Annotated in this window: 38 protein-coding genes; 25 read left to right on the top strand and 13 right to left on the bottom strand. The window is 36.0% G+C overall.

From position 1 onward, the window contains the following. Positions 1-286 precede the first annotated feature (286 nt). A complete protein-coding gene (locus tag ACFRAE_RS15325; RefSeq protein ID WP_422798045.1) occupies positions 287-778 on the bottom strand; it encodes a hypothetical protein in 492 nt (163 codons plus the stop codon). 469 nt (positions 779-1,247) lie between these two features. Here ACFRAE_RS15325 and ileS point away from each other — a divergent pair, with 469 nt between their 5' ends. Genes ileS through ACFRAE_RS15295 form a run of 6 tightly spaced genes read left to right on the top strand, consistent with a single transcriptional unit; the run spans position 1,248 to position 8,214 of the window. Further along, the gene (gene ileS, locus ACFRAE_RS15320) at positions 1,248-4,661 is read left to right on the top strand and encodes an isoleucine--tRNA ligase (RefSeq protein ID WP_422798048.1); all 3,414 of its coding nucleotides are present in this window, start codon (positions 1,248-1,250) and stop codon (positions 4,659-4,661) included. Between the two features lie 3 nt (positions 4,662-4,664). Continuing rightward, on the top strand, positions 4,665-5,048 hold the full coding sequence (locus ACFRAE_RS15315; protein ID WP_422798044.1) for a TraR/DksA family transcriptional regulator: 384 nt from the start codon (positions 4,665-4,667) through the stop codon (positions 5,046-5,048). 55 nt (positions 5,049-5,103) lie between these two features. Beyond that, complete coding sequence (locus tag ACFRAE_RS15310; RefSeq protein ID WP_422798043.1) at positions 5,104-5,754, top strand: lipoprotein signal peptidase; 651 nt, start codon at positions 5,104-5,106, stop codon at positions 5,752-5,754. A 56-nt stretch (positions 5,755-5,810) separates the two neighbouring features. Continuing rightward, positions 5,811-6,761, top strand: a complete 951-nt coding sequence (locus ACFRAE_RS15305; RefSeq protein WP_422798042.1) for a M20/M25/M40 family metallo-hydrolase — start codon at positions 5,811-5,813, stop codon at positions 6,759-6,761. Continuing rightward, entirely contained in the window at positions 6,749-7,678 is a 930-nt protein-coding gene (locus tag ACFRAE_RS15300; RefSeq protein ID WP_422798041.1) for an SDR family oxidoreductase, read from the top strand. Before ACFRAE_RS15305 ends, ACFRAE_RS15300 begins: the two co-directional genes overlap by 13 nt. A 2-nt stretch (positions 7,679-7,680) precedes the next feature. Next, positions 7,681-8,214 (top strand): acyl-CoA thioesterase, encoded by a 534-nt coding sequence (locus ACFRAE_RS15295; protein WP_422798040.1) that lies wholly within the window; start codon positions 7,681-7,683, stop codon positions 8,212-8,214. Positions 8,215-8,229: 15 nt separating this feature from the next. Here the strand turns inward: ACFRAE_RS15295 and ACFRAE_RS15290 are convergent, their stop codons facing one another. The 6 genes from ACFRAE_RS15290 to ACFRAE_RS15265 all read right to left on the bottom strand — a co-directional run bounded on the left by ACFRAE_RS15290 (position 8,230) and on the right by ACFRAE_RS15265 (position 14,722). Further along, positions 8,230-11,445, bottom strand: a complete 3,216-nt coding sequence (locus tag ACFRAE_RS15290; protein ID WP_422798039.1) for a histidine kinase — start codon at positions 11,443-11,445, stop codon at positions 8,230-8,232. Between the two features lie 11 nt (positions 11,446-11,456). Beyond that, entirely contained in the window at positions 11,457-12,191 is a 735-nt protein-coding gene (locus ACFRAE_RS15285) for a LytR/AlgR family response regulator transcription factor (RefSeq protein ID WP_422798038.1), read from the bottom strand. Positions 12,192-12,360: 169 nt separating this feature from the next. Beyond that, complete coding sequence (locus tag ACFRAE_RS15280; RefSeq protein ID WP_422798037.1) at positions 12,361-12,768, bottom strand: EVE domain-containing protein; 408 nt, start codon at positions 12,766-12,768, stop codon at positions 12,361-12,363. A 25-nt stretch (positions 12,769-12,793) separates the two neighbouring features. Beyond that, a complete protein-coding gene (gene gldC / locus ACFRAE_RS15275; RefSeq protein ID WP_422798036.1) occupies positions 12,794-13,144 on the bottom strand; it encodes a gliding motility protein GldC in 351 nt (116 codons plus the stop codon). A 1-nt stretch (position 13,145) separates the two neighbouring features. Continuing rightward, entirely contained in the window at positions 13,146-13,388 is a 243-nt protein-coding gene (locus ACFRAE_RS15270; RefSeq protein WP_422798035.1) for a hypothetical protein, read from the bottom strand. Beyond that, complete coding sequence (locus ACFRAE_RS15265) at positions 13,385-14,722, bottom strand: DEAD/DEAH box helicase (RefSeq protein WP_422798034.1); 1,338 nt, start codon at positions 14,720-14,722, stop codon at positions 13,385-13,387. Before ACFRAE_RS15265 ends, ACFRAE_RS15270 begins: the two co-directional genes overlap by 4 nt. A 110-nt stretch (positions 14,723-14,832) precedes the next feature. Here ACFRAE_RS15265 and ACFRAE_RS15260 point away from each other — a divergent pair, with 110 nt between their 5' ends. Next, on the top strand, positions 14,833-16,971 hold the full coding sequence (locus ACFRAE_RS15260; RefSeq protein ID WP_422798033.1) for a S46 family peptidase: 2,139 nt from the start codon (positions 14,833-14,835) through the stop codon (positions 16,969-16,971). A gap of 127 nt (positions 16,972-17,098) precedes the next feature. After that, positions 17,099-17,281, top strand: coding sequence for a hypothetical protein (locus ACFRAE_RS15255; RefSeq protein ID WP_021068808.1), 183 nt, complete (start codon positions 17,099-17,101; stop codon positions 17,279-17,281). Between the two features lie 174 nt (positions 17,282-17,455). Here the strand turns inward: ACFRAE_RS15255 and ACFRAE_RS15250 are convergent, their stop codons facing one another. Together ACFRAE_RS15250 and ACFRAE_RS15245 are read right to left on the bottom strand one after the other, a co-directional pair. Beyond that, a complete protein-coding gene (locus ACFRAE_RS15250) occupies positions 17,456-18,250 on the bottom strand; it encodes a GLPGLI family protein (protein ID WP_422798032.1) in 795 nt (264 codons plus the stop codon). A gap of 1 nt (position 18,251) precedes the next feature. Then, positions 18,252-21,041 (bottom strand): outer membrane beta-barrel protein, encoded by a 2,790-nt coding sequence (locus ACFRAE_RS15245; protein ID WP_422798031.1) that lies wholly within the window; start codon positions 21,039-21,041, stop codon positions 18,252-18,254. A 214-nt stretch (positions 21,042-21,255) separates the two neighbouring features. Here ACFRAE_RS15245 and ACFRAE_RS15240 point away from each other — a divergent pair, with 214 nt between their 5' ends. The 10 genes from ACFRAE_RS15240 to ACFRAE_RS15195 all read left to right on the top strand — a co-directional run bounded on the left by ACFRAE_RS15240 (position 21,256) and on the right by ACFRAE_RS15195 (position 31,675). Then, positions 21,256-22,626 carry a dipeptidase gene (locus ACFRAE_RS15240; RefSeq protein WP_422798030.1) on the top strand — a complete coding sequence of 457 codons (1,371 nt, stop codon included), beginning with the start codon at positions 21,256-21,258 and terminating at the stop codon, positions 22,624-22,626. 237 nt (positions 22,627-22,863) lie between these two features. Then, positions 22,864-23,526, top strand: a complete 663-nt coding sequence (locus tag ACFRAE_RS15235) for a lysophospholipid acyltransferase family protein (protein WP_422798029.1) — start codon at positions 22,864-22,866, stop codon at positions 23,524-23,526. Between the two features lie 134 nt (positions 23,527-23,660). Next, complete coding sequence (locus ACFRAE_RS15230) at positions 23,661-23,882, top strand: DUF2795 domain-containing protein (RefSeq protein ID WP_002996718.1); 222 nt, start codon at positions 23,661-23,663, stop codon at positions 23,880-23,882. 87 nt (positions 23,883-23,969) lie between these two features. Continuing rightward, on the top strand, positions 23,970-24,434 hold the full coding sequence (locus ACFRAE_RS15225; protein WP_422798028.1) for a hypothetical protein: 465 nt from the start codon (positions 23,970-23,972) through the stop codon (positions 24,432-24,434). A gap of 201 nt (positions 24,435-24,635) precedes the next feature. Further along, positions 24,636-25,625: an anthranilate phosphoribosyltransferase gene (gene trpD / locus ACFRAE_RS15220; RefSeq protein ID WP_422798027.1), complete on the top strand. Its 990-nt coding sequence runs from the start codon at positions 24,636-24,638 to the stop codon at positions 25,623-25,625. Next, positions 25,618-26,262: a phosphoribosylanthranilate isomerase gene (locus ACFRAE_RS15215; protein WP_422798026.1), complete on the top strand. Its 645-nt coding sequence runs from the start codon at positions 25,618-25,620 to the stop codon at positions 26,260-26,262. Before trpD ends, ACFRAE_RS15215 begins: the two co-directional genes overlap by 8 nt. Continuing rightward, positions 26,240-27,424: a tryptophan synthase subunit beta gene (gene trpB, locus ACFRAE_RS15210; protein WP_422798025.1), complete on the top strand. Its 1,185-nt coding sequence runs from the start codon at positions 26,240-26,242 to the stop codon at positions 27,422-27,424. Before ACFRAE_RS15215 ends, trpB begins: the two co-directional genes overlap by 23 nt. Positions 27,425-27,426: 2 nt before the next feature. After that, on the top strand, positions 27,427-28,194 hold the full coding sequence (gene trpA / locus ACFRAE_RS15205) for a tryptophan synthase subunit alpha (RefSeq protein WP_422798024.1): 768 nt from the start codon (positions 27,427-27,429) through the stop codon (positions 28,192-28,194). A gap of 304 nt (positions 28,195-28,498) precedes the next feature. After that, a complete protein-coding gene (locus tag ACFRAE_RS15200) occupies positions 28,499-28,927 on the top strand; it encodes a hypothetical protein (RefSeq protein ID WP_422798023.1) in 429 nt (142 codons plus the stop codon). A gap of 51 nt (positions 28,928-28,978) precedes the next feature. Further along, positions 28,979-31,675, top strand: a complete 2,697-nt coding sequence (locus tag ACFRAE_RS15195; protein ID WP_422798022.1) for a TonB-dependent receptor domain-containing protein — start codon at positions 28,979-28,981, stop codon at positions 31,673-31,675. Between the two features lie 43 nt (positions 31,676-31,718). Here the strand turns inward: ACFRAE_RS15195 and ACFRAE_RS15190 are convergent, their stop codons facing one another. The 3 genes from ACFRAE_RS15190 to floA form a co-directional block, all read right to left on the bottom strand. Further along, positions 31,719-32,318 carry a Maf family nucleotide pyrophosphatase gene (locus ACFRAE_RS15190; protein WP_422798021.1) on the bottom strand — a complete coding sequence of 200 codons (600 nt, stop codon included), beginning with the start codon at positions 32,316-32,318 and terminating at the stop codon, positions 31,719-31,721. Continuing rightward, positions 32,318-32,836 (bottom strand): KdsC family phosphatase, encoded by a 519-nt coding sequence (locus ACFRAE_RS15185; protein WP_422798020.1) that lies wholly within the window; start codon positions 32,834-32,836, stop codon positions 32,318-32,320. The genes ACFRAE_RS15190 and ACFRAE_RS15185 overlap by 1 nt, the downstream gene beginning before the upstream one ends. 370 nt (positions 32,837-33,206) lie before the next feature. Beyond that, entirely contained in the window at positions 33,207-34,184 is a 978-nt protein-coding gene (floA, locus tag ACFRAE_RS15180) for a flotillin-like protein FloA (RefSeq protein ID WP_422798019.1), read from the bottom strand. Between the two features lie 468 nt (positions 34,185-34,652). On the opposite strand from floA, the gene ACFRAE_RS15175 reads away from it, so the two are divergent. The 7 genes from ACFRAE_RS15175 to ACFRAE_RS15145 all read left to right on the top strand — a co-directional run bounded on the left by ACFRAE_RS15175 (position 34,653) and on the right by ACFRAE_RS15145 (position 44,164). Then, positions 34,653-38,102, top strand: coding sequence for a response regulator (locus ACFRAE_RS15175; RefSeq protein ID WP_422798018.1), 3,450 nt, complete (start codon positions 34,653-34,655; stop codon positions 38,100-38,102). Beyond that, complete coding sequence (locus ACFRAE_RS15170; protein WP_422798017.1) at positions 38,090-38,923, top strand: CheR family methyltransferase; 834 nt, start codon at positions 38,090-38,092, stop codon at positions 38,921-38,923. Before ACFRAE_RS15175 ends, ACFRAE_RS15170 begins: the two co-directional genes overlap by 13 nt. Before the next feature lie 3 nt (positions 38,924-38,926). After that, complete coding sequence (locus ACFRAE_RS15165) at positions 38,927-39,496, top strand: chemotaxis protein CheB (protein ID WP_422798016.1); 570 nt, start codon at positions 38,927-38,929, stop codon at positions 39,494-39,496. An 8-nt stretch (positions 39,497-39,504) separates the two neighbouring features. Then, positions 39,505-41,127, top strand: coding sequence for a response regulator (locus ACFRAE_RS15160; RefSeq protein ID WP_422798015.1), 1,623 nt, complete (start codon positions 39,505-39,507; stop codon positions 41,125-41,127). A gap of 65 nt (positions 41,128-41,192) precedes the next feature. After that, on the top strand, positions 41,193-41,732 hold the full coding sequence (locus ACFRAE_RS15155; RefSeq protein WP_422798014.1) for a plastocyanin/azurin family copper-binding protein: 540 nt from the start codon (positions 41,193-41,195) through the stop codon (positions 41,730-41,732). Between the two features lie 551 nt (positions 41,733-42,283). Further along, positions 42,284-43,690 (top strand): dihydrolipoyl dehydrogenase, encoded by a 1,407-nt coding sequence (gene lpdA, locus ACFRAE_RS15150; protein ID WP_422798013.1) that lies wholly within the window; start codon positions 42,284-42,286, stop codon positions 43,688-43,690. Positions 43,691-43,765: 75 nt separating this feature from the next. Next, positions 43,766-44,164 carry an acyl-CoA thioesterase gene (locus ACFRAE_RS15145; protein WP_422798012.1) on the top strand — a complete coding sequence of 133 codons (399 nt, stop codon included), beginning with the start codon at positions 43,766-43,768 and terminating at the stop codon, positions 44,162-44,164. A 5-nt stretch (positions 44,165-44,169) separates the two neighbouring features. Here the strand turns inward: ACFRAE_RS15145 and ACFRAE_RS15140 are convergent, their stop codons facing one another. Further along, complete coding sequence (locus tag ACFRAE_RS15140; protein WP_422798011.1) at positions 44,170-44,466, bottom strand: DUF3817 domain-containing protein; 297 nt, start codon at positions 44,464-44,466, stop codon at positions 44,170-44,172. Between the last annotated feature and the right edge of the window lie 75 nt (positions 44,467-44,541).

The following is a 44,541-nucleotide window of genomic DNA, read 5'->3' as shown; positions in this document are numbered from 1 at the left end:
CAATCCTAATGCAACGAGTACCTGTGGTTGCGGAAGTAGCTTCTCGGCATAAGTTAAATCAACAGCCGTTTATCAAGGATTTGTTACTCAAAATCATTTTTATAAAACACAATAAAAGCAGGTAAAACCTGCTTTTGTTGTATCTAATGATCTTAAAATATCGTAACCCTAATAAATATAGTTTATCTGTAATAAATAAGGATCCTATTGAATTCCTGAATCAATCTTTTCATTGCCAAATTATTAGCCCGAGCTATCTAAAACTTAAATTAATTGAAGTCCATATTCATTTATTCTTTATGAGATAATCCCCACCTAAGCCCTTTATATACACGGTCTTTGCATATCCATTTGCTTTAAAACTTCTTAAATAAATATCGTTTTCACGATGTAAATAAAAATATTCACATACTTCTTTAAAACTCACATTTATATTTGGAATAATGATATCCATTCCGTAAAAATATCTCCAAAATTTTAGCAACAAATTTTCAGTTCCAAACTTATACTCATATTTAAACAAATAAGTAAACCATGATTTATCTAAATAAATGATAATATAAATATTGTCCTCATTAAATATCTGCAATAGATCTTTCTCTATTTCGTCTAGTTCTTTTTGATCTGTCAAATCTTCTAATCTATGAAAGTAAAAGAACAACTCCTGACCGTATTGAAACTCTTTTGCCCAAAAATTTTTGAAATCAATGACACCATCGATTGTATCCAATCGAATATCCTCATATACATTTACATTATCGACTTGTTTCAAGTTCATAGTTAATCGTATAACAATCTATAGCTCCTAAATTTAAGTCAACTCATTTTATTTTCAGCAACATTTTACATAAATCACTACTCGATCCAATCTTAAATAGTAATATATTGATTAAAGATTAAACAATCAACACTCAAAACTTATTAGATAAAGATATTTATCGAATAAAAATAAACTTCCCCAATAGATCCATCATTTGCCTACTCCATCATTCCCCTCAAACCGACTTCATTTAAAGCTTCCTAGTATTTCTAACGAACCTCCTTCGGATCTCTATCGGATTTTTCCAAGTAATATCCGTCTGATGACCGAAGGAGATCCGACTAAGATGCGTTAAAGAGCATCATTTTTTCAGACACAGAGCAAAACCTAATCCTATAAAATAATTCCAAACTGCGCGGTTTGCTATTTCAGCTTAACTTTAAAATGATTAAATTAGCGACCTTTAAAAATAGAATTCGAACACGTGATGTATAAGGAATATAAGCAGTTAAATTTACCAGAAATAGGCAAAGAAGTGTTAAAAAGATGGGAGTCGTCCAATATCTTTGCTAAAAGTATTTCCAACCGTCCAGCCAATAAACCATATACCTTTTACGAAGGTCCTCCATCAGCAAATGGTATGCCTGGGATTCACCATGTAATGGCTAGATCGATTAAAGATATTTTCTGTAGGTATAAAACGCTTAAAGGATTTCAGGTAAAACGTAAAGGTGGTTGGGACACTCATGGTCTACCAATCGAATTGGCTGTTGAAAAAACCTTAGGAATTACGAAAGAAGATATTGGTAAAAAAATATCGGTTGAAGAGTACAATGACGCTTGCCGTAGGGAAGTGATGAAATACACTGATGTATGGAATGACCTAACCCAAAAAATGGGCTATTGGGTTGATTTAGAAGACCCATACATTACTTATCAAAACGAATATATAGAAACCTTGTGGTTTCTATTAAAAGACTTGTACAAAAAAGGTCTTTTATATAAGGGCTATACCATCCAACCCTATTCTCCTGCAGCAGGAACAGGTTTAAGTTCGCATGAGCTTAATCAACCTGGCACCTACAAAGATGTAAAAGACACAACTATTGTTGCGGAATTCAGGTTGGATAAGCAACAAATTCATCCCATGATGGATGCATTGGTAGAAAGTTCTTCGGAAGATGTCGCATTCATTGCATGGACGACAACTCCTTGGACATTACCTAGTAATTCTGCTTTGGTAGTCGGAAAAAACATTGATTATGTAAAAGTAAAAACCTTCAATCAATATACTGGCGAGCCGGTCTCTGTAATTCTTGCCAAAAACCTTATAAGTAAACATTTTAAAGCAGAAGGTCAGGATGCATCTTTTCAGGATTATAAATTAGGCGACAAAACGATTCCATGGGAAGTTGCTACTGAATTTAAAGGCCAGGAATTAGCCGGATTGCGGTATCATCAATTGCTACCTTACATTAGTTCAGCAGAGCTTATAGAAAAAGCATTTCGTGTAATTAATGGCGATTTTGTAACCACTGAAGACGGTACAGGTATCGTGCATGCAGCTCCAACTTACGGTGCAGATGACTTCCGTGTAGCGAAAGAACATGGTGTTCCTGCTATTTTGGTGAAAGATGAAAACGGTAAGGATGTTCCTACCGTAGATAAAACGGGCCGTTTTGTCCATGAAATCACAGACTTTGCGGGTCGCTTTGTAAAAGAAGAATATTACTCTGCGGAAGAGCGTGCTGACAAAGACTTTCGCCCGACGGATGTATTAATTGCCATCAAATTAAAGGAAGAAAACAAAGCCTTTGACGTTAAGAAATACGAGCACACCTATCCACATTGTTGGCGCACGGACAAACCAGTTTTATACTATCCATTGGATAGCTGGTTTATTCGTACAACGGCAATGAAAGAAGAATTGGTTGCTTTAAATAAAACCATTAACTGGAAGCCAGAAGCTACAGGTTCCGGTAGATTCGGTAATTGGTTAGAAAATTTAGTAGACTGGAATTTGTCCCGTTCTCGGTATTGGGGAACTCCCTTACCGATTTGGCGTAGTGAAGATGAGAACGAAGAGATTTGTATCGGTTCGATGCCCGAATTGAAAAGTTATTTGGAACAATCTATCCAATCAGATGTCTTAACTGCTCATGAAAAAGAGATCAACCAATCTTACTTGGATAAATTCGGCACTGAACAATTGGATCTGCATAGACCATATGTAGATGATATAATTTTGGTATCCGAAGCAGGACAAAAATTGTATCGTGAACCCGATTTGATTGATGTTTGGTTTGATTCTGGAGCGATGCCTTATGCGCAATGGGGATTAGATTACGCTAAATTAGCCAAGGGTGAACAACTGCCATTTAAAGACGCGTATTTTTCTGCATTCCCTGCAGATTTCATCGCAGAAGGAGTTGATCAAACAAGGGGCTGGTTTTTTACATTACACGCGATTTCTACCATGGTAAAAGGATCCATAGCGTTTAAAAATGTAGTTTCCAACGGCCTGGTATTAGACAAGAATGGCAACAAAATGTCCAAGCGCCTAGGGAATGGTGTGGATCCATTTGCTACGATTGAAAAATACTCGGCAGATGCAACTCGCTGGTATATGATCAGCAATGCTTCTCCTTGGGATAATTTAAAATTCAATGAAGAGGGATTAGATGAGGTAAGACGCAAGTTTTTCGGCACGCTTTACAATACCTATGCCTTTTTTGCACTCTACGCAAATATTGATAAATTTTCGTACGCAGAGCCTGATATTGCCATTCAAGATAGACCAGAAATAGATCAATGGATTATTTCTTTGTTAAATAGTTTGAGTAAGGAAGTGGATGCCTTTTATGCAGACTATGAGCCTACAAAAGCTGCTCGCGCCATTCAAAATTTTGTGGATGAGCATTTGAGTAACTGGTATGTACGCTTGTGTCGTAGACGTTTCTGGAAAGGTGAATACAGCAATGATAAAATTTCAGCTTATCAAACCCTATACACCTGTTTGGATACTATTTCCAAATTGATAGCACCGATATCTCCATTCTTTGCAGATCAATTGTATTTGGATTTAAATGCGGCAACACAAAAAGAAACTTTTGAATCGGTACATTTAGCTGACTTCCCAACCTACCACGAATCATTAGTGAATCTGGCTTTGGAAGAACGCATGTCCCTAGCCCAAGACATATCATCCTTAACGCTGTCCCTTCGTAAAAAAACGGGAATCAACGTGAGACAACCTTTGGCGAAAATATTGGTTCCGGTTTTAGACAACGCTTTTCAAGAGAAAGTAGAAAAGGTCAAAGATTTAATTTTATCGGAAACCAATATTAAAGATATTTCTTTCATTACAGATACGACAGGGATAATTAAAAAGAAAGTAAAACCCAATTTTAAAGTACTTGGCTCGAAAGTTGGTAAGGATATGAAAGTGGTTGCTGCAGCTATTCAAGCAATGGATAGTCAACAAATCAATGCCCTTGAACAAGATGGTATTCTAACGCTGGCGAATTGTCCATACAACATTAGCTTAGAGGATGTAGAAATTATCGCGGAAGATATGGCCGGTTGGCAAGTTGCAAATATGGGTAAGCTTACAGTAGCATTAGACATCCAAATCAGCCATGAATTGAAGGAAGAAGGAATAGCACGAGAATTAATTAATCGTATCCAAAACCTGAGAAAAGAAAAGGGTTTTGAGGTAACAGACAGGATAAACGTTACAGTAAGTCAAAATACTGAAATTCAACAAGCTGTAGAGAATAATTTGTCGTATATTTGTACTGAAATTTTGGCGAACAGCCTCCAATTTGAGGATAAACTGGCATTTGGAGATCAAATTGAAATTGGAGAAGAGAATTTATTGCTACAATTAGAAAAAATTTAAAGTATGGGAAACACAGAGAAAACCAGGTACAGTGACACTGAGTTACAAGAGTTTAAAGCAATAATTCTTGAGAAGTTACGGGTTGCTAGAGAAGAGCTATCATCATTAACGAAATCTCTTAGCAATAGCAATGCGAACGGAACCGATGATACAGCAGGTACATACAAAACCTTAGAAGATGGGTCAGCGACTTTGGAAAAAGAACAAATCAACCAATTAGCTGCACGTCAAAAGAAATTTATTGACAATTTGGAAGCTGCATTGGTCCGTATTGAAAACAAAACATACGGTATTTGTAGAGAGACTGGCAAACTCATTCAAAAAGAACGATTAAAAGCAGTACCTCATACCACGTTGAGTATTGAGGCGAAAAACAAACAATATTAAGCGAAATTTTTAGATGAATGGTCTTTGCTCGCACAAGGACCATTTTTTATGATATATGAAAGGATATTCTAAGCCCCTATTACTTATTACCATTGTATTACTGATTGATCAGATTTCCAAATTTTGGGTCAAGATGAATATGACTATCGGCCAATATTTTAAAGTATTTGGCGATAAATTTTTAATTCACTTTATCGAAAATCCGGGAATGGCCTTGGGTATGGAATTTGGCGGAGAATATGGAAAATTATTTTTAAGCATATTCCGAATTATTGCTGTGATAGGCATTGGTTACGGTTTGCATTACATGATTAAAAATAAGTACAACCGCGGCTTTATCCTAAATGTGGCTCTAATATTTGCGGGAGCACTCGGAAATATTTTGGATAGTGCCTTTTATGGGCTTATTTTTACCGAGAGTACCCCCTATCAGAAAGCCGTATTATTTCCGGATGGACCTGGCTATGCCACATTCTTACATGGTTATGTCGTAGATATGCTCCATTTTCCTTTAATCAATGGAACATTTCCGACTTGGCTTCCCATCTGGGGAGGAGAAACCTTTCAATTTTTTAGCCCAATTTTCAATGTTGCAGATTCCGCAATTTCCATTGGTGTATTTTTAATATTAATCTTCCAAAAACGCTATTTTAAAGAAGAACATATTGAGAAAAACCATGTACATAGTGAAATCGTAGAAGATTAAGATTTTTCCTTTTTTAGTCTAGATTTCACATCCATTTATCTTACAACTTATTGGACATGAAATTTAATCACAACACACGCTCGTTACTATGCCTAATAGCTGCGTGGCTATTTATTCTTCCTGCATTTGGACAAATAAAATCCACCCAGCTGAAAAAACACATTAGCTTTCTTTCTAAAGATAAGCTATTAGGAAGGGAAACAGGGACATCGGGCGCACAAAAATCGGCAGATTATATTGAAAAGCATTTCAAAAAATACGGTTTAGTTCCTAAAGGAACACAAGGATACCGACAGGCTTTTACAGCAAAAATAACTCGAGTAAAAAACCTTACACCAGAGCGGCAAGCCGAAAACATCATTGGTTTTTTAGATAATGGCGCTAAATATACCATAGTTATAGGGGCGCATTATGACCATTTAGGTCAGGGACATATCGGTGGGTCTAAAGACTCCCTAGGACTAGGTAAAATACATAATGGTGCAGATGATAATGCTTCAGGGGTAGCAGGTTTGTTGGAACTCGCTCGCCACTATTCCTCAAATAAAATAAAAGAAGCTTATAATATCTTATTTATTGGCTTTTGTGCGGAAGAATTGGGGCTTTTAGGTTCGAAGTACTTCACGGAAAATCCAACCATACCTCTACCTACTATTCATTGGATGCTCAACATGGATATGATCGGACGTTATCAACCTGAAAATGGTTTAGCGATCATAGGCTATGGAACCAGTTCTTTATTTCCCAAAATATTTGAAGGAATACATAGTGACATTAAGTTCTTTACGAGTAAAGATGGCAATGGAGGATCCGATCAGACTTCCTTTTACCGCAAAAATATACCAGTACTCTTTTTTCATACCGGAGGGCATCCAGACTACCACATGCCTACCGATGATGAACATTTAATAGATTATGAGGCAATGATGTCTATATTAAAAATAGAAATCGAAGTTTTGGATAATTCAATGAAACAGCCAAAAATGGACTTTCAATGGACGAATTAATGCAAAAGAAAAGAATCTTAATAACAGGATCTAATGGCTTTTTAGGTCAAAAGCTGACGGATTTGATGGTCTTATCTGGCGCCTATGAACTGTGTTGTACCTCGCAATCGGCCAATAAAAATCCAAACCAAAAGGGTTATCGTTTTGAACAAATTAACCTATTGGATTTTGATAAGATAGCAGCCCTCATTGAAGATTTCAAACCCAGCCATATCATTCATACAGCCGCAATCACTAGTGTGGAAGTCTGTGAGCAACAAGCAGACTTGTGTCAACAAATTAATGTGGACGCCGTTGATTTTATCGCTTCCATTTGTAAAAAAAACCAAATTCACTTTACCTTTCTTTCCACCGACTTTGTCTTTGATGGAAAAAATGGCCCTTATGATGAGTTGGCAGAACCACAACCCTGTAATGCCTATGGGCAAAGCAAATGGGCGGCAGAACAAAAAATTCAAGCTCATGCAGGGTCCTATGCCATTTTAAGAACAATCTTAGTTTATGGCATTATTGCCGATCAGAACCGATCTAATCTGGTTTTATGGGCAAAGAACAAATTGAGCCAAGGTGAAGCTATTCAAGTGGTCGATGACCAATGGCGGATGCCAACTTGGGTCGATGATTTGGCAAAAGCCTGTATACTGGCAGTGGAAAAAAATGCGGAAGGGATATTCCATATCGCTGGTGAGCAGATGTTCAGTATTTTGGAGGCCGTATATGAAGTAGCTGATTTTTGGCAATTGGATAAAAGCTTAATCTCATCAATTCATGCCAAAGAGCTTGGACAAGCAGAAAATAGACCGCAAAAGACAGGTTTTATTTTAACAAAAGCTAAACAAGAGTTAGGCTTTATTCCAACCGGATTTAGAGCTTCCTTGCCCTATATACAAGAACAAATGACTACCCTTAATAGATAATCATGCAAGAAAAATACGCCAAAGAATCCTATACCGAAATGAACGAATTAGTGCTTCCCAATGATACGAATACGTTCGGAAATCTCATGGGGGGACGATTATTGTATTGGATGGATATATGTTCGGCCATGTCTGCTCAAAAACATTGTAAAAATCAGGTAGTTACTGTTTCTGTGGATAATGTATCGTTTAAACGTTCGATTAAACTAGGGGAAGTAGTGACCATTGAAGCTCAGGTAACGAGAGCTTTCAATACATCCGTGGAGGTTAGAATGGAAATATTCGCTCAGAATCTACCTTTAGGTACAAAAGTTAAGTCAAATGAAGCTTATTATACCTTTGTTTCCATCGATGAAAACAATAAACCAAAAGCAATATCCCCTTTGGTTCCTGAAACAGAAATTGAAAAAGTCTTATTTGAAGAAGCTTTGCAGCGCAGAGAATTGCGTCTGTTATTGGCCGGTAAATTAAAGCCGGAACAAGCGACTGAAATTCAAAATTTAGTCTCGTTATTTCAACATAAGAACGGTATTTAACCTGTTCGTTAGCCTTTAATTCATAGAATTGGTAAAAGGTCTGTCGATAAGCAATGGCAAGACAATCGTGACTAAAGTATTATACTGTTCAGGCAATTGCTCTTCGGAGAATTTCAGATAGGCCACGGGTTCCTTAAAATGGCTATTGATCATGTGGATTCGTTCTTGAATTCCCTTAATTCCGAAAGAGGTTGTTTTGAACGATTTCATAGTTTTCTTTGCATTGTAGTTGAACCCTACCCCATTATCGTAGATTTGAATATACAGCTGTTCAGCGACACCCTGCACTAAGATTTTTATTTCCCCTTTTTTCTGAATCAAATGTCGGACACCATGATGAATGGCATTTTCCACTAAAGGTTGTATTAACATGGATGGAATTTTTATTTCATCTAACGCTAATTTAGGGTCTAATTCTACAGTAAAATGAAAAGCTTGATTGAAACGTAATTGCTCTAATTCCAAATAGAGTTGAACCAATTGCAATTCTGACTGAATGGTAACCATCGAAAATTGAGAATTTTCCAATACGATTCGCGTAAGGGTAGAAAATTTCTGAATTAAATTACTCGCATTTTTACTATCGTTTTCAACAACATAAGCCTCTATAGAATTTAAAATATTGAAAATAAAATGAGGATTCATTTGGGAACGAATGGCTTTTAATTCGCTTTCGTACAACTTTTGTTTGTAATCTTTTTCTATTTTCTCTTGTTTTTCTCTTTCAATCTGTAAATCCTGTTCCTTAATTTTCTCCATTTTCAGTTCCAATTCATCTTTCAGTTTTTCATTGAAATTTAATTGCAACTTATTGACTTTCTTTTGTCCATGAATTTGATTTACAAAAAAGAGAATCAAGGAAGACAGCAGTACTAAAACGAGTAATGTTTTGAACCACCAGGTGTTATACCAATAGGATTTGAGGGTAATATGTTTTGAATAAATTAGGTCAGACCAGTTTCCAAATTTATCGCCGACCTTAACTTTAAAAACGTAGCTACCTGCATTTAGGTTATTATAATGCGCTTGTTGTTCTGTCGTTGCGATAACCCAATCATTATCATAGCCCTGTAGTTGGTACGCAAATTTTAATTGCTTACTAACGGATTGCTCCATACTGGAAAAGGATAATGAAAAATTACTTTCATCGGCATTTAAGATCAGCTTATCTTGATTTAATCGGTAGGATTGATTTTTATGTAATATGCTCAATTTACTAACGGTAGGAATCGCAGTTAATTTTCTCTTAAAGGGTAAATCCTTTAAATTTCCGTAAATGATGCCATGGTCGGTACACCACAGTAATTGATGATCTTTGATAAAATAATGGAAAGTTTCAATCTGTTTGGGTGGATAAATTCCATCGCCAGGATTCAGATGAATAAATTGTTTATTATTTAAATCATATAACATCGTGCCATCCAAGGCTTTAATCCACAAATGATCCCCTTGTTCCAATATACGGGTAGGATACAGCCAAGGATAAGGATTTCCATCAGGATACTGTTCGAATTTATAATCTTGGTCAGTTTTGATGATTTCAGCAATTCCTGAGTTCCCATTACTAAACCAAAACCGATGGTTTGAACCTCGATAGAAGGCAAAAATAGTATTGGAAGTCAGGCCAGAGTTGGATACTAAATCATGAAAATACTGTTTAAATACTGGATCCTCTTTTTGTTGAATGAGTACAAGACCAAATCCATCCATCCCTAACCAAATTTGCCCATCATGATCTTTACCTACCGTAATCACTTTGTGGTTCGGTAAGCCATCCTCAACGTTGAACAATTGGATTGTTTTTTTCGTTCGATCATATCGGTATACCCCGGAATTCCAGGAACCTATCCATAAATATTCTTGACCAGAAATGCTATCTAAAACGACTGAATTGCAATCTGCGAGCTCAAAGTTATGCGTAGGCCCATAAATGGTTAAGGGCTGAAGGCCCGAACTTCCCTTTTCAAAGGTCAAAACCCCTTGATCAAAGGTGGAAAAATACAAACTCGAACCCACAATGCTGACGTTACTCACTTGAATCCCTTGCAATGAATAAGCAGACAAGCGTTCTTTGTAGTTGAGAGATAATTGTCCAAAAGCATGTGCTGTTCGATACCATACTTCCTCATTCCAGTTCATAAGGCTTAAAATGGGATCGGAAGCATCTTGGCTGTTTTCAATCAGGTTTGAAACTAAATTTAACCGCTGAGCATAATAAAACAAGCCAGATTCACTACCTATCCAATAGCCCTCACTTGTAGGCAATACAACATTTATCCTCGACGGTTTGGGTAGCTCTGGCATTAATTTTTCCCATCCGATATGTTCCCGGTGCTGATCTTTTACAGCATAGGTAAAAACGCCTTGCTGATTGTGCCCTACAATAACTTTATTTTCCTTAGGCCAATAGGCCATTGCTGAAGCAAAATTATCGTAAAATTTGCCGTTTTTAGACCAATTTAATAAGCTGGTATTGATTTGAGAAAAATCTGGTAGAAAGGAAATTAAATCATGATCATAATAGCCCGCAAATACTTGCTGAGGTGTAAAAGCAATACTGGAAACGGCATTTTCACCTTGATTTTTGAAGTCGAGCTGCTTGACCTTTTTATTTATTGGGTTATAACAGATTAATCCATTGTATCGAGTTCCAATCCATATATTGCCTTGATCATCTTCTTTCAAGCTATAAATACTGAGGTAACTGTTTGTGGATATTCCAGGAATGTTGATTTGTTGAATTTTACCAGTTTCAGGATCTAAAGATTGTAAATCCGTTTCTTGTCCACCAAAATAGATTAATCCCGATTTGGATACTATTACATCGTATAAATCGGTTTTAATTAATCCACTGGTCGATATGTTAGCGTAATACGATTTGACGGCTCCAGCTAATGGCTTACGACGATCAAAACATAATAATCCCCTATTATTGGTGGTAATCCATATCCGATTTTTTTGATCAATAGCTATTTTACCCAAATAATTGGACAGCATCTCCACCTCTTGATTCTCGTTGACATCGACAAATCGCAAACCATCATAATACGATAAGCCCCGTTTACCACTAATCCATAACAACCCATCTTGATCCATAGCTAAGCCACTAATCTGATTACTCGATAGCCCATCTTTTTCGGTCAGATGAACAAAATTGTAGATTTTATCTTGCCCTCGAACACTCAGGACGGAAACCAGAAATAAAGCAATGAAGAAAATCAGCTGTTTCAAGACAAGGTTTATTATGTTGAAAATAACTTTTCGATAAGCTGCGCCTTTTTGGAAGAGGAAACCTCGATCTCGGTACCATCGACCATTTCTACTTGGCCACCATCGCCCTTTTTGTATTTTACAATATAATCTAAATTAACAATAATACTTCTATTGATTCTCAGAAAGTTAGAATGATCTAATTGTTGTTCAAATTCTTTTAAAGTTTTGGAAACAATTATTTTGGAAAGATTAGTTAAGAAGAAAACACTGTAATTGCTCATGGCTTCAATCCGTAGAATCTCTTTGCGTTTAACCAAATGAATACCTTCAGCAGTAGGTAAGGCAATACGGATAGCATTCACCTTAATTTCTTGCAGATCGACTTTTTTAAGTCGCTCTTTCACGCCTGTTTGTTTGATTAATTTATCGACCGCTTTTTTTAACTCCAATGGATCGACGGGTTTTAACAAATAATCTAGCGCATTCGCTTTTAATGCATCCAACGTATAAATATTGTATGCGGTTACAAATATCACCTCGAAATCAAATTGTCCTAACCTTTCTAAGAGTTCAAAGCCATTGAAAATAGGCATCTCTACATCCAGAAAAAGAACATCAATATGCATTTGGGGGATTTTTTCTAAGGCTTCTACAGCATCGTTAAATACCGCATCCACCTGAATTAAATCACTATATTCTGCTAGCTTGTATTGCAATAACATGCTTCCTCGAACTTCGTCATCTAAAATTACCGCCTTTATCATATAGTTTGAATAATTGATTTCTAAATATACTTAATCTTAAATATATTTCAATTCGATATAATTCAGCGTATACAATGAGTGAATAACGCTGTAGTGCATGTCACTGATTCATTAAAATGAGGGAACAAAAAAAAACTCCCAAATTGGGAGTTTCAAATAGGTCTTAAAGTTAGGAGTTACCAAGTTCAACCAATCGATCAAACTCTTCGGGTTTTAAAGGCATCACGGATAACCTTCCCTGCCTAACTAAAGCTATATCCTGCAATAATGGATCAGCCTTTATGGTTTCTAAATTAACGGCTTTTTTAAAGGTCTCCACAGGTGCTAAATCCACCACTACCCATCGCTCGTCTTCGGTTGTCGGATCTTGATAAAATTCTTGGACCACTTTACAAATACCGACCACTTCTTTTCCTTCATTACTATGATAAAACAATACTAAATCGCCAACTTTCATAGCTTTCAAGTTATTTCTAGCTTGATAATTTCTAACACCATCCCAAAAGGTTTGGCCATCTCTATTAAATTGATCCCAACTGTATTTAAAAGGTTCAGACTTTACTAAAAAATAATTCATGCTTTATCAATCGCGGAGCTAATAATTAATTTTGTTGTTCTAAAATTTCCATTTTATCGGCATAATGCGCACAATAATCTCTTAAATCAGCGATGACTTTTTCTGCCATAGGATCACCTCCAGATGCCCTCAGGAATGAATCGCCCATGGTTTGTAGGGTTTCATAGAAAAACCTTTTCATCTCATCATAAGGCATATCTTTAGTCCACAAATCGATACGTAAGGAGTTTTTAAATTGGCTATCCCATAAAGCTAAAAACATAGCCTTTGCAGGTAGTTCTTCAGTATTCTCACCATCGGTTGAGCTCCAAATTATTTTGTCCGGAACATTACTATCATCTAGCTCTACATGGAGCTTTATATCTGCTTTTTTCATATTAAAACTGTAATTTTATCAATACTACAATGATACTTACTAAAATCAAAAATACACACTGAACAATCCATAAGCGCTTAAGGTTTTTAAACCACATGCGAAAAAGAATATCGACCAGTACAAGTACCAGCGCGAATAAAAGTAACCAATACCAAGAAAATAATGGTTTTTCGCCTGTCATATTTTCACCGAGCGCCCAAACTAATACACTTGCCAGGGCAATATTTAAGGGTGTTAATTTCATTTTTTACGGGAAGGCTTGCCTTTAGATTTTTTGTTGCTGCTGTTGTTAGGTTTTGACCATCCAGTTTGCTTTGCCAATTTTGCTTTAATCACGTATTTTTTTTCATGGAAAGCCCCTTTAAAATCTGGATTATCTTTTTTCTTTTGATTGTCGATTTCACGAGCAATGTGTTGTTTTTCATCGTAAGGAGTTTTTTCTACCATCACTTCAACAGGCATAGGATGCACTGGAATTTGTTGGCGAATTAACTTTTCTATTTTTTGGATGTTATACTCCTCTGCAGGATTGCAAAATGTTATTGCAGTTCCCGATTGAAATGCACGACCAGTACGTCCAATACGATGTACATAATCTTCCACCACAATAGGCACGTCAAAATTGATCACATGAGAAACTTGAGTAACATCCAATCCACGGGCGGCAACATCAGTAGCTACCAAAATACGCACATTCCCTTCCTTAAAGGAATTGATGGAATTGATCCGTGTATTTTGCCCTTTATTCGCATGTATTACACGAACTTCATCTGCTCCATATTTACGTTCTAAATAGCCGAAAATATTATCCGCAACCGCTTTCGTTTTACAGAATACAATAACCCGATGAAAGGAAGTTTCGTCTTTAAAGAAATGTTGTAATAGATTTAATTTCGTTTTTAGATTGGGAACGTAATAAAGCAATTGCTCTACGGTCTTGGCAGGTGTAGCCTGTTCGGTCACTTCCAACACGGTAGGGAAAGCTAAAAAATCGCCTGAAATTTTACGTACCAATTCACTCATCGTAGCGGAGAAAAGTAAGTTTTGTCTTTTACGAGGAACGACTTCTAGAATTCGATGGATTTTACCAATAAAACCCATATCCATCATCTTATCGGCTTCGTCCAGAACCAAGAACTTTAAATTTTTGGTCACTATCTCCCCTTCCAAATACAATTCTAAGAAACGACCTGGGGTAGCTACAATGATATCGCAACCTTTGGCCAATAATTCTTTTTGTGTTTTAGGCCCTAAACCACCATACAGCAACACCGTACGAATATCGAGGTAGGTAGAGAACAATTGAATATGTTCTTCAATTTGCATTGCTAATTCACGGGTAGGACTTAAGATTAATGCTCGAGGGTCATTGCCCTGTGCATATTTAAGCTTCATGAGCATCGGCAATACAAAAGCAGCGGTTTTACCTGTTCCTGTTTGTGCTATTCCCATCACATCCTGTCCTGCCAGAATAGGTGTCATTGCTTTTTGTTGGATTTCTGTAGGGGTTGAATATCCAGCCTCTGCTATTGCATTGAGGAGTTGTTTATTTAATTTAAAATCTTCAAATGATGCCATCTTGGCAAAGATAGGTAAAACCTAGCACATGACCGTTCCGCATTTCCTGACAAATCATTTTGATTTGCGCACAATTTGATGGAAATTTGTTGTTCTACAAAAAGGTTGATATGAAAAAAATACTATTATTAAGTTTACTAACTGTGTTTAGTACCTTCTCGTTTGCAGATGAAGGCATGTGGTTCTTAATGTACCTGAAACGCATGAACGAAGCCGACATGCAAAAGAAAGGCTTAAAATTAACTGCCGAAGAGATTTACAGCATTAATAATTCCAGTTTGAAAGACGCTATTGTACAATTTAATGGTGGCTGTACAGCAGAAATTGTTTCTGGAAATGGATTAGTGTTTACCAATCACCATTGTGGTTATGGTGCTATTGCGGAACTTTCTAGTCCTGAACATGATTATTTGACAAATGGATTTTGGGCAAAAAATCATGCGGAAGAATTAAAACCGAAGTCTTTATATGTTCGTTTTTTCGTTCGTATGGACGATGTTTCCAAACGTATTTTAGGCCTTGTTAATAATTCCATGTCCGAAAAAGAGCGTGAAAAAGTGATTAATCAAGAAATCGCAAAAATTCAAGCGGAACAAAGTGAGAATGGTAAATACGTTGTTTCCGTACGTCCATTTTTCAATGGTAATGAGTATTACTATTTCGTTTACCAAGATTTTACAGATGTTCGCCTAGTAGGAACCCCACCAAGTAGTATTGGTAAATTCGGAGGAGATACCGATAACTGGGAATGGCCTAGACATACAGGCGATTTTTCCATCTTCCGTGTATATGCTGATAAAAATGGTAATCCGGCAGCATATTCGAAAGATAACATCCCTTTAAAACCGAAATACTCCTTACCTATCAGTATCAAAAGTTTAAAAGAAGGTGATTTTTCGATGATCTTAGGTTATCCAGGACGTACTAACCGTTGGATGAATGCCGCTGGAATTGATCAAAATGTGAAATATGCATATCCAGCTTGGGTGGAAGCATCGAAAGTTGGAATGGATGCCATGAAAAAGTACATGGACAAGGATCAAGGGGTAAAATTAAATTATGCTTCGAAGTATTCAGGGGTTGCTAACTATTGGAAAAACAGACAAGGAATGATTGACGCCTTGACTAAACACAAAACAGCGGCTACCAAGTATAAACAAGAGAAAAAGTTTGATAAATGGGCAAATAAACCTGCGAATAAGGATAAGTATGCAGGAGTCATCAATACCATCAATGATTACTATGCGAAAACCAATGAAAAAGCTAGGCATGATAATTACTTGATTGGTATGCTACGTTCTTCTACTTTCGCAGCATTACCTGCATCTTTAGGCGCTGGTCTTTTACAATATGCGCAAGCCAATGAAGCTAAACGTAAGGAAATCTTACCTCGTTTGGAAGCATTCATAACTGATAATTACGGTGATTTATATATTCCTTTGGAAGTTGATGTCTTAGCAGATGAATTAAATTTATATGCGAATAAAGCGGGTACTATCGCTCCGTATATTAAAGAACTAGCGACTAAAAACAACAATAATTTCCAAAAAGATGTGCAACAGGCTTTTGATGTTAGTATTTTCAGTTCATCGGAAAAATTAGCAGCATTTCTAAAGGCTCCAAACGAACAGGTTCTTGCAAATGATCCCCTATTAAAAATTTCTACTGCATTGATGGACAAGTATCGGGAAACTAATCCTGAATTTGATCAGTTGAATGATAACTTCTTAGGAGCTACCCGCAAATATGTTGCTGGTGTTTTGGAAATGGATCCGAATGGTAAACACTATCCAGATGCAAATTCAACTTTACGCTTAACTTATGGGACAATCAGAGCATTACCTAAAGACAAACGTAATGATGCTAAAATAAATAATTACACAACGCTTAAAGGTACTATAGCGAAGTATAAGCCTAATGATGAAGAGTTTGACTTACCGAAACGATTGATCGAACTGTATGAAAATAAGGACTTTGGCCGTTATGCAGATGCCTCCGGATATCTTCCAGTAAACTTCTTGAGTGATCAAGATATCACGGGAGGAAACTCAGGATCCCCTGTTTTGAATGCAAAAGGTGAATTAATTGGCTTGGCTTTTGATGGAAACATAGAAGCAATGGCTGGTGATGTCATTTTTGATCCTAAGTTGCAACGTACCATTTCGGTGGATATACGGTATGTCTTATTCATAATAGATAAATTCGCTGGTGCAACAAACATCATTGATGAATTGAATATAGTTGAATAAGCTTATTATAAAAGGATTTTTAAATTCAAAAAATCTTTTAAAAATGAGGATTCTTTGTATTCCTTTTGTATATTTATGATATATTAGTGAATTAATTAAGAAAAACTAAAATTATATTAATTAAAAAATGGAAAACTACACTAAATTAAAAGAGCTAGTAGCTTCTATCGAAGCAGATGCAGAAAAATTTTTCAACAACGGTAATTCTGCTGCAGGAACACGCGTGCGTAAAGGTCTTCAAGACATCAAAACTTTAGCACAAGATATTCGTAATGAAGTTACTGCGAAGAAAAACGACGGTAAAAAATAAGCTTGTATCGTTAAATTGATAAAAAAACCCGATCCTTAAGGATCGGGTTTTTTTATTTATAAAGCTTGATTTAAAGGCTAAAAAGACAGATTAACAATCTTGAAAAAAATTTTATTTTCTTTTAAAAGCTTGATGGACATTTCCTTCAACAATAAATTTTCTTCAGCAACAATTTTATAAAAACATAGCGGCTATGATAAGACCAAACTGCTTATCATTTATCCATTGTCCAAATGCTTGTTTCATCAATACCGTAGTTTCTGTTCTGGTCTTTGCTTTAGCTTTTTTCTTGAAAATATCACTTTTCACAGTGGCAGCTGACAATTCCACTTTACTTGCATACATGTTATAATGCTGCTCAGGAATAGCTAAGCCTAAGATCATACCTGGGAGCCCATGTACGGTACTTGGACCAGCAGAGATGGGTATTTGATCGGTATAAAACGCCACAACGTATACCGAGTCTAGGGTTACTCCATTTGCTCGGCGACAATCGTATCCTGCAATATTCCGATACTCGTTGGTCAACTTCCAAGTAACATTGGTCAAACTATCTTGTATAGCTACCTCAGAGCCCCCCATTTCCATATACATCATGGATTGCTTCTTGTCTAGATTTTGATAAATAAGTGCGCCATAGTCTAACAGACCCATTTGCAATAATCGCTTTACGATCTCGGTTTGTTCTTTCTCTATAGGTTCTAAAGACATTTCATTGCCTCGAAAAGAGAATTTCTTTGGAACAACTACCGTTTCTGGAACTTTACTGACTAATCCTTCAAAATATTGTCTGGATAAATCGCCATCCTTTAAGGTTGCAATATGTCTCTTTAACAAGTTCTTCGCATGGATAGTCTTATCAAACGTGATCGTTCCTTCATTCGGAAAATAAGCATATTGGGCAGTAGCCATTTGACTGATACCTAAGGCTATAAATAGTAAAATATAGGTTATATAGTTCATTTTCATATTATTGTGCTCCTTTCATATAGGTTAAATCCCATGTAAATTTCAACATGTAGTAACGTGCAATGGTATTATATGTATTTTGAGTAATCGCATTACCAGATTGGTATCTACTGAACCCTTTGTTTTGATTAAATAAATCGCTCACCGTGAAATCAACCATTAGATTATCTCCTTTTAAGAATTTCTTGGATATTCCAGGTTTGAACAAGACACGTTCAAATTTCTCTGCAAAGGCATTAGTTGGAGCTTCATAACGATAGCCTAAATCTCCAAATAAGGTGATTTTAAAGGGTAAATATACGCGGTAATTTACATCCGTATTGTAGGTAAATCCTTCATTATTACGTTCTGGATTTAAGGAAGTTTTCATAATATTCCAACCTGGGTTGAAACTAACACTAAAATCAACCCCTTTAGTGGTATTTCGATTAAACCCGATGGAAATATTGTAATTGTAATTTTTATTTAAGTTTTTAACAAATCCTTTCTGATCTTGTTCAGGTGTGGTTTTATCCCAAATATAGTTTCCGTAATTCGTGAGGTTACCATTCAAGCGAATGTCTGTTTTGATTTGATATTTACGAATTAAATCAAAACCTCCACCAGCATATAAATATCCTCTATTACCTGTAATATCTACATTTTCATAATACAACTCACGTTTACCTCCTGGCAATAAAACTAAATTCTGCTGAATAGCGTCAAAGCTTTGTGTGAAGTTTGAACCTAAGTATATGAATTTACCTTTAAGCATATCATAGGTATGGTAATTCAAGTTAAAATTACTGGACTTGGATGGCTTTAAATTTTCATTTCCAAAAGTCTGATTCATCTGATCCGTATTCTGACGCAAGGGTTGTATTTGAAATAAGGAAGGAAGATTGTTAGACAAACTATAATTAAAATTGATCGATTTTGATTTACTGATATTAAATCTAAACCTTGCTGATGGGTTGTAGGTAATGAAATCCCTTTGCAAGGTTGTGCCTTCAAAATTGTTTTTTTGATTCATATCATCCATTCGGAAAATATTAGTCAACTTGACCTCCATCTTATCATTTTTAAAACCTATACCAAGATTGGCGGCATTTCTATTGGTATTAAAATTAAAATCATTACTAAACAATTCATCTAAAACCGTATAATTTCCTTGTGCATCCTTATTAAAGGATTTGTTGATCGAATGGCTTTTTGAAAGATTGTAATCATAGCCAACAACCGCCATTATTTTCTTAGATAAAGGTTCCGAGTAACTGATAGAGGTTTGAATATTATCAGAATTAGAAGAAATATCTTTGAATTGATCTATGATTTCGACGTTGTTATTGGTGAAATCATTTAATTCAGAATTTAGGTTTAATTCCGTTTGATCTTGGGAATTATTCCCTGCAAACCTGAAGGAAACACTTCTACCTTCTTTTTGAAATTTCTTTGTGAAATAGGTGTCGTATGAGATGTTTTGATTATTAATCAAGCTTTTTTGCTCACTAAAGTTTTCCGATTCTTTAACATCATCGAAGTAAGATACCCCATCAATTCTATTATTTCGTTCGGTATTGCTTTTCGAAGCTCCAACTTTTAAAGTAAGGGTGGTTAAAGAATCTAACGCAAAATCATACTTTGTATTGAACTGGTGCCTTAGCGCATCACTAAAGGATTTATTATCGGTGGATGAGTTTAATAAACCAGCACCACGAGGTGTTTGAATAATATTACTTTCCAAGATATTATTTTCAATATTTCCGTATTTATAATTTAGGTTCAATTTATGTTTCTTTTCTTTCCATTGATCTAGAAAAGAAATCCCAGTGGTTATTGCTTTAGGCTGGCCTTTTCCGTTCCAATAACTAAATTCATCCCCTCCACCATAATATATAACATTGCCATTATCCTCCATGGTTATGGAAGATCCTACGCCAAACTTTTCCTCTTCTTCCCAATTCAGACTTACGTTTCCATCATTGGATCCTAAAAGGAAAGCACCAATCTTTTGACTTCCATTAAATTTATTGGCAGCAATTTTACCAAGGTAATACCCACTGTTATCATCTAGACCTCCTGCGGCTTCAATTTTACCAAACGCGCCTTTCTTAGCATCTTCTTTTAATTTGACATTAATAGTTTGCACGCGAGTTCCATCGTCCACTCCTGTCCGCTCGGTTTGTTCTGACTTTTTCTCATAAACTTGAACTTTATCCACCATATCGGAACGGAGGTTTCTAGTCACTAATTTTGGATCATTGCCAAAAAACTCTTCCCCATCTACCAATACTTTTTCGACTGTTTTACCTTGCGCAGTAATTTTTCCTGTCGCATCTACAGAAATGCCTGGCAAGACTTTCAATAAATCCTCAACATTCGCGTTTTTTTCAGTAACAAAACTTCCCGCATCATATTCCACAGTATCCCCCTTGATAACCACCGGTATCTTACCCGTAATCAAAACTTCTTCGATCAAATGTGCAGTACTTTGCAATTCGACTTTACCTAAGTTGATATCCGCTGATCCTTGCTTCAATTCTTTATAGAATTCTCCAAACTTAGGATAGCTGATGAGCAACAAATAATCAGATTTGTCTGGATACGAGAGGGAAAACTTACCGTTTTCATCGGCTCTGGTAAAACTCACCAAGATGGAATCTTTAGCTTGTAATAATGTGATGGTGGCTTGAGCAAGTTTTGTTTTTTCTGTTTGATCTAACACTTCACCTGTGATTTTGTGTTGCGCAAAAGAAAGTTGAAAACTTAGGGTGACCAGCACTGATAACATCAGTTTGATTATCAATTTCATAGGATTTATATTATGCTTAGCTTGTATAATTCTTTATTGTATAGGATTTTATGTGAATTTAGCGTATTTTTTATTCCAATTTAAAAAGATAAAATTTATTAGCTTTTTTTAACGTTTGCTATTCCTGTTTTCCTACCCATAAGTCGTAGAACCTAAACAAAAGTTACAGATGTTGTAAAATATAATTCATTACCTTTGCACAAAACCATTTGAAATGCAACAGATCAAAGACTATGTAGAAGCAAATAAAGATCGCTTCTTAGAAGAATTATTTGAATTATTGCGCTTTCCATCCGTAAGCGCGGATCCACAGTATAAGGAGGGCGTACTAAACACCGCTGCTTTTGTAGCTCAAAAATTAAAGGATGCTGGTGCAGATCAAGTTGAAATCTGTCCAACAGCAGGATACCCTATCGTTTATGGCGAAAAGATTTTTGACCCTAGTTTACCTACGGTATTGGTGTATGGTCATTATGATGTTCAACCTGCAGATCCAATTGAACTTTGGGAAACCCCACCATTTGAACCAACCGTACGCGATGGTAAAATTTATGCTCGTGGTGCCGCTGATGATAAGGGTCAATTTTACATGCATGTTAAAGCCTTTGAATTTATGGTTAAAACCAATCAATTGGCTTGTAATATAAAGTTCATGATTGAAGGTGAAGAAGAGGTAGGCTCCGCAAACCTTGGAATATTCGTCAATGAGAATAAAGAACGCCTAAAAGCTGATGTGATCTTAATATCTGATACTTCCATGATTAGCTTGGAAACTCCTTCTTTAGAGACTGGATTACGTGGACTTTCTTATGTAGAAGTGGAAGTAACTGGCCCTAATAGAGATTTACATTCTGGTGTATACGGTGGAGCTGTAGCAAATCCAGCAACTATTCTTGCCAAAATGATTGCCTCACTGCATGATGAAAACAACCACATTACGATCCCTGGATTTTATGACGATGTTATCGAACTTTCAGCTGCTGAAAGAAAAGCGTTAAATGAAGCTCCCTTTGATATCGAAGTATATAAAGAGGATTTAGGTGTAGAAGAATTGTGGGGAGAAACAGGCTATAGCAGCATTGAACACACAGGTACTAGACCAACTTTAGAAGTTAATGGTATTTGGGGTGGTTACATTGGAGAGGGTGCAAAAACAGTATTACCTTCCAAAGCATTTGCTAAAATATCTATGCGTTTGGTACCTAATCAAAACTCAGAACGCATCACCAATTTGTTTAAAAATCATTTTGAAGCAATCGCTCCAAATTCGGTAAAGGTGGAAGTTAGACCTCACCATGGTGGTGAACCAGTAGTAACACCTACTGATAGTATTGCATATCAAGCAGCAGAAAAAGCACTTGAGGAAGCGTTCAACAAAAAACCTATCCCTACTAGAGGTGGTGGTTCCATTCCTATTGTCGCATTATTTGAAAAAGAATTAGCCGTTAAAACAGTCCTATTAGGATTTGGTTTAGATAGTGATAATTTACACTCACCTAATGAGAAATATGGCATTGAGAATTATTTGAAAGGTATTGAAACAATCCCATTATTTCACAAATATTTTGCTGAATTAAGCAAATAAAACAGGTATAATACCGATAAAAACACCCTCAAAAGCGCTACTTTTGGGGGTGTTTTTTAACTACCCATTTTTAATATTATTAAAATATCATTGAAAACTATGATTTTACATTAGGGAGTTGGCATTAATTTTATAATTTAGTCCGAAGCGCCATTTTTAATGATATTGTTTTTAAAGAAGATCCACAGAACGCTATATATTATTTCGGTATTCATATTTTTCATAATATGTTTTCCAATGCTATATGTATTAGCAAAAAACCCAATCAACAATTATCGTCGAATTGTTCGCATCCGAAAATGGATTAGTGTAGGAAGTGCATATGCTGTAGGCATACGCTTCCATATCACTTACGAAGCACCCATTGATTGGAGCAAGCGCTATATCATTTGTCCAAATCATACTTCCATACTTGACATCACCGTACTCACTTTTCTATGTCCACAAGAGTTTTCATTCATCGGTAAAGCTGAATTACTAAAAAACCCTATCACCAGACTCTTTTTTCAATCTATTGATATTCCAGTAAACAGAGATAGTAAAATCTCCGCATTTAAAGCCTACAAGCAAGCAGAAGAACTCGTAAAAAAAGGAAAATCTATCGTGATATTTCCAGAAGGAAAAATAGATGATGAGTACCCGCCTATGTTGCATCCATTCAAACCAGGAGCTTTCCGTATGGCAGAAGAACAACAGGTCGACATACTCCCTGTAGTGATTCATAATGCCTGGAAATTAGCATGGGATGATGGCGTAAAATTGGGTTCAAAACCAGGAGTTATTCAAGTAACTGTGCTTACACCAATCAGTCCGAATCATAAATTAGAAGCACAATTTACAACCATTGAGTCTCAAGTTTACAGTAAAATGAATAAAATTTGGAAAGAACAACCTCAATAATTTAAATTAAATATAATTTTAATAAACTGATTTTCTTCAAGTTATAACACTTAACAAAGAAATAAAGCTAAATTACTTGTAATACTTAAATTATATATTATTTTTGCGAAAATGTATAACTTAATTAAAGAGATATGTATTGGACACTTGAATTAGCTTCACATTTAGAAGACGCTCCATGGCCAGCAACAAAGGATGAATTGATAGACTACGCTATACGCTCTGGGGCACCGGTTGAGGTAATTGAGAACCTTCAAGCTTTGGAAGACGATGGTGAGCCTTATGAAAACATCGAGGAAATCTGGCCAGATTATCCAACTAAGGATGATTTCTTTTTCAACGAAGATGAGTATTAAAATCACTATAGAAAGCGCCAAAAACTAAGGCGCTTTTTATTTTAATCTTTTTGTTACTTGAATAGTCAAATAAGAAATTATTTTTGAATGACTAAATATTTACTTTATGCATTTATGCTTTGTTTTCCACTATGGGGATTTTCCCAAAGTCAAGAAAACACGAAAATAGATGCTTCCAACGATCTATCAGTAGTTAAAAATTTCATACAGGAATTAGCTAATGAGGATATTGCATTAGATATTGTACTAAGTAAGCATGTCCTCGTCGACGAACCAACCGATGAACTCTACGATTATTTATTGGAAAGCCTAATGGAGATCCGTATAAATCTACTTTCTAGAAAACTAGCGCAATTCCAATATAAAAACTATGCTCAACTACCGCGCAAGCAATTGAAGGATATAGACCCGGAAGACTTAAACACGAATCAGATGTATTTTTTATATTATAAAGATCGCCTTATTTCAAGTTTATATATTGCCGATGGAAAAATTGCATCCTTTACCTTAGTCTCTAAAGGAGACAATTTAGCACACTTTGTGACTTATTAAAAAATTTCAATTTTTACGGTAAATTCTTGCAAATATCAAACCAATAATTGATATTTGTTGACACGCAACATGAAAACTACACAATTAAATACAACTAGCTGGTGGCACAACATATAATGTTGTGGCAATGACCATTGAGTTGGATTAAACGAACTTAATATTGGGCTTGCCTTTTCGGCAGGCCTTTTTTTATGAAAAATTATGAAAGAAATATTAGCCCATTTATTTGAATATAAGTCCTTCACTAGAAAGGAAGCCTATGATATATTAACAAATATCGCAACAGGTAAATACGACACCCACCAAATTGCAGCATTCATGACTATTTACGGAATGCGCAGTATACGTGTAGAAGAACTAGGTGGATTTCGAGATGCCATGTACGATTTATGTAATAAAGTAGACTTTGAGGGGCAAGATATTATTGATATGTGTGGGACAGGTGGTGATGGCAAAAACACCTTCAATATTTCAACATTAGCCTCTTTTGTCGTTGCGGGAGCAGGGTATAAAGTTGCTAAACATGGCAATGTAGGTGTTTCTTCCGGATGTGGTTCCTCCAATGTGATGGAACAACTAGGGTACACCTTTACCAATGATAAGGATATCCTTAAAAAACAATTAGATCGTGCAAACATCTGTTTTCTACACGCTCCCCTTTTTCACCCAGCAATGAAAACCGTGGCTCCAATACGAAGAGCTTTAGGAGTGAAGACATTTTTCAATATGCTAGGCCCTTTAACAAATCCAGCAAATCCTAAATTTCAATCTGTCGGAGTGTTCAGTTTAGAGTTAGCAAGATTATATTCTTACTTATATCAAAACACCAATAAGCAATATAGCATCATCCATGCATTAGATGGGTATGACGAAATTTCACTAACTGGAGATTTTAAAGTCATCAATAATCGTGGAGAGAACTACTATACCGTAGAAGAAATAGGCTTCAGCCCTATTGCTGCCGAAGAATTAGGGGGTGGCGAAACCGTCATAGAGTCTGCTCAACTATTCCAACAAATACTGAATGCTGAGGGCAATGCTACCCAAAATAATGTCGTATTGACCAATGCCGCTTTTGCGATCAAGACCTTTCATCCAGAAAAAAGCTTCGGCGATTGTTATTATGAAGCAGAACAATCTTTGATGAGCTTGAAAGCACTTCACAGTTTAAAATTAATAGTCAATGCCTAACAAAACGTTTTTAGTGAAAGTATGTGGCATGAGAGAGCCCGCAAACATAGCGGAGCTTTCAACATTACCGATTGATTATATGGGGCATATTTTTTATGCCAAGTCTCCTCGGTATGCGACAAGCTTAGATCATCAATTGGTCCCTAAACACATTAAAAAAACAGGTGTCTTTGTCAATGCCAGTTTAGAGGAGATTCTCCAAAACATAGCACAGTTTGACTTACAAGCTGTACAGCTTCACGGAGATGAAGAACCCAACTTGCTAGCCCAATTAAAATCCTATCCCGTAGAATTGATTAAATCCTTTGGAATAACGGATGACTTCACTTGGTCTGCATTAGAACCCTACCAAGACTTGGTCGATTATTTCTTATTTGACACCAAGAGTAAAGATTATGGAGGAACAGGTGTCCCATTTAATTGGGAGAAATTAACCTCATATCCCTATAAAAACCCTTACTTCTTAAGTGGCGGACTCTCTTTGGAGAATTTAGAAAAAGCAACCCTATTTGAAGACCATCGACTGATAGGTTTCGATTTAAATTCTAAATTTGAAATTGAACCTGGAATAAAAAACATTGAAAAACTAAAAGAAGCTTTGAACATTATACATCATGAGCAAATATCAAGTAAATAGTAAAGGATATTACGGACCTTTTGGAGGTGCCTACATTCCAGAAATGTTGTATCCTAATGTAGAAGAATTACAACAACAATACTTAAGCATTATGGAAGATCCATCCTTCAAGATGGAATTTGAAGAATTATTAAGGGATTATGTTGGTAGGCCTTCTCCGCTATATCCTGCTAAAAGGCTATCCGAAAAGTACAATGCAAACATCTTTCTCAAGCGGGAAGATTTGAATCATACCGGTGCCCATAAAATTAATAATACGATTGGTCAAATATTATTGGCAGAACGACTAGGTAAGAAGCGTATAATCGCTGAAACAGGCGCAGGACAACATGGTGTTGCTACAGCGACTGTTTGTGCCTTAAAAGGCTTAGAATGCATCGTCTATATGGGCGAAATCGATATAAAAAGGCAAGCGCCCAATGTTGCAAGGATGAAAATGATGGGGGCTACCGTAGTAGCTGCTACCTCTGGAAGTAAGACCTTGAAAGATGCTACAAATGAGGCATTGCGCGATTGGATAAACAATCCTGTAGACACCCATTATATTATCGGTTCCGTTGTAGGACCTCACCCCTATCCAGATATGGTGGCTCGATTCCAATCCATCATTTCGGAAGAAACAAAAATTCAATTATTGGAGAAAACAGGGAAAGAAAACCCAGATATCGTGATGGCATGTGTAGGCGGAGGATCGAATGCTGCCGGCATGTTTTATCATTTCTTAGACGATGAACAGGTGCAACTAATTGCTGTTGAAGCGGCTGGACATGGGGTGGATAGTGGTGAATCTGCCGCGACCACCGTATTAGGTCAAGAAGGGGTGCTACACGGCAGTCGCTCTATTCTAATGCAAACTGAAGATGGACAAGTCATTGAACCCTATTCCATTTCTGCAGGACTTGATTATCCCGGTATTGGACCCCAACACGCTTGGTTATTTAAATCAGGTAGGGGAAAATACGTCAGTGCCACCGATGATGAAGCGATGAATGCAGGATTATTGCTGACCAAATTAGAGGGCATTATTCCGGCCATTGAAAGCGCTCATGCCTTAGCATATCTTGAAAAAATGGATTTCAAAGGCGATGAAACCGTAGTCATTTGTCTTTCAGGACGTGGCGATAAAGATTTAGATAATTACATGAACTATTTCGGCTTTTAATTATGATACAGATCAATAAGCATTCCAATGGATTACTTTCCATATACTTTACAGCAGGATACCCAAGCATAGACAGTACCTTAGAAATAGCAAGTGCTTTAGAAAAAGCAGGGGCAGACTTTTTAGAAATAGGCTTTCCCTATTCAGATCCTGTGGCCGATGGTCCAACGATTCAACACAGTTCTGAAGTTGCATTAGCTAATGGAATGAGTTTAAAAGTACTCTTCGAACAATTGAAAGAATTAAGAAATCATGTCAATATTCCTGTGTACCTCATGGGTTATTTCAATCCCGTATTACAATTTGGGGTTGCGAACTTTTGTCAAGCATGTAAAAATGTAGGTGTAAATGGAACCATCATTCCCGATTTACCCATGTATGAATATGAAGAATTATACCAACCTATCTTTGAAGAAAATGGGATCAGTAATATTTTTCTTGTAACACCACAAACTTCAGAAGAACGGATTCGGAAAATCGATGATTTATCGACTAACTTTATTTACCTACTCTCCTCCAATGCGACAACAGGTAAAAAATTATCCATTCAAAATCAAGCTGAAACCTATTTCAAACGCATTAAGGATATGGATTTAAAGAACCCATTAGTTATCGGGTTTGGGATACACAATCAAGAAACTTTTGAAAAAGCAACCACTTATGCGCAAGGGGCAATAGTGGGAACCGCCTTCGTCAAATTATTAGCTGAGGCTGATTATATAAAGAAGATTCCTGAATTTATTGCAAACATCAAGCATTCAAAAAACTAAATGCTTTATACATAGAAAAATTTAAGTCAAAAAATAAAGGGGGAAATCTACATTTCCCCCTTTTATTAGTTTACTTTCTTTACAATTTTGTTGAATAAGAAGAGTACCAATCCTGCAGCTAATATTAGCGCAGATAACCCAATATAGAGCAGGTTAGGATGTGCAGCTAAATTTTCCATATCATTATTAGGTTTATTATATTAAGTTACTCGAATATAAAAAGAGTCTTTTGAAGTAACAAAAATATGATGTAGGAAATTATCCACACTTTTAAAAAATACTTTATGTAAATTTGCTGGCATTTATGAGACAAATAGTTGCTACCATATTACTAATCCTATATTCTGTATGCAGTACGGGGGCAACTATCCATTTACATCATTGTGGAAAAAACACAGATATCTCCTGGTCTCAAGATGCAAAAAAACTTCATGATCAATGTCCTCACTGTCAAGACAATCATGCTGAAATACTATTCCAACAGGACTTATGTACTGACAGTAGCTCTTGCAAAGATGTACAAGTAGAATTAAAAAGTGATTACGATCAATTGCAATCCAAATCTTCTTTTGATTTCAATAATCCAATCAGTCCCTGTTTTACCATTCTCCATTGGATTGTCCGTAGTTTATACGTACCCATTTCATTAGAACAATCTTCCAATTACCATCATTACAGCTTTCATATCCATGACGACCCAGTCTATTTAAAACACTGTGTTTTAATAATTTGATTCTTACTGAACATTAATTAGTCAAATTAATTTATTCAGTAATTATTATTTATGAAATCTATACATAGTATTATTTTATCCTTGATGCTGTTATTGGCTTTTCAAGTCAGTGCACAAGAAAAAACACATACAGAAAAGTTTGAAGTCGCTGGAAACTGTGGCTTATGTAAAAAAAGAATAGAGCAAGCTGCTAAAGAAGCAGGAGTAAAATCTATCAATTGGGATGTGAACACCCATATGGCTACGGTCACCTATCAAGAAGGTAAAACAACCTTAGATAAAATCAAACAAAACATTGCAAAAGCGGGTCATGACACGCGCGAATTTAGAGCCAAGGACGAAGTCTACGAAAATTTACACGAATGCTGTGTTTATGACCGTTGGGATGATGAAAATCAAAACACAGGAGCTAACAAAAATCATCAACACGACGATCATCAACATCAAGAAGGCGAAAAACACGATCACGATCATGCAGAACATGCAGAACATACAGAAAAAACGGATGATGCCGGTGGACATGATCATGATCACGACCATGAAGTCACAGGTGTTGTCGTCAATGAAAATAATAAAGGAGAATTAAGTCCTATCACCGAAGTATCGGTGTATTGGTTGGACGAACCAAGCAAAAAAGTAAAAACCAATGAAAACGGGGTGTTTAAAATTATGCACCATAAGCCTTTCCGTTTTTTAGTAGTATCGCATGCGAGCATGTCCTCAGATACCCTAGAAGTGAAAAACTTACATGAAGTATTGGTCATTCAGTCTAAGGACAATATGCTGCAAGAAATCGTGGTTTCTAAAAGGCAAAAAACAAATTACATCAACAAACTTTCCCCAAATCGCGTTGAAACTATCACTGCAAAAGAATTATTTAAAGCCGCATGTTGTGATCTGAGCGAAAGTTTTGAAACCAATGCATCCGTAGATGTTGTTTCCAGTGATGCAGTAACAGGGAGCAAACAAATTCAAATGCTTGGACTCAGTGGTATATATACACAATTGACCGTCGAAGGCCTTCCAGGACCTCGTGGATTCTCCAGTCCATTGGGACTTAATAGTATTGCAGGCACCTGGATAGAATCCATAAACATCAGTAAAGGTATCGGCTCTGTGGCTAATGGATTTGAGAATATGGCAGGGCAAATCAACGTCGAATTAAAAAAACCACACAACAGTGAAAAATTGTTTTTTAATGCCTATGCCAACAATATGGGCAGAACAGATGTTAACCTTAATCTTTCGCATCATTTTAGCGAAAAATGGTCTGTAGGATTTTTATTGCACGATAATTTCATGTACAATAAAAAAATGAATTATAGTGACAATGGCTTCCGTGATATTCCTGTTGGAAATTTATTCTCCGGGATTAATAGATGGCACTATGAAAATGGCAATGGCATCATTGCACAATTTGGAATCAAGTTCTTACACGACAATCGCGTGGGAGGTCAATTAGATTTCAATGAAAACAGTGATAAGTTTGGCAATACACGCTATGGATTAGGCTTTAATAATCAACGTATAGAAGGCTTTGGTAAATTAGGATACATTTTCCCTACCAATAAACACCGTAGTATCGGATTACAATTATCTGCAAGTAAATACAAGCAAGAAAGTTTCTTCGGCTATAACTCTTACGATAATGATCAGCAATCGCTCTATGCCAATTTACTATATCAAGATATCATCAGCGATGTTACCCATAAATACAAAGTTGGTCTCTCAGTACAACATGATCAATATGATGAAGAATTAATGCGTAGAAATACGAATACAAATTACAGTTATTTATTTGGTCGTAAAGAAACAACGTCTGGAGCCTTTGCCGAGTATACGTTTAGTCCATCGGAGAAATTCGATGCCGTATTAGGGCTAAGGCAGGATTATAACAATTTATACGGTTGGTTTACTACACCAAGAGCCGTATTGCGCTATGAACCTATCCTAGGAACCACCTTTAGAATAAGCTCTGGAAGAGGTCAACGTACAGCCAATATCTTTGCAGAAAACCTTGGTATATTTGCTTCTAGTCGATCCATAAGAGATTTAGGTACCTTGACTGCTGCTGGGCAAGCTTATGGCCTGAAGCCAGAGGTTTCTTGGAACACAGGCCTGACCATTGATCAAAATTTCCAGTTATTTAATAGGGAATCAGGCTTATCCGTGGAACTTTTTCACAGTAACTTTCAAAATCAAGTTGTCGTAGATTTTGAAAACCCACAACAGGTCGCTTTTTATAATTTGAATGGCACCTCATTTTCAAACAGCTTACAAGCAGAATTTCGTTTTATGCCAGCTCCACATTTAGAAGCTCGATTGGCTTATCGAATGTTGGATGTGCAAACAGATTTTGAATCGGGGAGGTTGCAAAAACCCCTTACTGCAAAACATAGAGGTTTTATGAATCTTGCCTATAATACCCACTCGGGATGGAGCTTCGATTACACCTTAAATGTAGTCGGTAAGAAAAGAATCCCCAATACCAGCACGAATCCCCCGGCCTATCAATTGGCAAAGGAATCCGAAGCATACGTAACGATGAATGCACAGGTAAGCAAGACATTGGGAAAAAACAAGAATTTTGACATCTATGTAGGTGGAGAAAACCTCAGTAATTTTTATCAAAAAGATCCAATATTAGCATTTGATAATCCATTTGGATCCAATTTTGACACCAATTTACTTTGGGGGCCCATTACAGGTCGAATGTTTTACACGGGTATTCGATACCATATCAAATAAAAAAAGGGGGAATTTAAAATTCCCCCTTTTTTTTATCGTATAATTACGCTATTCCAACAATTTTCTTCAATTCCATATGTAAGCGCGCGGTAGGCAGGCCAATCACATTTTCATATGAACCCTCAATTCGACAAATACCAATGCGACCAATCCATTCCTGTATACCGTAAGAACCAGCTTTATCCAATGGTTTATAATGATCTACATAATAGGCTATTTCCTCGATATTGATCGGATTAAACCAAACCTTAGTTTGCTCGACAAATGCATATTGCTGACCTTGATAACCTATAGCAACAGCCGTGTAAACGGTATGAAAATGATCTTTCAAAGAATTGATTATATATTTCGCTTCTTCTAAATCTATAGGTTTACCAATGACTTTCCCAGTTTTACCCACCACAATGGTATCTGCACAGATGATTAATTTATCTTGATAAACATCCTCATCAAAAGCCGATAATTTAGTTAATGCAATAGTCTTCACAGCTTCTTCTGCAGAGAGTGCAGGGTCAAAATCTTCCTCCGTTTCTTTAACGACAACTTCAAAATCAATATCCATCGATGCCAATAAATCAGTTCTTCTTGGCGATTTTGAACCTAAAATGATTTGAATATTTTTTAATACCTCTTGTATTATCATTATATACTCTTTAGCTGACTATCCAACACCCATTTCCCTTGCATCTTTAACGTCTTTTCAATAATATCCCGAACAACACCCTTACCTCCAGCTTTTGGAGACATATAGTGCGCTATCGCTTTAATTTCTTCCACTGCATCTTGCGGGCAAACCGCCAATTCAACATCCTGCATCACTTCATAATCGGGCATATCATCCCCAACATATAATGCTTGTTCAGAAGAAATACCATGAGTTGCCAAAAGTTCACGCAGCAGCACTCGTTTATTTTGCACAGCCAGGTGAACCTCACTAAGGCCCAACCCAAGCAGCCTACTTTTTACGCCTTCAGACTTACCGCCAGTAATTACCCAGATTTTCAAGCCTACCTTTTCAGCTAGTTGCATCGCGTATCCATCCTTCACATTAAAGGTTCGCAACTGTTCGCCTTGTTCATTCACTAGAACTGTTCCATCAGTCAACACTCCATCCACATCTAGAATGATCACTTTGATATTTTTTAATTTATTAAATAGCATATTATTTACCTTCTTTTCAAAATTAATTAATCTTTATCAGTTAACGACTTTAAAAAGTAATCGGTTACCGACAAACTTTTATCCATAAAAACCCTTAAATCACAGCAATGTCAGAATATAGTTGCACGGGAAACTTTTTGAAGAATATTCTTTGCAGATTTCAAATCTTGCTGTACATTTGTGTCATAATTCGAACAAATAGTAGGATTATTATTCAAAATTGTCTTTTCATAATTTAGGTTTATAATTGGTTAGTATCAAACCCTGGCGCCCATCGCCAGGGTTTTTTTATGCATTATTCTTAACAAAAAATGCCATAATCAGCAAAGTTAAACTCGCTAATTATGGCATTTTATTAATAATAAAATAGTTATTTCTTTTCAGGTCCTTGAGGTTTCGCTATGGATGCTCTCATATCGGTATCCGCTTGTATATTTTGCATTTTATAATAATCCATAATACCCAAGTTTCCATTTCGGAAAGCCTCTGCCATGGCCAAAGGAACTTGAGATTCCGCTTCGATTACCTTCGCTTTAGCTTCTTGTGCTTTAGATTTCATTTCCTGTTCCGACGCCACAGCCATAGCTCTACGTTCCTCAGCACGAGCATTTGCCACTTTCAAATCAGCCTCCGCTTGATCGGTTTGAAGTTTCGCACCCACGTTTTCACCAATATCGATATCAGCGATATCAATTGACAATATTTCAAATGCTGTACCCGAGTCTAAACCCTTAGAAAGTACAGTTTTAGAGATACGATCTGGATTCTCTAATACTTCCTTATGGTCTTTAGAAGAACCGATGGTTGTGACAATACCTTCACCTACACGAGCTAAAATGGTTTCTTCACCAGCACCACCTACTAATTGATTAATATTTGCACGAACCGTAACACGGGCTTTAGCAATCAATTGAATACCATCCTTTGCAACAGCGGCTACTGGAGGAGTATTGATTACTTGTGGATTAACAGATAATTGCACCGCATCAAAAACATCCCTACCCGCCAAATCTATAGCTGTAGCCAATTTAAAATCCAATGGAATATTAGCTTTATCTGCCGAAATAAGTGCTTTTATTACCTTATTCACATTACCACCGGCAAGATAATGCGTCTCAATTTCATTGGTGGTAATTTTTAATCCTGCTTTAGTCGAGGTGATCATTGCATTAGTCACCAATGCTGGGGAAACTTTCCGCAATCGCATAAGCACTAAATTTAAAAGACTAATTTTAACATTAGACAGTTGAGCCGTAAACCAAAGGTTTACAGGCAATAAATACAATAAAAAAAAGATGGCAATCACCGAACCTGCGATGATTAAAACCAACTGAATAGATGAATCCATATTTTCGGGTTAAATTATTCGAATGTATTAAAGATGCACAAAATGTTTCAGATTTCAGATGCGGAAATTCGTTTTTGTAAATATTAATTTCTTAAATCGCTAAGCCAGATTTACTACTATTCCATAAAAAATTCAAATAGATTCCATGCATCAATCCGCAACACAACCCCTAGTCATTCATAATCAAATAATTAGCCTCCATATTTTTTTTAAATAAATAAGTCGTGGAAATATGGAAGTTTAAACAAAAATTAACACTTTTGTATTTTAAGGCAGAAAAGTCAAACATTCATTGATCAGGGTTAAAAATGAATGATTTCTACCTATTAGTATTAAATTTTTCTAAAACGCATTTTATAGTAAATTATTGGTTTTTATATTCTGATCATAAAGGCAAGTATCGTTTTAGTACGTTTAATATCATACATATTACCCGACCAACTGAACACACATTTACCTAACTATACCATGGCTGAGTTTAAAACCGCAGAAATGATTCAACTCGATATGAATAAATTCAACTTCCTCAAGTGGCAATTTATAATAAGTATAATAATAGCTTATCTTATCATCATTTTTTCCTATGTCTATTTTTTAGGTAAACAAAAAGAATTTGCAGAAGATATACAAACGTATATGGATGCTGCCCAGGAAAAATTCCACGAAATACAGCAATGGGAAATTGCTGTTCAAAAATTAGCAAAATATAAAACGATTGAAAAAGGAGCTGATCCTGTCGTATTAAATAACATGAATGAGGAAATTCTAAAAAGCTTAAACATTTTAGAAAATCCTAATGCCATCATGGATCAAGCGCCAAAATCTATTGATGCCCTCAAAAGATTCTCTGCAAGCATCGGAGCGAGTCAAACCATACAAAATACGGAAATCAATTTAGATGGCCTCAGTATAGCCAATGACCTTGGTCAAATTATGAATACGGCACATAGTTTCACCAATGACATTATTAATTTAAGAAAAGAGAAGACGACCCTAAAACAAAAAGCCCTCAATACAACAAGATTATACACTGCGTTGCTTGGGATTTTCTCCTTAATAGTTATTCTTTACGTCGTAATTCAAACCCTAAGAATATTAAATTATTTAAGAAAAAGTTCACAAAAAGAACGTGAATTAAATAATACATTAACACATACAACAAACGAATTAGAAAACGTCAATTGGGTATTACAAAACTCTTCGAAAATCCATAATCAAATAAATGGCATCCAAAATGAAGCAGAAATTTCAAAAACTGCGATCAAATCCATCTTTGAAATAATTGAATATTACGCTGCAGCCATCTTTGTACGCAAAATAGATTCCTATGAATTTCAACTCAAGGCTAGCCATGGAATGGAAAACAGAGGCGTTTACAATAAATTCCTATTGGGTGAAGGCTTGTTAGGTACCATTACCGAAACACAAAAACATCAAATCATTCCTATCAGTGATATAAAAAGTATAAAATTATCTACCGCCAGTTTAGATTATGTTGCTGCTGAAGTTATATTATTCCCAGTCATGCATGAAAATTACTGCATTGCGATCATTGAAATAATTGGCAATTTTCAAAAAGACAAAATTGATAGCATCATCGAGTTTCTCGGCAGGGTATCCAGATCCTTGGGTTCTGCATTGAATGCAAGACAAAGTCATGCATTGGTAGAAGAATTATTAGAAGAAACCCAACGTCAAACAGAGGAATTGGAAGCACAACAAGAAGAGCTTCGAATTACCAATGAGGAACTCGTCTATAAAACAAACCTTCTCGAAGCTTCTGAAGAAGAACTTCGCGTGCAACAGGAAGAATTATCACAAGCCAATTTAGAACTCAATGCGAAAGCAGTAGAATTGGAACGTAGAAATTTTGATTTAAATGAAGCTCATTTTATTGTTGAACAAAAGATCAATGAAGTAGAGCAGGCTAGTAAGTACAAGTCAGAATTTATGGCCAATATGAGTCATGAGCTTCGCACTCCACTCAATAGTGTATTAATATTAGCCAAATTATTGCAAGATAATAAAGCCTCAAATCTGACAGATGAACAAGTAAAATATGCCAATGTCATATACAATGCCGGTTCAGATTTACTGCAATTAATCAATGAAATTTTAGACCTTGCAAAAATTGAATCTGGTAAAGTAGAAGTACATCAAGATGTCATATACAGCAAGGATTTCACTCAAAATTTAGAGTCTTTATTCAAAATTATTGCAAAGGAAAAATCCATAAACTTTGCGATTGATATTAATGAATGTCCAGCTAAATTCGTTACCGATGAATATCGATTAGAGCAGGTCATCAAAAACTTTCTTTCCAATGCCTTTAAATTCACGGAGAACAGCGGAAATGTTACTTTAAATGTATTTGAAAAATCTGGAAGTATACATTTTGAGGTCATCGACTCCGGAATTGGTATCCCAGAGGACAAACAATCCTTAATATTTGAAGCTTTCCGTCAAGAAGATGGATCTACAAGTAGAAAATATGGCGGTACAGGACTTGGCTTGTCAATCTCTCGAGAAATTGCTTCTTTATTAAATGGTCGTATTACATTAGAAAGTAAATTAGACCAAGGGAGTAAATTCACGTTAATTATCCCTTATATTTCTGTGATAGAAGAAAGTCAAATCGTAGAAAGTGTAGTTGAATTACTTCCTGCTAAAAAAGCGGTAAGCAGCAGTCCTAGCCCAGCTAGCGAAAGTAAAAAAACGCAAGAGTCAAAAGATAAAGTCATTTTAATTATAGAAGATGACATCAATTTTGCAGATATTTTAAAAGAATTTGCCGAAGAATATGGCTTCAAGGTATTGAATGCTTATGATGGATTGGAAGGGATAGAATTGGCTAAAGCTAAAACTCCGGATGCAATCATTTTAGATGTTATGCTGCCATTGGCCGATGGATGGGAAGTTTTACGAACATTAAAAGCAGAAGAAATTACCAAAAACATTCCAATCCACATGATGTCTGCGGCTTCTTTTGATAAAAAGGATTTTCTAGAGAAAGGTGCCATTGGCTTCATGAGTAAGCCCGTAACCGAAGAAAGCATCTCCTTAGCATTCGATAACATCTCGTTAAGTATTGACAAAGACATCAAAAAGATTTTATTGATCGAAGATCAAGAATTTCAAAGTGATTTAATCAAAAAAGCATTTGCAGAACAAAAAACCAATGTTATTCAAGCTTTCACTATAGAATCTGGATTGAAAAAACTGGAACAGGAAGAAAATTTGGATTGCATCATTCTCGATATTAAACTGCCAGATGGATCAGGATTAGAAATGTTAGACAAAATTAAATCCAATCCGAAATTTGAAAAATTACCTGTAATTATCAATACAGCCTATGATTTGACTATAGAACAAACAGAGCGAATATTGAGACATACGCAAGCCATGGTGCTGAAATCCAGTAAATCCAATAGTAGATTGATTGATGAAGTTAATTTATTCTTAAACAAAGTTTCTACGCCAGCATACAAACCAATCCGTAATCCGGAAAAAATTGATGCACAAGAACATTATGGAACAAACATTTTAGACAATAAAGTTGTACTTATTGCAGACGATGATATGCGAAATGTATTTGCACTATCCTCCTCGCTGGAACAATACAATATGAAAATTGAAATTGCGAATAATGGTCGTGAAGCTGTGGAATTAGTAAATAACCCAGACAAGCACTTTGACATCGTATTAATGGATATTATGATGCCTGAAATGGACGGATATGAGGCTATTCAAGAAATTAGGAAAAACAAAAAGCACAATAATTTACCAATATTAGCAGTTACAGCTAAAGCAATGAAAGGAGATCGCGAAAAGTCGATCGAATTAGGGGCAAATGATTATGTGAGTAAACCGATAGATTTAGATAAATTAGTATCATTAATGCAAGTATGGCTCAGCTAAAAGGCACCTATGACATATCCTTTATCGAAATCGAAGAAATAGTATTCTTATTAAAGAATGTTTCCGGATTTGATTTATCAGGCTATACCCGATCCTCTTTGAAAAGAAGGATCCAACGGATTATGGGCCTGGAAGAAATGGATTTTGTCGATTTAAAAAATGCCATTGTCAATCTTCCTGGATTTCATCAATTCTTTGTGCAAGAAATTTCTGTCAATGTGACGGAAATGTTCCGCGACCCTGCATTTTACAATAAACTAAACACGGATATCCTTCCCTATTTACAATCCTTTCAACGGATAAAAATATGGAGTGCAGGCTGCTCTACGGGTGAAGAAGTGTATTCTTTAGCCATCTTACTAAAAGAAAATAAGTTGAGCGATCGGGCGTTTATCTATGGTACTGACATCAACAATAAGGTCCTAGACATCGCTAAAAAAGGGATATATCCTTTGAAAAAATTCAAAGAATATTCGGACAATTTCAACGCTTATAATTCAAAAGAAAGCTTATCAAATTATTATACAGCGAAGTATGATGCGGCGATAATTAATCATGATTTAAGGCAAAATATTTTATTTTCAACTCATAATTTAGCGACAGATCAAGTTTTTAATGAATTTCATTTAATTACTTGCAGAAACGTTTTAATATACTTTGATTTGGAATTACAAGAGCGAGTAATCAATTTGTTTTATGAATCACTCGCATTATTCGGTTTTCTATGTCTTGGTACAAAAGAAACCATCATGAGACATCAAATCATGAATAATTTTAAGGTGATTGATAAAGAATTAAACATCTATCAGAAAATTAAATAATTCATGGATACAAAGGCATCACATATTATTGCTATTGGAGGTTCCGCAGGAGCTTACGAAATGATTGTGACGATTTTAGACCATCTGCCGAAAGAATTTTCTTGTTCTATCGTGATAGTTCTTCACAGAAATTCAAAATATGAAACGAAGATCGAAAATTCACTTTCGAAAAGATTAAATCGACCTGTTTTATCTATTAAAGATAAATTTCCTATTTTACCCAATAAAATTTACTTTGCACCACCGGGATATCATACCTTAGTGGAGCCTAATTATTATTTCTCCTTGGATATTTCTGACCCAATACAATTTTCAAGACCATCCATTGATGTGTTTTTTGAATCGGTGGCAGAAGTCTATGGTGCAAATGCAACGGCATTTTTATTATCCGGAGCGAATAATGACGGTGCTCAAGGGTTTAAAAAACTATTAGAACACCAGAGTTATTGTATCGCTCAAAGTCCAGCGGATGCGACCATTGATACCATGCCTCAAAGTGGCATTAACATATCAAAGGAAGTTAACGTGATGACAAATAAACAAGTAATTGAATATTTCAGCCAAATTTCTTAATCAATCATATGAAACCTATAAACATTCTTATTCTAGACGATAAAGAAGAAAACATTATAAGTTTACATGCCCTTCTTCAAGATATTGAGTATATCAATATCGTCTGTTCAACAGATCCAAATGAGGCCTTGAAAATTTGTTGGAGAGACGAAATATCAATTGCATTAGTCGATGTCCAAATGCCAGAGATCAATGGCTTTGAATTTGTATCCATATTGAAATCAAATCCGAAGACCAGCCACATCATGGCCATCATGGTAACGGCCATCTCAAAAGAAGATCGCTATTTATTGCAGGGACTTGAAAGCGGTGCTGTAGACTACCTGTACAAACCACTCAATCCAGAAATAACCATTGCTAAGGTAAAATCATTCGTACAGCAGATTTTCATTCAACAAGAACTGATTCAGAAAAACAAAGAGTTGGAAGAATCAAAAATGGAATTATTAAAAACGAAGGAGGAGGCCGTACAAGCCCGAAAATCTAAGGAAATATTTCTAGCGAATATGAGTCATGAAATCCGTACCCCAATCAATGGGATAATGGGTATTATGCACATGTTTAAGAGTTCAGATTTAAATACGGAACAAAAGGATTGGTTAAAACGCTTGGATAATGCATCACAATCGTTGCTTCTCATCATCAATGACATTTTAGATCTATCGAAGATTGATTCTGGGATGTTGAAAATCGAATTTGAGGATTTTAGCTTAACGAAAATGATTGAAGACATCAATCGTATTTTCAAAATTAAAGCAACCCATAAAAATCTGAATTTTGAAGTGCTGATGGATGAGCAAGTTCCACAATATATTCGCTATGACTCCCTTCGTTTACAACAGATCATTAGCAATTTTATATCCAATAGTCTCAAATTTACAGAAAAGGGGAAAATTCAATTAGCTATTAATATTACAGAGAAACAGAACAATAGTTTTAAGTTAAGATTCTCTGTCAAAGACACAGGTATAGGAATAAAAGAAGGTTCAGTTGATAAAATCTTCCTTGCATTTGAACAAGCGGACGACGGTATCACTAAGAAATTTGGAGGTACTGGCTTAGGGTTGGCTATCGTGAAGCGATTAGCGAACTTATTAAATGGACAAATTGGCGCCAATAGTGAATACGGTAAAGGATCCGAATTCTTTTTTGAAGGTTGGTTTGAGGTTTCCTCTCAGGAACGTAAAGATGAAGTTAAAGAAGTACCAACCTATAACTCCTTTCCTAAATTTGAAAAACTCAAAGTGCTTGTCGCTGAAGACAATGACCTAAACTCCTTTATGTTGGCCCATATGCTACGCAGTTGGAACTGTGAAGTTGATATCGTAAAAAATGGACAACTGGCCTTAGAAAAAGTGGATAGTAATCATTATGACCTCATCTTGATGGATACGCATATGCCCATCATGAGTGGATTTGAAGCGATCAAAGAAATAAAAAACAGCAGTATTCCAGAAAAACACGGTATACCAATCATTACTATTTCAGCATCAGTTTTGGAACATGAACAAGCAGCAGCTTACCGTGCAGGAGCAGATGGTGTTATTGGAAAACCATTTGATCCTATCGAGCTTTACCAAAAAATTGTAGCCGTAACCACCAAAAACAAAAACATGAATTTGACAACTTGATAGCATTTGTCTCGATTAATTAAAATATTAATGTTAAATTCGTATAAATTATATTATAAATAGCTATGAACAAATTATTTATTATTCCGGTGCTAGCTTTAACCATTGGAATGACCTCATGTGGTGGAAATAGTGAGAAGAAAGAAGATAATTCAACTACAGATGCAGCAAGCAGCACGGAAGTGCCTGTTGAAACTGCTGAAAAAGTAGAAGGTATTGAAAATGTTACTTTAGCAAATGATTGGACTGTAGAATCAAATGATCAAATGCAATTCAATACCACATTAATCCGTGTAAAAGCTGGTGAGCCAGTAACATTAACATTGAAAAATGTAGGTTCTCAACCAAAAGAAGCAATGGGACATAACTTAGTCGTTTTGAAACCAGGTGTAGATATTGCTACTTTCGGTGGTGAAGCAGTTGCTGCGGTTGATAATGAATATATTCCAAAATCATCATTAACTTCTATCGTTGCTCATACTAAATTATTAGGTCCTGCAGAAGAAGATAAAATTACTTTTACTTTAGAAAAAGGTGTTTATCCATTCCTTTGTAGTTTCCCTGGACACTTTGGTATCATGCAAGGAAAAATCGTTGCAGAATAATTAGGATATACCTAAAAGCATACAAAAGCTCTCATTCGAGAGCTTTTTTTTATTTCCATACCCAAGCATTATCTTCCATGCTATTGCGAACCACCCAAAGCATCAGCTGCTTCCTAAGGCTATATGTTTAGGAGTAAGAACATATTTACTCCATCCTAAATAGCAAGCCTACCCGAGTCTTTAATCCAAAAGAACTGCGCGAATAGGCCTTAAAAAAACACAGCCTAGTTATCCTGATCCAAGGGCAATAAATCGGATCTGGTACGGACATCCTCCGCAATTTTACAAACCATATCCGAATCTGATCCGAAGGAGATCCAAACAAGATCCGCTGGAGTACTTCGCTAGTCACCCAAAATGTACGAATGCTAACATTCCTATCTACCTATGAATAGGAAGCTATTCCTTCAAAATATAAATTTTACTTTTCTAAGGAGATTGCACAAAATTTGACGCAAATACGAGGAATCAAATTGCTTAATTCTTAAATTTGGTTCGCTTAATAGTCAATTTAATAGTAAATTTGCGATACAAAAACAAAATAAAATTCTATGCAATACGACGTTATCGTAATCGGTAGTGGACCAGGCGGATATGTTGCTGCCATCCGTTGTGCTCAATTAGGTTTAAAAACAGCTGTTATCGAAAAATACAGCACGTTTGGTGGAACATGTTTAAATGTAGGTTGTATTCCTTCCAAAGCCTTATTAGATTCTTCAGAACATTTCCATAATGCTGCTCATAATTTTGAACAGCATGGTATCAACTTGAGCAGTCTAAGTATTGATATGAAAAAAATGATCGATCGTAAAAACGATGTTATCGCTCAAAATACGGCCGGTATTACTTACTTATTTAAGAAAAACAAAATCGATAGTTTCGAAGGATTAGGTTCTTTTGTTGACAAAAACAACATTAAAATCACAAAAACTGACGGATCTACGGAAACGATAACAGGTAAAAACATCATTATCGCAACCGGTTCTAAACCGACTGCACTTCCCTTTTTACCAATAGATAAGAAACGTATCATTACATCAACAGAAGCCTTAAACTTAAGCGAAGTTCCAAAACATCTGATCGTCATTGGCGGAGGAGTAATTGGTCTAGAGTTAGGATCTGTTTATGCGCGTCTAGGAGCAAAAGTTTCTGTTGTGGAATATGCCAAATCGATCATCGCAACTATGGATGGCGGATTAGGTAAAGAATTACAACGTGTGTTAAAGAAAAACCTAGGAATGGAGTTTTTCTTGGGCCATAAAGTTACTGGAGCTACTGCCAAAGGTAAAAAAGTAACGGTTACTGCCGAAGATGCTAAAGGACAAGCGGTATCTCTAGAAGGCGATTATTGTATCGTTGCTGTAGGTAGAACGGCATATGTAGATGGTTTAGGTTTAGAAAACATCGGTATTACTCCAGAAGAACGAGGTAACAAAATCACCGTAAACGATCATTTAGAGACTATCGTACCTGGTGTTTATGCGATTGGTGATGTAGTGAAAGGAGCCATGTTAGCGCATAAAGCGGAGGATGAAGGTATTTATGTTGCAGAGCGAATCGTTGGTCAAAAACCACATATAGACTATAATTTAATTCCAGGTGTTGTTTATACTTGGCCAGAAGTTGCTTCGGTAGGTAAAACAGAAGAGCAATTGAAAGAAGCAGGAAAAAAATTCAAATCGGGAAGTTTTTCATTTAAAGCATCAGGACGTGCAAAAGCATCAGGTGATACCGATGGTTTTGTGAAAGTATTAGCCGATGCCGATACGGATGAAGTGTTAGGTGTTCACATGATCGGCCCACGCGCTGCGGATATGATTGCAGAAGCTGTCGTAGCGATGGAATACCGTGCTTCAGCAGAAGATATCGGTAGAATATGCCATGCACACCCTACATTTACAGAAGCCTTGAAGGAAGCTGCTTTAGCTGCTACAGCGAATAGAGCCATCCACGCATAAGGATCATGTAATAAATAATATAAAAAAAGGCAAACCTAGGTTTGCCTTTTTTTATGGGAATAGCTAAATTACAGCATGAATTTTTACACCAGAAAATGGGTAAAGCCTGAAGACTTAAACCCCAATGGCTCCTTATTCGGAGGCACACTACTACGATGGATTGATGAAGAAGCGGTTATTTACGCCATCGTCCAATTAGGTAATCCACACGTAGTCACGAAATACATTTCGGAAATAAATTTTATCAGCTCTGCAAAGCAAGGAGATATTATCGAATTAGGTATTGAAGCGACTCAATTTGGCACAACTTCGCTAACCATGCGATGCGTGGTGCGTAATAAGATCAGTAAAAAAGAAATCCTTTCGATTGAAAAACTCGTTTTCGTAAACCTAGATAAGGAAGGTAATCCTTGCCCACACGGGAGAACAGAAATTACCTATGCCTATATGGGAATAGAAAACGCAGGAAAATAATGGGATTAGGCCGATTTATGCTGATTAATATCTTTTTTTAGATCACGTTCCACCCAAAAGGAAACAAATGGGATTAAACTTATGAAGAAATATTTCAACACACGTTGAATAGACCAATGGTAAGTTTGCCAACAAGCTATTAATAGAATCACAAATAATACCACTAAGAAGCCATGTATACTACCTACAATACGAACCGCATCAGGTATTCCTGCGAAGTATTTTAACGGCATGGCAATTAGAAACAAAATAACGGTAGATATGGCTTCCCATAATGCAACTTGTTGAAATATACGTAACATAGCGTTTTATTAATGAACTTCGCAAAGAACGCTAAAAACCTTTGCTATTAAAAGTTGAATTTCAGGAACTGACTA

It is taken from the genome of Sphingobacterium sp. HJSM2_6 (assembly GCF_049316305.1).
In the GTDB taxonomy this organism is placed as follows: Bacteria; Bacteroidota; Bacteroidia; order Sphingobacteriales; family Sphingobacteriaceae; genus Sphingobacterium.
The sequence above is the reverse complement of the archived record's forward strand: the minus strand, read 5'-3'. Positions and strand labels throughout refer to the sequence as shown.

Excerpts from the sequence above, each read along its gene's own strand:
- ACFRAE_RS15270 (WP_422798035.1), bottom strand. The coding sequence starts at position 13,388 with ATGAAATTAACACCCTTAAATATTGCCCTGGCAAGTGTATTAGTTTGG.
- floA (WP_422798019.1), bottom strand. The coding sequence starts at position 34,184 with ATGGATTCATCTATTCAGTTGGTTTTAATCATCGCAGGTTCGGTGATT.
- ACFRAE_RS15185 (WP_422798020.1), bottom strand. The coding sequence starts at position 32,836 with ATGCTATTTAATAAATTAAAAAATATCAAAGTGATCATTCTAGATGTG.
- ACFRAE_RS15310 (WP_422798043.1), top strand. The coding sequence starts at position 5,104 with ATGAAAGGATATTCTAAGCCCCTATTACTTATTACCATTGTATTACTG.
- ACFRAE_RS15265 (WP_422798034.1), bottom strand. The coding sequence starts at position 14,722 with ATGGCATCATTTGAAGATTTTAAATTAAATAAACAACTCCTCAATGCA.
- ACFRAE_RS15200 (WP_422798023.1), top strand. The coding sequence starts at position 28,499 with ATGAGACAAATAGTTGCTACCATATTACTAATCCTATATTCTGTATGC.
- ACFRAE_RS15175 (WP_422798018.1), top strand. The coding sequence starts at position 34,653 with ATGGCTGAGTTTAAAACCGCAGAAATGATTCAACTCGATATGAATAAA.
- ACFRAE_RS15155 (WP_422798014.1), top strand. The coding sequence starts at position 41,193 with ATGAACAAATTATTTATTATTCCGGTGCTAGCTTTAACCATTGGAATG.
- ACFRAE_RS15165 (WP_422798016.1), top strand. The coding sequence starts at position 38,927 with ATGGATACAAAGGCATCACATATTATTGCTATTGGAGGTTCCGCAGGA.
- ACFRAE_RS15255 (WP_021068808.1), top strand. The coding sequence starts at position 17,099 with ATGGAAAACTACACTAAATTAAAAGAGCTAGTAGCTTCTATCGAAGCA.
- ACFRAE_RS15305 (WP_422798042.1), top strand. The coding sequence starts at position 5,811 with ATGAAATTTAATCACAACACACGCTCGTTACTATGCCTAATAGCTGCG.
- trpA (WP_422798024.1), top strand. The coding sequence starts at position 27,427 with ATGATACAGATCAATAAGCATTCCAATGGATTACTTTCCATATACTTT.
- ACFRAE_RS15235 (WP_422798029.1), top strand. The coding sequence starts at position 22,864 with ATGCTATATGTATTAGCAAAAAACCCAATCAACAATTATCGTCGAATT.
- ACFRAE_RS15285 (WP_422798038.1), bottom strand. The coding sequence starts at position 12,191 with ATGATAAAGGCGGTAATTTTAGATGACGAAGTTCGAGGAAGCATGTTA.
- ACFRAE_RS15245 (WP_422798031.1), bottom strand. The coding sequence starts at position 21,041 with ATGAAATTGATAATCAAACTGATGTTATCAGTGCTGGTCACCCTAAGT.
- ACFRAE_RS15300 (WP_422798041.1), top strand. The coding sequence starts at position 6,749 with ATGGACGAATTAATGCAAAAGAAAAGAATCTTAATAACAGGATCTAAT.
- ACFRAE_RS15140 (WP_422798011.1), bottom strand. The coding sequence starts at position 44,466 with ATGTTACGTATATTTCAACAAGTTGCATTATGGGAAGCCATATCTACC.
- ACFRAE_RS15230 (WP_002996718.1), top strand. The coding sequence starts at position 23,661 with ATGTATTGGACACTTGAATTAGCTTCACATTTAGAAGACGCTCCATGG.
- ACFRAE_RS15145 (WP_422798012.1), top strand. The coding sequence starts at position 43,766 with ATGAATTTTTACACCAGAAAATGGGTAAAGCCTGAAGACTTAAACCCC.
- lpdA (WP_422798013.1), top strand. The coding sequence starts at position 42,284 with ATGCAATACGACGTTATCGTAATCGGTAGTGGACCAGGCGGATATGTT.
- ACFRAE_RS15190 (WP_422798021.1), bottom strand. The coding sequence starts at position 32,318 with ATGATAATACAAGAGGTATTAAAAAATATTCAAATCATTTTAGGTTCA.
- ACFRAE_RS15215 (WP_422798026.1), top strand. The coding sequence starts at position 25,618 with ATGCCTAACAAAACGTTTTTAGTGAAAGTATGTGGCATGAGAGAGCCC.
- ileS (WP_422798048.1), top strand. The coding sequence starts at position 1,248 with ATGTATAAGGAATATAAGCAGTTAAATTTACCAGAAATAGGCAAAGAA.
- ACFRAE_RS15160 (WP_422798015.1), top strand. The coding sequence starts at position 39,505 with ATGAAACCTATAAACATTCTTATTCTAGACGATAAAGAAGAAAACATT.
- ACFRAE_RS15315 (WP_422798044.1), top strand. The coding sequence starts at position 4,665 with ATGGGAAACACAGAGAAAACCAGGTACAGTGACACTGAGTTACAAGAG.
- ACFRAE_RS15240 (WP_422798030.1), top strand. The coding sequence starts at position 21,256 with ATGCAACAGATCAAAGACTATGTAGAAGCAAATAAAGATCGCTTCTTA.
- ACFRAE_RS15295 (WP_422798040.1), top strand. The coding sequence starts at position 7,681 with ATGCAAGAAAAATACGCCAAAGAATCCTATACCGAAATGAACGAATTA.
- ACFRAE_RS15250 (WP_422798032.1), bottom strand. The coding sequence starts at position 18,250 with ATGAAAATGAACTATATAACCTATATTTTACTATTTATAGCCTTAGGT.
- trpB (WP_422798025.1), top strand. The coding sequence starts at position 26,240 with ATGAGCAAATATCAAGTAAATAGTAAAGGATATTACGGACCTTTTGGA.
- ACFRAE_RS15260 (WP_422798033.1), top strand. The coding sequence starts at position 14,833 with ATGAAAAAAATACTATTATTAAGTTTACTAACTGTGTTTAGTACCTTC.
- ACFRAE_RS15170 (WP_422798017.1), top strand. The coding sequence starts at position 38,090 with ATGGCTCAGCTAAAAGGCACCTATGACATATCCTTTATCGAAATCGAA.
- ACFRAE_RS15195 (WP_422798022.1), top strand. The coding sequence starts at position 28,979 with ATGAAATCTATACATAGTATTATTTTATCCTTGATGCTGTTATTGGCT.
- gldC (WP_422798036.1), bottom strand. The coding sequence starts at position 13,144 with ATGAAAAAAGCAGATATAAAGCTCCATGTAGAGCTAGATGATAGTAAT.
- ACFRAE_RS15225 (WP_422798028.1), top strand. The coding sequence starts at position 23,970 with ATGACTAAATATTTACTTTATGCATTTATGCTTTGTTTTCCACTATGG.
- ACFRAE_RS15280 (WP_422798037.1), bottom strand. The coding sequence starts at position 12,768 with ATGAATTATTTTTTAGTAAAGTCTGAACCTTTTAAATACAGTTGGGAT.
- trpD (WP_422798027.1), top strand. The coding sequence starts at position 24,636 with ATGAAAGAAATATTAGCCCATTTATTTGAATATAAGTCCTTCACTAGA.
- ACFRAE_RS15325 (WP_422798045.1), bottom strand. The coding sequence starts at position 778 with ATGAACTTGAAACAAGTCGATAATGTAAATGTATATGAGGATATTCGA.